General features: G+C 47.7%; 39 protein-coding genes (1 of these 39 only partly in view). 24 read left to right on the top strand and 15 right to left on the bottom strand.

The window, feature by feature from the left end:
• Positions 1-79 precede the first annotated feature (79 nt).
• Positions 80-9,274 (top strand): Ig-like domain-containing protein, encoded by a 9,195-nt coding sequence (locus EDF88_RS10290; RefSeq protein ID WP_279586337.1) that lies wholly within the window; start codon positions 80-82, stop codon positions 9,272-9,274.
• Between the two features lie 57 nt (positions 9,275-9,331).
• Positions 9,332-9,682 carry a tryptophan synthase subunit beta gene (locus EDF88_RS10285; RefSeq protein WP_134184536.1) on the top strand — a complete coding sequence of 117 codons (351 nt, stop codon included), beginning with the start codon at positions 9,332-9,334 and terminating at the stop codon, positions 9,680-9,682.
• A gap of 274 nt (positions 9,683-9,956) precedes the next feature.
• On the opposite strand, the gene lapD is transcribed toward EDF88_RS10285, so the two are convergent.
• The 5 genes from lapD to EDF88_RS10260 all read right to left on the bottom strand — a co-directional run bounded on the left by lapD (position 9,957) and on the right by EDF88_RS10260 (position 16,595).
• Complete coding sequence (gene lapD / locus EDF88_RS10280; protein WP_134184534.1) at positions 9,957-11,897, bottom strand: cyclic di-GMP receptor LapD; 1,941 nt, start codon at positions 11,895-11,897, stop codon at positions 9,957-9,959.
• A 9-nt stretch (positions 11,898-11,906) separates the two neighbouring features.
• Positions 11,907-12,545, bottom strand: a complete 639-nt coding sequence (gene lapG, locus EDF88_RS10275) for a cysteine protease LapG (protein WP_064513550.1) — start codon at positions 12,543-12,545, stop codon at positions 11,907-11,909.
• 82 nt (positions 12,546-12,627) lie between these two features.
• Positions 12,628-13,494 carry an amino acid ABC transporter substrate-binding protein gene (locus tag EDF88_RS10270; protein ID WP_134184532.1) on the bottom strand — a complete coding sequence of 289 codons (867 nt, stop codon included), beginning with the start codon at positions 13,492-13,494 and terminating at the stop codon, positions 12,628-12,630.
• A gap of 1 nt (position 13,495) precedes the next feature.
• Positions 13,496-14,410: an amino acid ABC transporter substrate-binding protein gene (locus EDF88_RS10265; RefSeq protein WP_064513521.1), complete on the bottom strand. Its 915-nt coding sequence runs from the start codon at positions 14,408-14,410 to the stop codon at positions 13,496-13,498.
• Positions 14,400-16,595: an EAL domain-containing protein gene (locus EDF88_RS10260; RefSeq protein ID WP_064513519.1), complete on the bottom strand. Its 2,196-nt coding sequence runs from the start codon at positions 16,593-16,595 to the stop codon at positions 14,400-14,402. Before EDF88_RS10260 ends, EDF88_RS10265 begins: the two co-directional genes overlap by 11 nt.
• 762 nt (positions 16,596-17,357) lie before the next feature.
• Between EDF88_RS10260 and EDF88_RS10255 the strand changes: the two genes are divergently transcribed.
• The 12 genes from EDF88_RS10255 (at position 17,358) to EDF88_RS10200 (ending at position 32,967) form a co-directional block, all read left to right on the top strand.
• Positions 17,358-19,538: an EAL domain-containing protein gene (locus EDF88_RS10255; RefSeq protein WP_243839607.1), complete on the top strand. Its 2,181-nt coding sequence runs from the start codon at positions 17,358-17,360 to the stop codon at positions 19,536-19,538.
• A gap of 129 nt (positions 19,539-19,667) precedes the next feature.
• Positions 19,668-21,767 (top strand): Cache 3/Cache 2 fusion domain-containing protein, encoded by a 2,100-nt coding sequence (locus tag EDF88_RS10250; protein ID WP_083962910.1) that lies wholly within the window; start codon positions 19,668-19,670, stop codon positions 21,765-21,767.
• Positions 21,754-22,821 (top strand): chemotaxis protein CheB, encoded by a 1,068-nt coding sequence (locus EDF88_RS10245; protein WP_064513515.1) that lies wholly within the window; start codon positions 21,754-21,756, stop codon positions 22,819-22,821. Before EDF88_RS10250 ends, EDF88_RS10245 begins: the two co-directional genes overlap by 14 nt.
• Entirely contained in the window at positions 22,818-24,242 is a 1,425-nt protein-coding gene (locus EDF88_RS10240) for a protein-glutamate O-methyltransferase CheR (protein ID WP_134184530.1), read from the top strand. Before EDF88_RS10245 ends, EDF88_RS10240 begins: the two co-directional genes overlap by 4 nt.
• Positions 24,243-24,250: 8 nt before the next feature.
• Positions 24,251-26,395: a response regulator gene (locus EDF88_RS10235; protein ID WP_134184528.1), complete on the top strand. Its 2,145-nt coding sequence runs from the start codon at positions 24,251-24,253 to the stop codon at positions 26,393-26,395.
• A gap of 23 nt (positions 26,396-26,418) precedes the next feature.
• On the top strand, positions 26,419-26,787 hold the full coding sequence (locus EDF88_RS10230; RefSeq protein ID WP_064513508.1) for a response regulator: 369 nt from the start codon (positions 26,419-26,421) through the stop codon (positions 26,785-26,787).
• A 33-nt stretch (positions 26,788-26,820) separates the two neighbouring features.
• Positions 26,821-28,482 carry a diguanylate cyclase gene (locus tag EDF88_RS10225; RefSeq protein WP_243839606.1) on the top strand — a complete coding sequence of 554 codons (1,662 nt, stop codon included), beginning with the start codon at positions 26,821-26,823 and terminating at the stop codon, positions 28,480-28,482.
• Positions 28,479-29,003: a chemotaxis protein CheW gene (locus tag EDF88_RS10220; RefSeq protein WP_064513506.1), complete on the top strand. Its 525-nt coding sequence runs from the start codon at positions 28,479-28,481 to the stop codon at positions 29,001-29,003. The genes EDF88_RS10225 and EDF88_RS10220 overlap by 4 nt, the downstream gene beginning before the upstream one ends.
• A complete protein-coding gene (locus EDF88_RS10215) occupies positions 28,987-29,346 on the top strand; it encodes a hypothetical protein (protein ID WP_134184526.1) in 360 nt (119 codons plus the stop codon). The genes EDF88_RS10220 and EDF88_RS10215 overlap by 17 nt, the downstream gene beginning before the upstream one ends.
• A gap of 220 nt (positions 29,347-29,566) precedes the next feature.
• Positions 29,567-30,577 (top strand): sensor domain-containing diguanylate cyclase, encoded by a 1,011-nt coding sequence (locus EDF88_RS10210; RefSeq protein ID WP_134184524.1) that lies wholly within the window; start codon positions 29,567-29,569, stop codon positions 30,575-30,577.
• Between the two features lie 39 nt (positions 30,578-30,616).
• Positions 30,617-31,798 carry an acetyl-CoA C-acetyltransferase gene (locus EDF88_RS10205; RefSeq protein ID WP_064513500.1) on the top strand — a complete coding sequence of 394 codons (1,182 nt, stop codon included), beginning with the start codon at positions 30,617-30,619 and terminating at the stop codon, positions 31,796-31,798.
• Positions 31,799-32,271: 473 nt separating this feature from the next.
• A complete protein-coding gene (locus EDF88_RS10200; protein ID WP_064513498.1) occupies positions 32,272-32,967 on the top strand; it encodes a porin in 696 nt (231 codons plus the stop codon).
• 180 nt (positions 32,968-33,147) lie between these two features.
• On the opposite strand, the gene EDF88_RS10195 is transcribed toward EDF88_RS10200, so the two are convergent.
• Positions 33,148-34,323 carry an oligogalacturonate lyase family protein gene (locus EDF88_RS10195; protein ID WP_134184522.1) on the bottom strand — a complete coding sequence of 392 codons (1,176 nt, stop codon included), beginning with the start codon at positions 34,321-34,323 and terminating at the stop codon, positions 33,148-33,150.
• A gap of 446 nt (positions 34,324-34,769) precedes the next feature.
• Here EDF88_RS10195 and kduD point away from each other — a divergent pair, with 446 nt between their 5' ends.
• Positions 34,770-35,531 (top strand): 2-dehydro-3-deoxy-D-gluconate 5-dehydrogenase KduD, encoded by a 762-nt coding sequence (gene kduD / locus EDF88_RS10190; protein WP_064513494.1) that lies wholly within the window; start codon positions 34,770-34,772, stop codon positions 35,529-35,531.
• Between the two features lie 59 nt (positions 35,532-35,590).
• Here the strand turns inward: kduD and EDF88_RS10185 are convergent, their stop codons facing one another.
• The 5 genes from EDF88_RS10185 to EDF88_RS10165 all read right to left on the bottom strand — a co-directional run bounded on the left by EDF88_RS10185 (position 35,591) and on the right by EDF88_RS10165 (position 41,048).
• On the bottom strand, positions 35,591-36,721 hold the full coding sequence (locus tag EDF88_RS10185; RefSeq protein WP_134184520.1) for an oligogalacturonate lyase family protein: 1,131 nt from the start codon (positions 36,719-36,721) through the stop codon (positions 35,591-35,593).
• 83 nt (positions 36,722-36,804) lie between these two features.
• On the bottom strand, positions 36,805-38,094 hold the full coding sequence (locus EDF88_RS10180; RefSeq protein ID WP_134184518.1) for an ABC transporter substrate-binding protein: 1,290 nt from the start codon (positions 38,092-38,094) through the stop codon (positions 36,805-36,807).
• Positions 38,095-38,109: 15 nt separating this feature from the next.
• On the bottom strand, positions 38,110-39,237 hold the full coding sequence (locus tag EDF88_RS10175; protein ID WP_134184516.1) for an ABC transporter ATP-binding protein: 1,128 nt from the start codon (positions 39,235-39,237) through the stop codon (positions 38,110-38,112).
• 13 nt (positions 39,238-39,250) lie between these two features.
• Positions 39,251-40,165 (bottom strand): carbohydrate ABC transporter permease, encoded by a 915-nt coding sequence (locus tag EDF88_RS10170; RefSeq protein WP_064513487.1) that lies wholly within the window; start codon positions 40,163-40,165, stop codon positions 39,251-39,253.
• Positions 40,158-41,048 (bottom strand): sugar ABC transporter permease, encoded by an 891-nt coding sequence (locus EDF88_RS10165; RefSeq protein WP_064513485.1) that lies wholly within the window; start codon positions 41,046-41,048, stop codon positions 40,158-40,160. Before EDF88_RS10165 ends, EDF88_RS10170 begins: the two co-directional genes overlap by 8 nt.
• Before the next feature lie 688 nt (positions 41,049-41,736).
• On the opposite strand from EDF88_RS10165, the gene wzz(fepE) reads away from it, so the two are divergent.
• Positions 41,737-42,846, top strand: coding sequence for an LPS O-antigen length regulator Wzz(fepE) (gene wzz(fepE) / locus EDF88_RS10160; RefSeq protein ID WP_134184514.1), 1,110 nt, complete (start codon positions 41,737-41,739; stop codon positions 42,844-42,846).
• A gap of 59 nt (positions 42,847-42,905) precedes the next feature.
• Here the strand turns inward: wzz(fepE) and EDF88_RS10155 are convergent, their stop codons facing one another.
• Positions 42,906-43,229, bottom strand: a complete 324-nt coding sequence (locus tag EDF88_RS10155) for a cupin domain-containing protein (RefSeq protein ID WP_064513482.1) — start codon at positions 43,227-43,229, stop codon at positions 42,906-42,908.
• A 164-nt stretch (positions 43,230-43,393) separates the two neighbouring features.
• Here EDF88_RS10155 and EDF88_RS10150 point away from each other — a divergent pair, with 164 nt between their 5' ends.
• Both EDF88_RS10150 and EDF88_RS10145 read left to right on the top strand, forming a co-directional pair.
• Positions 43,394-44,089, top strand: coding sequence for an aspartate/glutamate racemase (locus EDF88_RS10150; RefSeq protein ID WP_134184512.1), 696 nt, complete (start codon positions 43,394-43,396; stop codon positions 44,087-44,089).
• 206 nt (positions 44,090-44,295) lie between these two features.
• Entirely contained in the window at positions 44,296-45,462 is a 1,167-nt protein-coding gene (locus tag EDF88_RS10145; protein WP_064513478.1) for an MFS transporter, read from the top strand.
• A 1-nt stretch (position 45,463) separates the two neighbouring features.
• Here the strand turns inward: EDF88_RS10145 and EDF88_RS10140 are convergent, their stop codons facing one another.
• Entirely contained in the window at positions 45,464-46,387 is a 924-nt protein-coding gene (locus tag EDF88_RS10140; RefSeq protein ID WP_134184510.1) for a LysR family transcriptional regulator, read from the bottom strand.
• A gap of 113 nt (positions 46,388-46,500) precedes the next feature.
• On the opposite strand from EDF88_RS10140, the gene lysA reads away from it, so the two are divergent.
• Positions 46,501-47,760, top strand: a complete 1,260-nt coding sequence (gene lysA / locus EDF88_RS10135) for a diaminopimelate decarboxylase (RefSeq protein WP_134184508.1) — start codon at positions 46,501-46,503, stop codon at positions 47,758-47,760.
• Here lysA and EDF88_RS10130 read toward each other — a convergent pair.
• Positions 47,733-48,761 (bottom strand): LacI family DNA-binding transcriptional regulator, encoded by a 1,029-nt coding sequence (locus EDF88_RS10130; RefSeq protein WP_134184506.1) that lies wholly within the window; start codon positions 48,759-48,761, stop codon positions 47,733-47,735. The two genes, lysA and EDF88_RS10130, sit on opposite strands and share 28 nt — an antisense overlap.
• Positions 48,762-49,076: 315 nt before the next feature.
• Here EDF88_RS10130 and EDF88_RS10125 point away from each other — a divergent pair, with 315 nt between their 5' ends.
• The 4 genes from EDF88_RS10125 (at position 49,077) to EDF88_RS10110 (ending at position 53,158) form a co-directional block, all read left to right on the top strand.
• Positions 49,077-50,414: a PTS transporter subunit EIIC gene (locus EDF88_RS10125; RefSeq protein ID WP_134184504.1), complete on the top strand. Its 1,338-nt coding sequence runs from the start codon at positions 49,077-49,079 to the stop codon at positions 50,412-50,414.
• Between the two features lie 7 nt (positions 50,415-50,421).
• Positions 50,422-51,849, top strand: a complete 1,428-nt coding sequence (locus tag EDF88_RS10120; RefSeq protein WP_134184502.1) for a glycoside hydrolase family 1 protein — start codon at positions 50,422-50,424, stop codon at positions 51,847-51,849.
• 89 nt (positions 51,850-51,938) lie between these two features.
• Entirely contained in the window at positions 51,939-52,712 is a 774-nt protein-coding gene (locus EDF88_RS10115) for an FCD domain-containing protein (RefSeq protein ID WP_134184500.1), read from the top strand.
• The gene (locus EDF88_RS10110) at positions 52,709-53,158 is read left to right on the top strand and encodes a GNAT family N-acetyltransferase (protein ID WP_134184498.1); all 450 of its coding nucleotides are present in this window, start codon (positions 52,709-52,711) and stop codon (positions 53,156-53,158) included. Before EDF88_RS10115 ends, EDF88_RS10110 begins: the two co-directional genes overlap by 4 nt.
• Positions 53,159-53,161: 3 nt before the next feature.
• Here the strand turns inward: EDF88_RS10110 and galR are convergent, their stop codons facing one another.
• The gene (gene galR, locus EDF88_RS10105; protein WP_134184496.1) at positions 53,162-54,169 is read right to left on the bottom strand and encodes an HTH-type transcriptional regulator GalR; all 1,008 of its coding nucleotides are present in this window, start codon (positions 54,167-54,169) and stop codon (positions 53,162-53,164) included.
• A gap of 689 nt (positions 54,170-54,858) precedes the next feature.
• Between galR and aas the strand changes: the two genes are divergently transcribed.
• Positions 54,859-56,358, top strand: partial view of a bifunctional acyl-ACP--phospholipid O-acyltransferase/long-chain-fatty-acid--ACP ligase gene (aas, locus tag EDF88_RS10100; protein WP_134184494.1) — the 5' portion only. It continues 660 nt past the right edge of the window; the window shows 1,500 of its 2,160 coding nt (coding positions 1-1,500); its start codon is at positions 54,859-54,861; its stop codon lies beyond the right edge, outside the window.

The following is a 56,358-nucleotide window of genomic DNA, read 5'->3' as shown; positions in this document are numbered from 1 at the left end:
TAACCAGCTGGGCTATAACATCCCGGTCGATCCGCGTGTATTCAGCAACAACAAAGGTGAAGTAGACGGCACGGTCAATGTGCACGCCACTATTACCTCTCATGATGATGCGGGCAACGAAGTGATCGCGACCCAGGATAACCTGGTGACAATTGATAACCACGCCAATACCACTATCATCATTGATGATGTCACCCAGGATAATGTCCTCAACCACGACGAACTCGCTGCTAAAACGCAATGGATCAACGGCGTGGTGGACGGCGACGCTAAAGTCCACGATCGCATTGATGTCGAAATTAATGGCAATCATTTCAAAGGTGAAGTGATTGATCTGGGCGGCAATCAACTCGGCTATAAGATTGCCGTCGATCCACGTGTGTTCAGTAATAACAAAGGTGAAGTGGACGGCAGCGCAAATGTGCATGTCACTGTGACCTCACACGATAAGGCGGGTAACGAAGTTATCGTGACGCAAGATCACACGGTTGCTATCGACAACCACGCCAACGCGACGATCACTGTTGACAGTGTGACCGACGATAACACCCTCAATCACACTGAGCTTGAACATCAAACGCAGACCATTACAGGCACTGTGGGCGGCGATGCTAAACCTAATGACGAGGTCATCCTCACCATTAATGGTAATCAACACAAAGGGGTTGTGGTTGAAACCCCGGATGGTCATTTTGTTTACAGCGTGGATGTTCCGACTTCTGAATTTGGTAATAATCAGAGTGAAGTGAATGCTGATAAACCTTTTACTGTTCAGGTTACCTCTCATGACAAAGCGAATAATGAAGTTGTCGTAACCACCGAGCACCGCTTCCATCTTGATAACCATGCTGATAATAGTGTGATTATCAAAACCGTGGCTGGCGATAACGTGGTTAACCACGCTGAACACCAGCACGATACCGACATTACCGGCCATGTGAGCGGCAAAGATGCGAAAATTGGTGATGTAGTTGAAGTGACCGTACATGGCAATAGCTACTTCGGTACCGTGTTCGAGGGGGCCGGTGGCCGCCTGTTATACAACGTTCCAGTCCCGCGTGACATGCTTCAGGAAGGCAAGAACGACGTTCAGGTGAAGGTTTCCAGCTACGATAAAGCGGGTAACGAAGCGTTAGCCATTGAACACCAAAACGTTGAGGTGGATACCGCCGCCCACGCCAGTATTACCATTGAAAATATCACCAAAGATGACGTCCTGAACCACAGTGAATTAAACGATAACCAACAGTGGATCCACGGCAAAGTCGGCCTTGATGCACGCCTTGGCGACGTGATTGATATCCAGATTGGTACTCAGCATGTCTACGGTGTAGTTGAGACTTTTGCAGATAACTCACTCGGCTACCGTATTCCGGTGGATCCATCGTTATTCAGTGATAACAAGGGCGAACAGGATACCAGTGTTACCTTCCATGTCAGTGTGACTTCTCATGACAAAGCCGGGAACGTCTTTACCAAAACAGAAGAACATACTGTTGATATCGATAATCATGCTAACGCGACCATCGATATTAAAGTTGTCGCTGATGACAACTTCCTGAATCACAGCGAACTGAACCATTCAGTTCAGACTATCACTGGGGAAGTTCACGGCGATGCCAGGGAAGGGGATAAGGTCACGCTCGAGGTAAATGGCAAACCATACTTCGGCAGAGTGACAGAAATAAGTCCAGGACATCTGGGTTACCACATTGATGTGAAATCATCTGATTTCAGCGATAACCAAGGCGAAGTGGATAAGTATGTGAAAGTCACCGTCAAGGTGGAGTCACATGATGATCATGGTAACTTTGTGACTGCGACCAGCGAGCACAAGGTGACTATTGATAACCATGCCAACGCGACGCTTACTATTGAAAAAGTTACTGATGATAATCTGCTTAACAACACTGAGTTAACTCAGGATCATCAAGTTATCAGTGGTGTTGCGGGAGGCGATGCTAAGCCGGGTGACCATGTGGTTATAACCGTTAACGGAATCGGTTACCCCGGAACCGTCGGTAAAGATATGAGCTACCACATTCCCGTTCCGTCTTCGCAGTTCAACGACAACAAAAATCATGTCGATGGGGATCTCAAGTTCACGGCGAAGATCACCTCTCATGATGCAGCGGGCAACGAAGTTATCGTCACTGCCGAGCACACGGTTCATCTTGATAACTTTGCCGTCAACGATTTCACCATCGAAACAGTGGCGGGCGATGACTGGGTGAGTAAAATTGAATCCCGTAGTAACACTATGATCCGTGGTGCCGTCACGGGGGATGATGCGAAACCTGGCGATATTGTAAAAGTCACCGTGTCGGGTGTTGATGCTAACGGCAAACCCGATCACCATGATTATTCAGGCACGGTGCACGTTGATTCAAACGGCAACCTGTTTTACTCAGTGCCGGTGCCACCGGGCGGGCTGTATGAAGGTCTGGACACCGTTACAGTCCAGGTCACCAGCCAGGACTTGCACGGGAATAGCATCACCACTACGCACACGCATGACATTGCGGTCGATACCCATGCGGATGCCACTATTCACATTGATAATGTCACTGCTGACGACGTGCTCAATCACGATGAGTTAGCACAGCCTAAAGTGATGATTACCGGCGTGGTGGATGGTGATGCCAAAGTGGGCGATGACGTTGTTATAGAAGTGAATACCTATAAGTATTCAGGCCAGGTGGTTGACTTGGGTAACGGTCATTTAGGTTTCCGCATTCCAGTCGATAATTACGCTATCAGCGACAATCAAGGCAACATTGACACCAATGTGACATTCAAAGCCTCTGTGACATCGTTCGATGAACTGCACAACAAAATCACGGCGACCACCGAACACACTGCGCATATTGATAACCACGCGGATGGCAACATCACGATGGGTTCGGTGACCGGCGATAACATCATTAACCACCACGAATCTAGAGAGCACACTACCAAAGTCAGCGGTACGGTGAGCGGCGAAGTTCAGGAAGGCGATAAAGTTATCGTCACCGTGAATGACCATTCCTATGAAACCACCGTGGTTAAGCTGCCGAATCAACATGGTGCTTTGGGCTACAGCGTAGATGTGTCGACTAAAGATCTGATGGCCGATCAGGATCCAACCGCTCATGTTGTGGCACACGATCATGTTGGCAACGAACATCTTATCGACATCACCAACCATATCGATATTGACCTGCAAGCGGAAGCGACCATTACCATCGACCCGGTGACTGGCGACAGTATGATCAATGCTGCAGAAGCGAAGGCTCCGTTTACCTATGTTACCGGAGTTGTTGGTGGGCCAGATGTGAAAGAAGGTGACATTGTTCATCTTGGATTGAAGGGCCCTGGTGTCACGGACCTTAATTTAACGGGGACGGTACATTTTGATTCTGCGACAAACAGCTATAAATACAACATCAAGGTTGGTACCCATGACCTGATGACCCATCCGGACTTAACTGCATCGGTAACTGTCACGGATGTCGCGAATAACACGGCGTCAGCTCAGGATAATCAGCACGTTATTGTTGATCTCAACGTTGAGGCTGTTATCACTGTCGATAATGTCACGCGGGATAACATCCTCAATGGTGAAGAACTCGAGCATGTTCACACCCTGGTGACGGGCACCGTAACGGGTGAAATGAAACCGGGTGATCCATTGAACCTGAAGATAAATAATCATGATTACCCAGGTGTAGTCGTTGATTTAGGTAAAGATGCGCAGGGTAATCAACTGATGGGTTACCGTGTTTGGGTTGATACCGCCGATCTTCAGGCCAGTCCAAATATTCACGCCAGTATTGATGTAACGGATAAAGCGGGCAACGAAAGAATCGCAACAAACGATCATCACGTTGATCTTAAAGATCACGCTGACGCATCGCTGACCATCAACGTAGTTTCTGGCGATGATGTGCTTAACAAGCATGATCTGATAGCAGATGAAACGACGGTTAATGGGCGAGTCTTCGGAGATGTTCACAACGGCGACATTGTGTATGTTCACGTCAATGGTCATGAATACAAAGCCGTTGTCGGGTCACAGGCCGAACTCAACGGAGATTTGGGTTATTCGTTAAAGGTTAAAACAGCAGATCTGGCGGCTGACTCACGCATCAAGGCCCATGTTGAGACCGAGGACGTTGCTCATAACCATGCATCAGCGACTGCAACCCATACCGTCTTTACTGATGACAGTGTGTCCGCCACCATCTCCATTGATCCGGTGACTGCGGACGGCGTGATTAACAATGCGGAAGCACACCTGCCGACCACCACCATTACCGGTGTTGTTACGGGTGATGTTCATCTTAATGACAGGGTTTCGCTGGATGTGAACGGTGCGCATTACTACGGCAATGTCATCGATTTGGGTTCAGGAAAAGGCTTAGGCTATAGCATTGATGTCAGCACGGATGATTTGATTTCAAAAAAAATCCCGCAACTTCATGCCTCTGTGACGGGTTATGACGCGGTGGGTAATACTGTGTTGGCTCAGGCTGATCAGGCTGTTGGTGTAGATACGTGGGCTGATGCGGATATCACCATTAATCTGGATAACTCAAAAGCTAACGGTGTTGATTTCTGGGTTGTTACAGGGAGAGTTGGCGGGGATGTGAAAGCAGGGGATACGGTTACGCTCACTGTGGGTGGTCATACCTACACAACTACTGTTTATACCGAAACACATAATGGTCCTCCTTATCTGGCCTATCGAGCTGATGAGAATTCTGTAAAAGACACTAATGGGGACCATGTACTAATCCCTCGTCATGCAAATAACGAATATATTACTGCTCAAATCACGGGTCATGACCCCTACGATAATAACAAGACGGTAACGGGAGTTGCATTTGCACAAGGCTCAAACGATCACTCGGTGCTCCCACCATATGTAGATCCATCCCATCCTCACAGCACGGATGTTCACATTACTATCAGCCCAATTGCGGGTGATAATGTGATCAATAAAGACGAATTAGCGGCGGGCAAGACCGTGATTCGCGGTACGGTTTCAGGTGATGTTCAGCCGGGTGATATCGTCACTGTGCACATCGGCACACAAGATATTCCGGTTGTGGTTACCGAACGCCCGAATCTGCCGGGTGAACTGGGCTATGAAATCGAAGTGGATACGAAATACCTGGTTGATAATCCGTATGTTAGTGCGAGTGTAAATTCTCACACTGACAATAATCTCGTGTTTGGGGTACAGAAACCTGTCGGCGTCGACAAAGACGCCGATGTCGAAATTCATTTGGCTCCGATTGCTGGCGATAACGTTATTAATATTGCGGAAGCGGCAAGCGGTAAAACGATCATCAGCGGAACAGTGAAGGGTGACGGTATTCATGACGGCAGTAACGTTACGATCACCGTCAACGGCCATGATATGACGGTGCAGGTGGTTGAGGATAAAACCCACAACACGTTTAGCTTTAGCAAAGAGGTCAGCATTGACGAGTTGCGCCTGGATCCTCACGTTACAGCCAGTGTTACCGGATATGATGATCATGGGAACGTCACCACTAAAGCAGACAATGCAACCGTAACCGTTGATACGAAAATTGAAGCCACAGTCAGTATTAATAGTGTGACTAGTGACGACATTCTCAATACAAATGAAACTCATCAAGCGAAGACGACCATTAGCGGTACGGTTACCGGCGATATTGATCCTAATACCGACACCATTACGCTGCATATTAATGGCGTCGAACATACAAACGTCAAGATTGCTCCTGACAAATCGTACTCACTTGAAGTCGACACCACCGAATTGACTAAAGGTGTCGCTGATGGTGGCAAGGCAGTCATTACCGCTGATGTGACCGGGCATGATGATTCGGGTAATACACTCCCTGTGCACGCAGACCATTACTATTCCATTGATACTTCTACGGCAGCAACCATCACGACCTACGTGGTGTCTGGTGACGACATCCTCAGTAAAAAAGATCTTGGGGCAACGCAAACCGAGATCAGCGGCACAGTGAGTGGCGATGCCGATATCGGTGATGCGGTCACAGTTATACTAAATGGTAAGACGTCGACCGCTTATGTGGCACGGGATAGCATCACCGGGGAGTTGGGTTACACACTGAAGGTAACTACCTCTGATTTAGAAGCGGAGCTAAGAGCCGAAGCCGCGGCTAAACCTGGCGTTGACCCAGAGATTACCGTGACAGTGACCGGGACAGATGGTCCGGGTAACTCGTTTAGCGAGAGCGTCACCAGAAGCATGACTATTGACGATCATGCTGATGTGGTCTTGACGGTAAACCCAGTGGCAGTCGATAACACGCTTAATGCAGTTGAAAGCCAGAAATCCACCACGGAAATCAGTGGCAAGGTTACAGGCGATGTTAAGGCGGGCGACAATGTGATTGTCACCGTCAACGGCCACGAGCTGCCAGCAGTGCTAAAAAGTGACGGTAATGGTGGGTTGACCTTTAAGCTGGATGTCCCAACCTCTGATCTTCTGCAAGACCAGCACATCACCTATAAAGTGATGGGTGTAGACGGTGTCGGTAACACCGTTGAGCACACTGAAGTTGTTGATCTTAAAGTCGATCAGGTGGCGGACAACAGCATAAAAATTGATATCGTCGCGGGTGACGATAAAGTCAATGTTAATGAGTCTCATAACCCTACCACCATGGTACATGGCGTTGTGACGGGTGATGCATTCAACGGTACGGTCACCATTACAGTGAACGATAAAGTGATCACGATTGACGCTAAAGACGCTGTGATTGTTGATGATGGTACGCAGAAGACCTTCTCGGTCCCGGTTCCAACCGACTTACTTGTAGAAGGGACGAATAAAGTTGAAGTAACCGTTAATGGGTTTGACGAAGCGGGCAACCCTGCACATTCGACTGATACTCATACGATTACGCTCGATACTACTATTGGCGCACATATCACCCTTGAACAGGCAACACAGAACGACGATGTCATCAATGCCAAAGAGGCTGACAATGTGTCTATTCAAGGTACGGTTGATGGAGATGCACAGCCGGGCGACCCGGTGAATATGACCGTCAATGGACACCCGTATACAGGCCTGCTGGATGCCAATAAACACTTCAGTATTCCAGTGCTTAGAGGGGACTTGCAAGAAGGCGGCAACAGGATTGTTGTTGATGTTGCCGTGAAGGACGATGCCGGCAATACGTTTACGGCACATACAGAACATGATGTGCTGATGGATACCCATCTCAATGCCGCCATCCATCTCGACAATGTGGCTGGTAACAATGTTATCAATGCCAAAGAAGTTGACCATGTTTCTGTCACCGGCACCATTGACAGGGATACAGATGCACAACTGGGCGATCATGTGACGGTGACGGTGAACGGCAAGTCGTTCCCAGGAGAGGTTAAAGTTATTAATGGCCATCTGGGTTACGACATTCATGTAGACAAAGGGTACCTGCACGAAGGGACAAACACCTTTGATGTGAGCGTCTCTGCGACAGATGCTGCCGGTAACGCAATCACCGTACATGACTCACACGATGTGCATGTGGATACGCAACTTGGTGCCACCATCACACTCGAGCCTGTTGCGGCGAACGATGTTATCAACGCCGCCGCTGCTGACCATGTTTCGGTGACCGGTACGGTTAGTACGGATTCAGATGCAAAACTGGGTGATGAAGTCACGGTGACGGTGAACGGCAAGTCGTTCACGGGTGAGGTTAAAGAGATTAATGGTCACCCAGGTTACGACATTCATGTAGATAAAGGGTACCTGCATGAAGGGACAAATACCTTTGATGTGAGTATCAAAGCGACAGACGGTGCCGGAAACGAAATCACCGTTCATGCCGGGCACGATGTGCAGGTGGATACGCAGCTTGATGCCACTATCACGCTCGAGCCGGTTGCGGCGAACGATGTTATCAACGCCGCCGCCGCTGACCATGTTTCGGTGACCGGCACGGTGGGTACGGATTCAGATGCAAAACTAGGTCATGAAGTCACGGTGACGGTGAACGGCAAGTCATTCACCGGTGTGGTTCAGGATATTAATGGCCATCTGGGTTACAACATTCCGGTGGATAAAGGATATCTGCATGAAGGGAGCAACACCTTTGATGTGAGTATCAAAGCGACGGACGGTGCCGGTAACGAAATTACCGTTCATGCCGGACATGAAGTGCTGATGGATACTCATCTCAACGCCGCCATCCATCTCGACAACGTGGCGGGTAACAATGTTATCAATGCCAAAGAAGTTGACCATGTTTCTGTCACCGGCACAATTGACAGGGATACCGATGCACAGCTGGGCGATCATGTAACGGTGACGATTAACCACCAGTCGTTTACAGGTGTGGTTAGTGTTATTAACGGCCACCTGGGTTACGACATTCCTGTTGATAAAGGATACCTGCAAGACGGGAAAAACACCTTTGATGTGAGTATTAATGCGACGGATAAAGCAGGTAACGCAATCACCGTTCATGACTCACACGATGTGCTGGTAGACACCCACGCAGACGCTAAGATCACTATCGATAAAGTGACAGGTGATGACCACATAGATTCGCAAGAAGCGCGTCATCATGTGACTCATATTACCGGCCAGATCGACAGCGCAGATGTGCATAACAACGAACATATCAATGTCACCATCAATGACAAACATTATGACGTGATACTGCACGAAGATAATGGCCATCTGACCTATGACGTTCCGGTTAATACCAATGAGCTCCATATTGGTAAAAATAGCGTGGGTGTTTCAGTTATCGCTAACGACGATCATGGCAACACCAACGTTATCCATCAAAACGCTGATTTTACGATGGATGATCCATCCCATCGTGGAAAGCATGACGTAGATGGTAGTGACAAATCACATCATGCTGCTAATGCACATTCTCACGATAATGGATTAAGTAACCTGTTTGATGACAGTCACGATACTTTCTCCTTTAATCTTGCCCATGATTCTAAAGGTCATCACGGTGATGAAAGCCTGAAGATTTTTACCGGTAAAGAAAATCACGGAAACGAGAAAGTTGATCTGAGCGATCTGGCGCACGAACTGCACGAAGGTACAGATATTACGCAGATGATTAAGGGCGGGGATGCACACCACGGCAAGGGAGGTGCAAGCGCTGCTGATGCACCTTCTGTTACCCCGGCACACGGTGGTGATGCACACCATGCAAGCTTTGACTCAGCGGGGGCGGCGACCCATTCGCTGGACCACCTAATCCCAAAGCCTGAGCATTACCATTCATAATTGAGCCTCACCGCCCTTAACCGGGCGGTGATTCCTACGCATATAAAGGTATCGAAAATGTATTACGTTCAACGTAATGAAGAAGGCCAACTGACGCGAGTTGAGAACGAGCCGTTTGTCGGCATGACGGGTGAGATTTTCTCACAGACTCCGGAGATTGCGGCGTGGAACAATGCCCGCGATGTGGTTGATGGGACTTTGCAGCATCGTGAGTTGCTTCAGCGAAGCGACCTGGAAATGGTCCGTGTTCTGGATGACCTGATTTTCTTGCTGATTCAAAAAGGCGTGATAACGATTACTGACTTGCCGCCAATGGCGCAGGTTAAGCTGATGAATCGTGCGCAGGCGCGCCAGGGATTGGGTGGGTTAGAGGATTTATTGAACTCTGACGACCAGGGCATCTTCTAAATAGCCGTCATATTTCGAGCTGCTTCTGCGTTGACTGCGTTCACAAACCCCAGTCACTTACTTTTGTAAGCTCCTGGGGATTATGCGGCCCATTCATGGGCCTTACCCCTTTGGGGACGCTGCAAGCAGCGTTCAAATTTGTTTCAGACAAATTTGTTGCTCTCTTGTCGCCTTGACGCAACGCGAACTATTTACGCTATTACATTGATGATGTTGTGTTTTATGGTTCATTAGGGTGGATAAGCGCTAAGCGCCATCCACCCTTTTTTCTGCATCAGAATGGTGCTGGTTCGCCCAACAACTGCCCCATCGCACCATAAATCCCAACCTCTTGCAGCACTCGCAGTTCACCTTCGGTTTCTACTCGCTCGGCAATCAATGGCAGATCAATGTTGTTGGTCGCACCGTGTAACACGTCAATAAACAAGCGCTTATCATTTTCAATATCAATATGGCGGATATAGCTGGAGTCGATTTTCAGATAAGCCAGGCCCCATTGTGACAGGTGGCCAATCATATCGAAGCGACTACCGAAGTGTTGCAGACCCAGGCCACAGCCATACTGGTTCAACGACTTGATAAACACTTCCATCTGCTCAGGTTCTGGCAACTGGTTTTCATCCAGCTCCAGAATTAAACGGTTGGCAAGCTGTGGGCTTTGCTTCAGTGGGCTGAGAAGTTGTTTGATGCTCGCCTCATTGGCCAGTGAATTTCCGGACAAGCTGAGCGCCAGATAGCCTGGGAAGCTTTTCAACTGCTTCAGCGTCAGGCTTAACATCACCTGGTCAAGACGTTGGCTCCATCCAAAGCGGTGAATCCATGGCAGGAAGCGGCCAGCGGTAATGCTGTTGCCGTTTTCATCCACGATGCGCGACAACACTTTGTAATGAATAACTTTCTGTGTGTTTTTACAATTGACAACCGGCTGGAAGAATAACTGGAATTGTTCTTTACTCAACGCGTTCTCAAGGCGAGTAAACCACAGATGTTGGTCTTCCAGGGCGGCATCAGTTTGTACTACAGGCAGGAAATTAGTCTGATGCGTGGTATGCGTTTCTGATTCCGTCAGCGCGCGGTCAGCCTGAACAATCAGCGACTGCGCTGAATCGCCGTAGCTAAACGGCACCATTCCGGTATGTCCGACAGGGTTCATGTCAGACATACCGGTGGCATAGAATGCGGCAAGCTGCTGATTGAGCGAGTTTTGCAAATTCAGCATTTCATTGTGTGTGACACCCGGGCAGAGCAGGGCGAATTCACCACCACGGATACGCGCAAGAATACTGTCTGAGCCGGCGTATTGGTTTCTCACCACATTCATCATATCGGCAACATGTTTGAGCAGGTTGTCAGTATGCGGGCCGCCAAAACGTTGGTTCAAGCCGCCCAAATCCTGAATACGCAGTAACAGTAAATATCCTGGTGCGGTTTCTTCGTCGCTTAAACGTGTTTGCATCTGCATATCGAAAGCACGGCGGTTAGCAATACCTGTCTGGCTGTCGATATAGGCTTCATTGTGCAGGCGTTCACTGTGTTCAGCCTGGTCTTCAAACAATGATTTAAGTTTGGTGACCATCAGGTTCATGGCTTCAACCACACGGCGCAGCTCTGGGGTTTTCGGTAAGTCGATCTGAGTCAGGTATTCACGGCGAGTAATGGCTTGTGATTGTTTGACCATGTAGTTGAGGGGGCGCAATTGGCGGCGTAATAGTGCGGCACCCGCCAGAATACATACGACGCTACAGGCCAGCATCCACAACAGGTTTGCCAACGTACTTTCCCACAAACGCTTAATGGCAAAGACTGGGTTACTCACTACTTCGACGCGTGCAGCCTGCTGCCAACCGCGCATAATGGTGGCTTCAGCGGCTTGCGGAGAGACATTAACCAGCGCAACGAACCAGTGTGGAACCTCAGGAATAGACAAAGAGGCGGTGCGCTCAAGGATGATTTTCCCGCTACTCTGATCGATAACGCGAATAGCATCGTAGTACCCACTATCAAAAATCGAGCTAACCATAAGCTCGATCATTGCCGGATCGTCAACGTGCGGAGTTAGTGATAAGCCCAGCGCCGTTGCAGCATCCTGCGCATGAGACAGCAGCTGATTATTGTACTGCTCTCGAGAACTTTCGAGATTAACAATAAAACTGCCGCTGAAAATAATCAGCATAAAAAGAAAGATAGCTATAAGAAGCTGTTTGAAAAGAGACACAGGCTTATCCTATTCATCAACCGGGAAACCTTCGTCCCGCATTTTTTTCAACACATCCTGCCAGCGAGAAAGGCGCTTACTATCCCCGACACGTTTATTATTCTGACTTCCTGGTAACCACAGACCGTTATCATTAAAGGAATACACAGGTAATAAATCCGTACGCTTTGTTGCAGGCAAAATATTATCCGTCAAACTATCAAGCACTATCGGTATTGCATCGGGTGTTTCATACCAGGTTAATACCATGTGTGCTCTATCAAGACGCAAGGCTTTAACGTAGGTAATACGCAGCTTTTCTCCCGAAACACCTAACTGACGTAATGTGAAATATTTAGCGATGGCGTAGTCTTCGCAATCTGCTTCCCCTTTTCGTAGGGATTCTATCGGTGTGGCCCAGTAGTCGATTACGTGCCAGATATCAATATCTTCACGATAGTGCAGCTTCTGGTTAAAAAAGTGATTCACTGCACTTAATTGTTCAGACTCACTTTTGTTTCGCTGCTCAAGCAGTAACTGCTGCCAGTCATCAATTCGCTGCCCGGCATCAAAAGATGCAGGGCCATAAAGCTTGTCGGTGCGTTGTTGAATGGTGGTGAAATCCCAGGCAGCACGTAACGAGCTCCCCGCCAATAACAACAACAGCATGCCAGAAAATATGAAATGCGCAGGTAGTCTGGTATGCAAAAATTTCCTGACTGAGTTCAATTACACGTCCACATAGAGGCGCTTAATATTGGGTTTTCTGTGCGTTTTTTACGACCACTTTCTGCGTCAGCCACTTGTTGACCAACTGAGCATTAAGTGGTGATTCGAATATTTCCCCCAGAGTTTTGTCGACAAAAGCGACAAACATTGGGTCTTTCTTTCTCATCATGAGGGCATATTTCATTTTATCACCAACAACCTCATGCGAAACAACGAAGTCTTCAGGGTGTTCGCTTTGGTTGATATACGGGTAAGCCAGAATATCATCCAATATTAATGCGGCTGTACGCTTTTGCGTCATCATATCGAAAGCGTCTTGCACAGTATCCGAAGTAACAATCGAAAGGCTAAGGTTTTTTTCGCGATTAATCCTGTTCAGTTCTAACAGGTCTTTAGAACCACGCGGTACAGCAATGGCTCTGCCTTTTAAATCATTAAGGGTTTTAATATTATTATTGCGAAAGGACACAATGCGCATGTTTGCAACAAAGTAATCAATAGAAAAAGAGACGCTGTTTTGGCGCTCAGGTGCAACAGTGTTAACGCTGCAATCTAAATCAATCTTGCTGGAATTGAGTGCAGAAACACGCTCGGTAAATAAAATAGGGATATAATGAACAGCGAGTTTTTTGATACCCAGACTTACTCGTAATTCATCAGCAATCATATTACACAGTGCAATGGTGTAGCCCGTGACTTTTCCGTCGCTATCACGGAATGAAAACGGCTCAAGCTGGCGATAGCCGATATTTAATGTGTTACTTGATTTGATATGCTCAAGAGTCACAGAGGTTGGCTCCGCGGACAACGGCTGCGATGCCATGCTTAATGGTATAAACATCAATGCATTGAGTAAATGCTTTAGCTTGAGACTAAATAAATTTTTCATTTTAGTTCGCATTGCTTGACGTTGATGCAATTAGTGCCTTTAGTGCAGTCGACATAGGTATGTTGAGATTTATCGCTTTCGGCGGAATGGGTGACATAAACCAGTGTTGATATAAATTATTAAAGTCCTTACTGACGAGGATTGATTTCATTGTGTCATCAATGAAATTTTTAAATTCATTATCATTTAATGGCAGGAGTAACCCTGCAGGTATTGGCTGGCTAAACACTTCATCCGATATTTCGAACTGCTCAGGATCAGGGGAGAGGCTCATCATACCTTTAAGCAATACGTAGCTTGAAATTAATGCCGGCAATTCCCCTGATTCAACACTCTGAAATGCTGCATTATTATTATTTTCTAGCTCTATATTAAGGTTAAGATCGTTCACCTTATTAAGCTGATGCAGTTGCTCAACATAGATTGTGCCACTTTTTACTAGCACACTGTGGCCGGCTAAATCTTCGATTGTGTCTGTGTCATTATTTTTTCGTGTGATAAATCGCGTGCTGGAAAAGAAAAAGGGGAGGGTGAATTCTGCTTGTTGGTGGCGTGCTTCTGAATAAAATGCCGGAATGCACATCATGTCCGTCGCGTGGTTTTTGATTAAAACAAACTGCGAGGCGGTGCTGCTTTTTATCCAGCGCACTTTGAGATCTTTTATTTTCAACTTAACTTTGAGTGCATCAACGATTTTATTACAAATATCTATGGTATAGCCTGCCGGATTCTGAGACTCGACATACGAAAATGGGAATGCATCATCCTGATAACCGAGTGTGATGGTCTTTGTCTCGGCTATCCTGTCCAGGGTTGGCTTACTATGAATGTTATGCGCCCGGCACAGCGGGCTTATCAAAAGCAATAGTGCAATGGTCAGATACGAGGTTCTACAAAACAATGGCTTATTCAGCATTGCAAACCTCACCATCGATGACTTTATTGCCAAAGGTTGGCTCTAGATCTTTTTCTGGCAACGGCCGACTGTAATAGTAGCCTTGTACGTTTTGGCAGGAAATGCGTCGTAAAATAGTGCGCTGCTGTTCGGTTTCAACACCTTCAGCCGTCACACTCATGCCATATTTCTGGGCAAATTGAATCAGCATTACTACCAGATACTGACTGGCACTTTCTTGTTCCAGTTTCATAATCAGCGTGCGGGCAATTTTAATGCGCGTGAATGGGTAAATTAGCAGGTAATCCAATGCTGCATACCCAGTGCCCAGGTCATCCATTGCAATTGAGATGCCCATCTCGCGAATGCTGTTAAAGACGGGTAATGCGATGGACTGATCCAGTTTTTCGGATTCAGTGACTTCGATTTCAAGGCGATTTGCCGAGAGGCCACTTTGTTTCAGTGCATCAACAATAATATCAAGCAAACCAGGGCTATGAAGTTGATAGGCCGAAATGTTAACGGCAACTTTTATTGTCTCAGGCCACTTAGCGGCTGCCATACAGGACTGGCGAATAATCCACTCGCCCAGGCGGATAATCAGACCTGATTCTTCAGCAATATTAATGAAGTAATCAGGGTATATCAGACCTTTGGTTGGATGGTTCCAACGAATGAGCGATTCATAACCACAAACAGTTTCATTTTCCAAATCGACAATCGGCTGGTAGTGCAGCACAAACTCATTGTTATCAATGCTATTAATGATTTCCTGGTTCACAAACACACTGTTGGTGTGCTTCATCATCATGCCATCTTCAAAGAAGTGGTAGCAGCCACGGCCACTGTGTTTTGAGGCATACAAGGCCAGGTCGGCATTGATCATCAGCGTCGTAGCGCTATTGCCCTGCGAAGGTGCCGTGACAATCCCGACGCTACAACTGATGGCGAAGGAGTTTGTGCCGTAGGTAAACGGAATGCTTAATGCACGGACAATTTTTTGCGACAACGCGGCGGCTTCCAGGCAATTGTCTGACTTCACGCTCTGAAGAATTGCAAACTCATCGCCACCCAGACGTGCAGCAAAATCTGTTGGCCCTAACAGCAGTGACAAGCGTTGGGCAACACCGATAAGCACTTCATCCCCGGCTGAGTGGCCGAAGGTATCGTTTACCGGTTTAAAGTTATCAAGATCAATAAGCAGAAGGTTGAATAGCTGACCGTTCTGATTCACTTCGCGGATACACTTATCAAGAGCCTGGCTAAAGGAAGCACGGTTCGGGAAGCCGGTCAGTGAATCATGGTGAGCCATGTATTCCATTTTTTGCGACATCTCCTGCATGCGTTGCAGGTAATCTCGTTCCACCATCGCCACACGCAGTTTTTCAATTGCCGATGCAAGCTTACCGATTTCGTCATCCTGGTCTAAGAAAGGCGTAATATGGTCGGTTTGCTCGTGTGCAATGCGGGTCAAAGAGTTAATAAGCACAGGGACCGGGCGGAACAGTCGGCGCATAAAGAGGGTAACCAGCGCGAGTGTTGCCAATAAAACTAATGCCAGAATGACAAGGGTCTTCTTCAACATGGCGTCGTAAGCTGCATATAGCTGACTTTTATCGCCAATGCTGCTGATCAAACTACCAAGAATTTCACCTGATGGCGCAAGGATTGGGACGGCACTAATAAAGCACTCTTTTCCGTTAATAGAAGCGAAGCCAATATAGTAGTTCACCAGAACGTCTGTGGCTCTTTGCCCTTTAAAGACTATTTTTGCTTCTTGTGAATCTGAAGTATTGCTGATGCCCTGAAAGCCTTTTTCTGGCGTATAAAGGAAAAGCCAGGTCGGGTTACGGGTTTGCACTGAAGCCAGTGCCAATACATCGACAGGGTTATAACCGGTTTGGATGACTGAGTCAGGGTCACCAAGTTTATGTTCTGAGACAATACGTGTAATTTGCCCGGTTGAGCTCGTTCCTACCGCAACATTGGTGTACACGTTACGGACGATGTAAGTCATTATTTGAGCATTCGCTTCAGCCTGGTGTACCCATTGCTGGTAAGAGAAGCTATCTATCAGGCCCCAACCAGCACATGCACCTGCCCCAAACGCAATAAGAATACCAGCCAACAAGAATTGGGTTATTTTCCCTGCGATAGAATGGTGCCAACCTTTTACGCGTTTAAGCGAGAAAAAATTTTTAGCCACAGATTGTTAGTTTCCTGATAAATGCGAATGACTCATGAATTAAAACTTTGGTATTAACTCATTACTATATATTGTCTGGTTGTTGCTTTTATGTGAGTTTTTATGGGGTGCATCAGACGTTGCGTCAACAATAATGAACTATAGTGTAGTATTATTGATTGGATAATAAATAAAGGTAAAACGACGCGCCGGGACTATAGTTAACACTGCTAGTCAAGTCAATCATAATAAATGCATGCTAAAATACACCGCCACGTTGATTGATTCTCTTTAACGTCTGTATTAAATAAACACGTTAAGCACTATTGTGTATTGTCCTTCATTAAACATTATATAATTAGTTGTGCTTAATGATATTTTCTTTAATTTTGTTGTTTTTCAGTGTGTTGAGAGCTTGTTTTGTTAGGTATTAGATATTTTTAATTGTTTATGATTGTCCATTTTTACCTATAAATAGCTGTTCTTTTTTGTTCGAAAAATGAATACAATTAAAAATGACTTGAGGATGGATGCGGTTTTAACATTCATTAATCATAAATATTATTAAAGTTAAGCGTAATTGTTAGTTATTTGTTTTTATCACTGTTGGCTTGGAAGTGTGTATGTTCTTTTTTGCTATGGTGTGAATGTTAATTAATTACGGCATTTGTTTTAATTCATTATATCTGCTGCAAGATTTTTGTCCATTTAGCAATACACTCACCACATCACATTAATCACATACGAAAGCATACAAGACGGGTTAAATACTTGGACTCTACAGTGAGCAATAGCACAGCGTATACCAATAAACGGTGGGTTTTACCGCTGGTACTTCCGTGCCTGCTCTACTTACTGGCGCAACTACTTAGCAGTCATCTGATTTTTGATAATCATGTATTGGTAGTGTATGACCTGAGATTAGCGGCCCTGTCTGCTTTGCTGGTGTTGTTTGGCTACAGAGTCATTGCTGGAGTTACTCTGCTCGCGGTTTATACATTGATATACCGCCCGGAACCTGAAATCTATGAACTGTTTTGCTATCAGTTCGCAGCGTTGATCAGCTATTTCCTTTATAAACAGAGTACGGGTTGGCGTAGTGCGGCAAGTTTTGGTCGCATAACGCTCACGACCAAAAGAATTGTTTGGCTATGCATTTGTAATGCTTTGCTAAACACAGTTATGAGTGAAGTGATTTGCCTGTTTACGAACAACCATGTTGATTCGAAAATGGTTCTGGACCATGTTTTCAACTCGGAAGTTCTGGTCAGAATACAAGGGGTGATGAACGGGTGTGTTACCGGTATTCCTTTGTTTTATACAGTGTTAAGGATTATTTGCCGTCCCAGGTATTGGTTTACTTGCCTAAGGACGATGAAGGCTCAGTTTTCTGCAAGCGTGAGTTTCCCCCAATTTGCCGCGTGGTCGTTACTGCTGATTGCTCTGATGTACTGCCTGAATACTACTTACCAGGGCAACATCTTATTCACGTTTTATAGCCTGATATTAATCTTCCCGCTCATGCTATGGAGCTCTGTTCGTATCGGTTATGTTTTCACGGCGCCTGTCTGGACCGTAATGATGATCGTTTTGGCAAAGAACAACGTAAATTATATCGCGCTAAACGATGACTTCATGCTTCATCAGGTGTTTGTTTCAACGGCTATTTTTATCTTTACCCAGACCATTGTCATCATGGGCGTTTTGGCCAGATTCAATACGTTACGCTTCGAACAGTTGCTTCATATGGGGTTCACAGACCCCATGACCAACATGCCTAATCTCAGGGCATTAAAGGCTGATATAAAAGCATCCCCTAACTCTACCGTTTGTCTGATACAGGTCCCTGAAGTGGATCTGTTTGCCCGGCGATATGGCACGCACTTTCGTGCCAGATATCAGAAAAAACTAGCTGAAGAGTTACGCACAAAACTGAATGACGATGAAAAGGTTTACTACCACGCGGGCTACGGTCTGTTGCTGAAACTTGAGCAGCCGAGCTGGGGAAGACTTAGCATTCTGTACCGGTCAGCGAATACGTTTCGTTATTCCCATAATAACCAGCAACTCGGCTTTCGCAGTGGGCTTGGTTATTGCCGGGCCACACAATTCTGCAATGACGTTTACAGCCTGACAGGAAAGCTGGGCATCGTCTCCGGGCTATCAGTTGTGAGCGGCAAGCCTGAAAACCTCGAAGCTCAGTCCAGCCGCGAGATTGAAAACCATATTGTGGGCCGTACTGACATTCGCACAGTCTTACAGAAAACGCTGGATAACGACGCATTTGTCTTAATGGCGCAGCCCATCGTCAGTACTCGTGGTGAAGAGCGGTATCACGAAATACTGCTGCGAATGCTGGATGAAGAAGGTCGTTTTATTCCGCCTGATCGGTTCTTACCGGTGGCAACTGAAGCGGGCCTTGCGCCAGATATTGATTTGTGGGTCATTAAAAACACTTTAAAAACAATGCAGTTACATCCTGAGCACTGTTTTTCGATAAATCTGGCTCCGGTAACGGTGTGCCGTGCAAGTTTCGTTAATAGCGTGCAGTTATTGCTTACGCAGTTTGGCGTGGACCCACATCGCATCATCTTTGAAATAACCGAAGCTGATGCACTGTCGGATACCGAGCAATCTGAGAACACGGTTCGTTCGCTTAAGAGCCTGGGTTGTCGGGTTGCTATTGATGACTTCGGAACGGGCTTTTCAAGCCATGCCCGCTTAAGAGATGTCAGCGCCGATATTTTGAAAATCGACGGTTCATTTATCCGTGAAATTACGGAAAACGAACTCAGCCACTACATCGTTGAGTCGTTCTGCCATGTGGCAAGAATGAAGAATATGCAGGTAGTCGCTGAATATGTTGAAAACGAAAAGATTCAACGAACCCTTGAAAAAATGAACGTGGACTGGCTCCAGGGATACCACATCGGTAAGCCTGTGCCTTTACTAACGTTGGTATGAAATGGCTGTGAAAAATCACTCCCTTAGAATGATTTTTCTGGCCCTTACGCTCGCGTGTCCAGTGAGTACTGCACGTAGCAAGACATTAATTCGGCATTAATTTCACATTATCTAGATCACTGGAATCTCATGCATAAATTCTTAAACATGCAGCAACCCGCGGAAGCTGACGCCTTAGATACTACGGAAAAATTTCTGACATCATGGCTGCATAAGTTGCAAATCGGTGTCGCCATGAAGCTGGGCCTGATGCTGGTTTCATGCATTGGCATATTGTTGGTTGGTGCATCCTTCCTACTTTCATCTTACCTGGCGACTCAGTTGCAAGATAATGCGCTGGAGGTTCTGCGTTCAAATACGCGGATTTTCCACAATAACATCACCACTGAATACAAAAGGGTATTGCGGGACGCTGAACGTTATAGCAACGTTTATATTAATAATTACCAAAATATGTCCCCAGCTCCGCTGCATTCGCTGGATGAGAATGCCCTCAAAGATTTATTAAATGATACCAAAATCAATGCTCATTTCACTGAGTTAACCAGCGTATTCGCTTCCACCTTAGTGCGTGAAGGCGATCAGTTTGTGCGAGTTTCTTCTACCTTGCAGGGTAAAGAAGGAAAAATTGCCACTTCTACTGTTCTGAGCCATGACAACCCTGCATATACAGCGTTACTCAAAAACAAACCTTTCTCTGGTGTGGTGGTGATTTACGGAAAACAGTTCATTAGCCACTACGAACCGATTGCCGATAAATTCGGCCAGGTTGTCGGTGCGGTGGCAATTGGTTTTGACGTCAAACTTGCCTTGCAGCCGGTCATTAAAGAATTGTTAGCTGTGCATATCGGCGAGGGTGGCTACGCATATGTGTTGGATGCTGGGTTTAGTCCTGGTGCGATGGTTGCACACCCGACTCTGGTGAATCAGCATGTTGAAAACCTGACCGACGCTCACGGTTACAAGCGCTACGCCGATATTTTAGCGCGTAAAAACGGCACGATTTATTACGAAACTGTGAGTGGTTATGGCGCAGCGCCTCGCAAAAGAGTCGCGGTGTTTGAATATATTGATGGGATTAACTGGATCATCGCCACCACCAGTTATGTTGATGATGTTGCCCGCAGCAGCAACCTGGTACGCAATAGCCTGCTGCTTTTCAGCTTGCTGCTGATGCCGGTGATTTTGCTGTTGATTGCCGGAACCAGCCGAATCCTGATTTCCAAGCGCTTGCAGAACGTATTGAAAATTTCTCAATCGATTTCTCAAGGTGACCTTACCGTTGATATTCGTATCGATCATAAAGATGAAATCGGTGAACTGCTGAGCGCTAATGAAAAGATGCGGGCTTCTTTGCATGCGTTGGTAGGTGGGGTTGTTTCTCATGCTCATCACGTACATGAAGCGGCACTGAAAATTACTGAGGCTGTTGATGGCCAGGCTTCTACTAGTGTTGAAACCTCTTCTTCGGTAGCAGAAATCACTTCGACGATGGAAGAGTTGTCGGCTTCTTCTACGCAGATTGCCGAGCATTCTCGCGCAGTCGTAGACATTGCCAATGTGACTCTTGATGACTGTAACAAGGGTTCCGACTCAATGGGTGAATTGCTTACTCGCATGTCTGATATCGACAGCGACAACCAGCAAAGCATGCGCGAAATTATGATGCTCGGTAACAAGTCTAAAGAGATAAGCCGCGTGATGGTAATCATCAACAACGTAGCGGATCAGACTAAGCTCATTGCCTTCAATGCAGCGCTGGAAGCTTCAAGTGCTGGTGAGTCCGGTAAACGTTTCTCGGTGGTTGCAGCAGAAATTCGCCGTCTGGCAGACTCAGTGACTGAATCTACTTTTGAGATTGAGAATAAAATCAGCGAAATTCAGAACTCGATTAATCGCCTGGTTCTTAACGCAGAGAAAGGTAGCAACAGCATTAAAGCAGGTACCAAAGCCTGTAAAGTCAGCGCCGATCGTTTACACGATATTGTGGCTACAGCTGAGCAAACATCCACTGCTGCTATGCAGATTTCACTGTCGACTCAACAGCAGAAAACCGCAAGCAATCAGGTTGTTATGGCTTTGCGTGAAATCGTGGTTGCCAGTAATTATACCTCTCAATCAATTAAAGACATTCTGTCCATCAGCCAGGATATGACTCAGTTATCTGAAGAGTTGAACCAGGCCTCAGGGTCTTTCAAATTGACGGATAGACCTGATGAACAGGCCTAAAATCAGGGTGCTCATCGTCGATCATGGGAGTGTGTCGCGTAACTCCCTGATTCGACAGCTTGAGATTAACAACAACATCGAAGTCGTAGGCCAGGCAGTGCATCGCGAACAAGCGGCGACGCTGGTCCAAAAGATGGCTCCGCAACTTCTGTTGTTGACCTTAGGTGCGCCAGGTCCGGAAAACGTAGAAACCGTCGAAACGATCATGGCGACCTGCGCAATTCCTATCATGGTGATGCGCTATTATTCCGATGCGCAGTGGGATGCCGAGTTCATCACACGTGGAGCGCTGGCTGTGGTGAGCAACCAGGGGGACTCGGTGCTCGCGACCAAAGCCCTACACCGTCAGGTTGAAATGCTGGTCGGGGTTAAAGTGATTCGCCATATCCAGGGTTTGCGCCACCACCCCGAGGTTCAGCCCGATTGCGTTCAGGCTCCTGTCTTTGACGAGGCATATCACCGAGAGTGGCCTTATGTATTGGCAATCGCCTGCTCAACGGGTGGGCCGCAGGCGCTGAGCAAATTACTGCAGGCACTGCCTGCAGATTTTCCTTGCCCGATTATTATTGCTCAGCACATTGCCGACGGTTTTGCCAAAAGTATGGTGGAGTGGCTGGATAGCGTCACTGGACTTGTTGTTCAGCTTGCTCAGGAAAACGACGTCCTGTGTGCAGGCCATGTCTATATCCTGCCTCCCGAACACCATCTGGTGGTTAAGAAATACCATCGGTTAGCTGCCATTCCTCGTAAAACGAGCGATGTCTATCATCCGAGTTGTAACTTACTGCTGGAGTCCGTCGCTGAGGTTTATGGTGAAAAATCCGTCGGACTCATCATGACCGGTATGGGGAGTGATGGCTGCCATGGAATTGAAGCCATCTATAAAAAAGGCGGTAAAACGCTGGCTCAAGATGAAAACTCTTCTGTCGTGTTCGGTATGAATAAATTCGCCATCGATAAAAATATCATCCATAAAATTCTGCCGTTGGAAAAGCTTGCCGGGACTTTGTTATCGATGGCTCGCCTTGGGTCCTATGAGGGCAAACAACCATGATCCCAAATATTGCGGCCTTTAAAACACTTATCAAGGACAGAGTGGGCCTGCACTTTTTTAATGGCATGGAAGGATTGCTCAATGCGGCATTGCATCAGCGCATCTCTGAGCGCGGAAAAGAGAGCTTCGAAGAATACTATGAGATTCTCAGTGTCTCGACTGTCGAGTTCGACAAACTTCTTAGCCTGCTGACGATTAACGAAACCTACTTTTTCCGTGAGCCAGATGTGCTGGACATCATTTGCGATAAGCTGGTGCCACGCATTCTTGAGCAGCGCAGCGGCCCAGTGCGCATCTTAAGCGCAGGCTGTTCTTCGGGTGAAGAAGCCTACTCTCTGGCAATAAAACTTCATCAGAAATTCCACGATAAATTTACTGACAATGTGGATATTCACGGCTGTGACATTGACACAAAGATTCTGGATAAAGCCCGAGTGGCAAGTTATTCCAGCTACTCTTTCCGTGGTGTTGATCCGTTGTTGCAGCAAACCTATTTCACGCGCAACGGTAACCAGTTCCAGTTACACGATGTGATTCACAATAAAGTGAAGTTCCATCGCGCAAATATCGTCAAAGAACAGCTACAGCCCAAATTCGATATTATTTTGCTGCGTAACGTCTCCATCTATTTTGATGTCGAAACGCGCCGAGCGCTGCATTTTAATCTGCTGAACATGCTGCAACCGGAAGGGGCGCTCTTCTTTGGTAACGCGGAGACGCTGGCAAATAACTTTGGCATCCTGAAACTCAAGCAAGAGTTCGGCAATTTCTACTTTTGCCAGCCCCAGGCATCACGAACTCATGCTCCGGCACCCAGCGTACAGCCAAGAATTATTACTCCGGTTATTCCCGCCGAAGCACCATTTGTTGCCGCTCCTGTTCCTTCTGCACAGCAGTACGATAACTGGATTAAAAAGGCTCTAGCTTGCGTTACGGATAAACGCTTTGCCGAGGCGGAAGAGTGGATAGGCCAGGTGCTCGATAGCGATATTCATAATCAGGAAGCACTGGTTATCAAAGGAGCCATTGCGCTGGAAAAATGTGAATTCGAGCAAACGGCTCTGAGTGCGAAACACGTGCTGGAGCTGGATGAATGGTCTGCGGAAGCAAAAATGTTGCTCGGCATGGCAATGATGTGGCAGCAGCATACCCAACAAGCCATTGCCTGGTTTAAAGAGGTTGTTTATCAACAACCAAGTTATTGGCCTGCCCATTACTACCTTGCGGAAATGTACCGACAAAGTGAGTTATACCGCCCGGCCCAGCGGACCTACCGCATTACACTGCAATTACTCAACGCCGAAATGAACAATGCTGGGAACGCCTGCGCGCTGCGGCTGCCACTGTCATTTCCGAGTAATTCGTTTCGTTTTCTTTGTGAACATCAGTTGGCGCAGTTCACCACTCAGGATGGGCAATAGAGAACCGTATGGCTATCGATCTTAAAAAATTTGTGCTGCGCTTTATTGATGAAGCAAACGGCCATTTACATACCGTAAAAGAGGGGGCGTTCCTGCTCTCGTCTGGTCAAAATACCGACGCACAAATCGGAGAGATGTTCCGTGCGGCACACACCCTGAAAGGGGGCGCGCGTATGCTCAAATTACAAAGCATTGCCGATGTTACCCATCAGCTTGAAGAGATATTAAGTGAGCTACGAGATAAGAAACTCGAGCCTAACCAAAACCTTGGCACCTTAATTCTTCAGGCTTGCGACTACATTTCAAATCAACTGGCGCAGCTGTCGGCAAGTGAAGGTAATAATCAGCTGCCTCCGGCAGATGTTGCATTATGCGAGCAATTAGCCCGTGCCAGCCGTGGAGAAATAGACACAGCGGCTGATGAAGTGGTTAAAGCTCCGGTAGAAAAGCCAGTCACGATGCCATCGCTTGAAATATTAGACGGTGGGTTAAAACAGGCGGGTTCGGTACGCGTTAAGCTCGACAAACTCGATGACCTGATTAACATCCTCGGTGAAGTTGTCGCCAGTCATGACCGCCTTGAGCAGCAGGTACAGAGTTTAGTTAATCTGGGGCCGCGTATCTCTCACATGGATGTAGAACAACTGCGCAAGCAGGTCCTGCAATTCAGCCGCAAGCTAAAAGAAGATTTTCAGGTTCAGCATCTTCAGATGTACGAACTTTATGATGTTGCCACCACCATTCGTATGCTTCCTGTTTCGATGCTCTTTGAGCCGGTCTCTATGCAGGTGCGTGAATTAGCGGCCTCCCTGAATAAGCAGGTGGATTGCCGCATTTTAGGTGGCGAAGTTGAGATCGACAGACAATTAATAGACAGACTTTCCGAGCCGCTAACCCACCTGCTGCGTAATGCTATCGACCACGGTATTGGTGAAGCGGCTGAACGCGTAGCACTTGGGAAGTCGGCTCGTGGCACCATCACGCTGACGACTCAGCAAGACGGGCGCGGAATTTTGTTACGCGTAGAAGATGATGGTCGTGGTCTGGATTACCCGGCGATTCGCTCTAAAGCAGTGGCTCGTGGTTTGGTTGATGCAGCTGTTGTTGATCAGCTTTCAGAGCTCGAATGTAACGAGCTTATTTTCCACCCGGGTTTCTCAACCAGCAAGATTGTCACTGAATTATCCGGCCGTGGTGTGGGCCTGGATATTGTTCGCAAGACTATTGTGACTGATTTACAAGGCACGCTTCAGGTCCATAGCCGCCCAGGGCAAGGCACCACCTTTATAATTAGGCTGCCCATTTCTCTGGCAATGATGCGCATTTTGCAGTTTGAACAGCAGAACCATCTTTTTGGCCTTGCTGCTCAGTATGTCGTTGAGGTTGTTAAATATTCTCGTGGTGAAGTTCGTGACATTGCCGGTCGTCCGGCAATTATTCTGCACAACGAATTTATCCCGGTTATCTCAGCTGCCGAATTACTGCGCATCAACGAGAGGCCCGGAGGGCAAAACTCATCGGCCTCTAATGCGAGCGACTTGCTGCTTATCATCATTCAGAACCAGTTTGGCAAGATGGCGATGCTGGTGGACCGATTGCTCGACGAACGCAGCATGATGATTAAGCCTCTGCCAAAGCATATGCAGCAGCAGCCGCTTGTCTCCGGCATGGTTCTGAGCCAGGACAACCAACTGGTCAGTATCTTGCAAGTTCCGGTTCTGATGGAGATGGCACAAAAACAAGGGCAGCCACGGACTGCTGCACCTAAGCCGCAGGTTCGACAGAACTCATGGCATGTGCTGATAGTCGATGACTCATTGAATACGCGTGAAATTGAGAAAAACGTTCTGGAAGCACACGGCTATCAGGTCACGCTCGCCGAAGATGGATTCTCGGGGTTACAAAAAGCGCGTCTAACACAGTTTGACGCAGTATTGACGGACGTAGAAATGCCTGTGATGGATGGATTCTCGCTCACTAAAGCATTGCGTGCCGAAGATAACTACCAACATATTCCGATTATTATCGTGACTTCACGGGCTAAAGAAGAAGATCGCCGCCGAGGAATCCAGGTGGGTGCGGATGCATATATAGCCAAGGGTGATTTCGAACAGGACAGCCTCATAGAAACATTAAAAATGCTTTTATGCTAAAGGCTTAAAAAGTGAGAAAAGAGATGCGTGTTTTATTAGTTGATGATGATTTGTTTGCCGCTGAATTGGCTTCGGTATTTCTGGAAATGAGCGGCTATGAAGTGGTGCTTGCTGAAAGTGCAATGACCGCATTAGCCAATCTTGATTCTGATGATGGAATCGATTTGGTCATCAGCGATTTCCATATGCCGGAAATTACCGGGCTGGATCTATTAGAGGTTTTGCGGGCCAACGGTTGGAAAAAACCTTTTATTTTACTCAGCGCCAGTGAGATGACAGACATCACCATCATCCCAGATTGCTGGGTGAAGAAAGACGAGAATATGGCAGAAAGACTGGTGGCTGTAGTGAATGAATTACTTAAGCCAGATGCTGCGGATGAGCAAATATAAATCATGATAAAACAAGAATTTATGCAGAATACGATGAATACTGCTCAAGATAAAATCGCTCGTTTGCGTCAGCGCTTTTTGCAGCGTATTCCCGTGATGTTGGACCAGGCTGATGGGCTGCTGGCGAAATTAGTCGTTGAGCCGAACGAAGTGGATAGTAAGCAATTGCACCTTTTGTTGCATAGCATCCACGGAACCAGCGCGTCGTTTGGGTTCACGAAAATTGCCAGCCAGGCTGCTGAAGGTGAGCATCTGCTGGTGAGCCATTCTGTTTCGGATACGAAGTACGCCAAGCTTGGCGAGATAATGCGGCAGTTATATGCATTAACTGAAGAGCAGGCGGAGAGCGCACGTCGTGGGGCAGATTCTTTAGTTAAGTTCCCCATAGCGGCTTCTACTCAGGAAGAGGTTGCGATTAACCGCACCATTAAGCCTGTTTATCTGTGTGATGATGAATGCGATCAGGCTGAATTACTGGCAACCCAACTTCGCTGCTTTGGCTTTATCTGTTATGTGTTTACCAACACGGCAGATTTTACCAAAGCAGTGTTATCACAGCCGCCGTCAGTGGTCATTATGGATGTCAGCTTCCCGGATAACGCTTATGGCGGCCCGCTTGCGATGTCTGACCTGAGAAGTAAAGTCGGCACACCTTTCCCGGTGCTTTATCTTTCCTGCCATAGCCATTTCCACGCCCGCATCAATGCGATTAAAGCGGGATGTGATGGTTACTATGTGAAACCTGCATCAACCACCGATTTAGTTCAGGAGCTGCACCGCTTAACGCAGCCGTCACTGAAAAAACCGTATCAGGTTTTACTGATTGATGATGAGCCCGAAGTCGCGCAATACAATGCCGAAATGCTGCGTATGGCGGGAATGGAAGTGCATGTTCTTACCCAGGTTCCGCACCTGCTCAATGTTCTCAATACCCATCCGATCGATATTGTTCTGATGGATTTCCACATGCCGGATTACAGTGGCGAAGAACTGACAAAACTGATTCGTCAGATCCCACAACATATCGGTTTGCCAATCGCCTATCTCTCCAGCGAAACCAATAAGAAAACCCAGTTTGGGGCGATGAGCACCGGTGCGGAAGATTTTATTATTAAGCAGGCCGATCCGCAGGAGTTAATTAATGCGGTTTCAATTCGAGCAGAAAGAATGCGTACGCTGCGTGCTCGTATGTCTCAGGATAGTTTGACGGGCCTGTATAACCACTCAACGACGACGCATTATCTGGAAAGCGCGATCACCGAGTCCAACTACAGCGGCATTCCATTTAGTCTGGTCATGGTCGATTTAGACCACTTTAAAAATATCAATGATACCTACGGCCATGTTGCGGGCGATCAGGTGATTCTGGGTATCTCACAGCTTTTCTCACATCGTTTACGCAGCACCGATATTGTGGGGCGCTATGGCGGGGAAGAGTTTGCGATAATTATGCCGGCCACCACCAAAGAACAGGCCGCCGCAGTGGTTGAAAGACTGCGTCAGGGATTTGAAAAAATTCACTTCTCAGTCAATCAGACTAACTTCAGCAATACCTTCAGTGCGGGAATTGCCTCCTGGCATCCGGGAGACAAAATAGAAACTATCCGCGAACGTGCAGACCAGGCTCTATATTCTGCAAAACAGCATGGCCGTAACCGTTATTGTATTGCTGATGATAATAAGGAAGTGGCATGAGCGAGCCATTAGAGCAAATACTCAGTCTTTATCAGGATGAGCATCGGGAAATTGCCAACGTTGATGAACCGCAATGTAGCCTTGTTTTGTTTAAGCAAGCTGACAAAAACTTTGCTTTTTACGGTTCGCAAATAAAAGAGATCCTGGCCGAGCGCCCTGTTTCATGGGTGCCGGGCTGCCCGCCTTCTCTTGAAGGGGTGATTAATCATCGCGGTCGCGTTGAGTCGGTGATTAACATAAATCGGCTAATTGAAACCGCGGGGCAGGATGTACCAGGCAAACGCACCATTCTTATTGGCCGTGGTAATAAAATGCAAAGCGGGGTTCTTATCGATAAATTAATAGATGTGCTGGATGTGGCTGAAAGCCTTATTCATCCAGCGGCTGATAATTTATCTGCTGCCATGCAAAAAGTGGTGGTCGGGATCGTTCCTGTCGGGCACGAGTATTTTGCGCTGCTGGATTTGAATTTAGTCTTTGAGCGTTATCTGGAAACCAGCGGCTATGACTCACTCGCTTAGTCTTGCGGCAGTAAGAATCACTCTCGGGAATATGCATTTTTATATTCCGACATCGCAGGTGCAGCGCTGTGTGCTGGCAGTGCACGATACACCAGAAATACAGCGATTTAGCCATTGGTTAGGGCTGCCGGATGAACCGCAGCGCGGCATGCATCTGCATTTATTGGTGCCTGCGAGCAATGTCGCAAACGGATGGTATTTCTGGGGAGAGCTGGAAAATGTGGTACTGCTGCAAAATGAAATACTCCCTCTGCCTGTGATACTGCAGCAATGCTGCAAATTACCCGGGCTGCGTGCGCTGGTGCAGGATGAAAGCCTGAGTCCGTTATTAAGCTGGCGGTGAATCTTACACCGCCTGCTCTCTTCGTTATCACCACGTCGATTTCGCAGACAACTCTCTGAGCTACACACTTCTCCAATCTTCTGAACAAATGAATCCATCCACTGGAAGCAGACTCCCATTTGTCATATTTGGCAGGGGAAGTCGTATGAAAAATATGTTAAAAACGTGCGCATCTGAGCCTTACATCTGTACGATTAATTAAAAAGGTATACCCGATTTTATGTCTGACAATCTTATCGAGCGCATTTCCACCGCGTTAGAATCTGAATACACTCTTGAGGGACTTGTCCGACAGCTGCTGGAAATGCTCGAACTGGTAACCAATATGGAGTCAACTTATCTGACTCGAATCGAACCTGATGGCAGTTTCCAACATATTCTTTTTGCTCGTAATTCCCGACATATGCAAATTCCTGAAGGGCTTTGCGTGCCGTGGGGTGACACGCTTTGCAAGCGCGCACTCGACGAAGGAAAGCGCTATACCTGCGATGTAGCGAATGTATGGGGCGATTCCCAGGCCGCGAAGGCATTAGGTATTACCACTTACGTCAGTACGCCAGTCACGCTTGCGGATGGTTCTTTATATGGAACACTTTGCGCAGCCAGTTCTGAGCATCGCATTTTGACCGAGCGTAGCGAGCAAGTCCTGCAATTGTTTGCGCAGTTGATTGCTCAGCAAATTCAAAATGAACAGCTTTTGCAGCAACTTCAACAGGCAAATGCCGCGCTTACCACCGCCAGCTATACTGATGAACTGACCGGGCTGCCTAATCGTCGAGCTGTATTTGAACAGTTACCGAAACTCTTTTCGCAGGCTCGTAATGATGCGCGCTTTGTGTTGTTGGCTTTTGCTGATCTTGATGATTTCAAAGAAATTAATGACGCTTATGGTCATGGCGTTGGCGACAGCTTTCTGTGCGCAATTGGGCGGCGTTTACAAGAAGGAACGCGTCCTGATGAAATCATTGGACGTGTTGGTGGTGATGAGTTTGTTGTGGCAAGCGTTGGGCCTTCAGCCTCTGATGAGGCTCTACAAGCGGCGCAGGCATTCAAAATTAGGCTGGCAAACTTGCTGACTGGCGAGTATCAGCTACATTCCAGTGTGATTAATTATGCGGGCCCCAGCATTGGTGTTGTCGCAGTCAACCCAGCAGATACCGATCACGATTTAGCTTTGCGTGAAGCTGATGCGGCAATGTACATCGAAAAAGATCGTCGCCGGGGCTTATAACCTTTCCAGAAAAGCAGTCGCAACGTTGCGGAGATAATGATGAAAGATGTTGTGATCGTGGGGGCTGCACGAACGCCTATTGGCTGCTTTCAAGGGGCTCTTTCACCACGTAGCGCTTCGGAACTGGGGAGTGCGGTGGTTAAAGCGCTACTAGAACGCAGCGGCGTAAGTGAACAAGAAGTTGATGAAGTGATTCTGGGCCAGGTTCTAACTGCGGGCGCGGGGCAAAACCCCGCGCGACAAACCGCACTAAATAGTGGTTTGCCTTGGTCTGTTTCCGCTATCACTATTAATGATGTTTGTGGCTCCGGCTTAAAAGCACTTCATCTTGCGACGCAGGCGATTCAGTGCGGTGAAGCTGATGTGGTGATTGCTGGTGGCCAGGAGAATATGAGTCGCGCACCACACGTTTTGGCCGATAGCCGTAACGGTGCAGGCCTGGGTAATAGCCAACTTATCGACAGCTTGGTTCACGATGGATTGTGGGATGCCTTCAACGACTACCATATGGGCGTGACGGCTGAAAACCTTGCGCGTGAATATGGTATCAGCCGTGAAAGTCAGGATGCCTACGCTCTGGCATCGCAGCATAAAGCGCGGGCAGCGATTGATGCCGGGCGTTTTAAAGATGAAATTGTGCCGGTGACTGTTGAACTCAACTCCGGGAAATCAGTAGTTGTCGATACTGACGAACAGCCACGTACCGATGCCAGTGCTGAAGCCCTGGCGCAACTGCGCCCAACCTTCGATATTCTGGGAAGCGTAACGGCGGGAAATGCCTCTTCTATTAATGATGGTGCCGCGGCTGTGTTAATGATGAGTGCCAGCAAAGCCGAAGAGCTCAATTTACCAGTTCTGGCTCGTATCAGAGCATTTGCAAGCGTTGGTGTTGATCCTGCGTATATGGGCATTGCGCCTGTGACAGCTACGCAGCGTTGCCTTGAGCGAGCAGGATGGTCGCTTGATGAGTTGGATCTGATTGAAGCGAATGAGGCCTTTGCGGCGCAGGCGCTTTCGGTGGGAAAAATGCTTGAATGGGATGAGCGCAAAGTGAATGTCAACGGTGGCGCGTTGGCGTTGGGGCATCCAATTGGTGCCTCTGGTTGTCGAATCCTGGTTTCACTCGTGCATGAAATGATTAAGCGTGATGCCAAAAAAGGCCTGGCGACGTTGTGTATTGGAGGCGGGCAGGGCGTCGCTTTAGCCATCGAGAGAGATTAACGCCCTGCACAGTCCTGTTTATCAATAGAAAGGCACCTTCGTTATGAAGGTGCCTTTTTCTTTGAACGGGATCTCATTGTTATGATTATTTTTCCCTTGTTAAGAACCCTTCAGCTCATTTGCCTTAACCCTCATTCTGTGTAAATAATTTTATTGTAATTCCCTCCGTTATTATTCGAATTAAAATGAATTAAAGGGGGGCTGTAGTTTTATTAAAGTCACAAAAATGGTTTATGTAAATAAATTAAAACATTATTGAAATGATGTTTTATTGGCGGACCTTGCATTTTTCGCGTGATGGATGTCGCTTAATTTCGATACGAATTGTTTGTTTTGTTGATAGCCGTCACGAAGATTACCATGTGTTAATTTTGACATAAATATTTACGATCTTGATCACTAAAATGATGTTCATTTAAAAATAAAATTCAGTTTCATAATAATGAAACGATATTTCAATGAGGGATTTATTTATGTTGAAGAAAACTCTGGGTCTGGCAATGTTGATTGGTGCTTCTTTTGCAGCTCAAGCTGTGACCGTCGACTTACGCCATGAATTCATTGACGGTGGTAAAACGGACTCAACCAACGCCGATCGCGTCTCAGTTTCACATCGTTTTGCAAATGGTTTCGGTTTCTCTGTAGAAGCGAAATGGAAATCAGGCGGTGATAATACCGATCAGCCATTTAGTGACTTTGTTGGTAATGGCCATGAAGAAGCTATTAGCTGGCAATGGAAAGCCGATAAAAATTTCTCTGTAACACCTGGTTTTAATATTGAAAGTAACGATAGCCGTTCTATCTATAAGCCAAACTTACGTGTGCAATATAGCTTCGACAATGGCTTCTATGTTGCTGCTCGTTACCGTTATGATTACACCCGCTACCCGGCTAATGCTAAGAAAGATGACGATAAAGTCAACCGTGGTGACGCATGGGCAGGCTTCGTGATGGGGGACTGGCGTACCGAGCTAAACTATGTTTATGCACGTAGTGAAGAGGGTAATGCTCGTAATAATAACAAGCCTTATTCTCAGGAATACAACGTGAAGTTGGCTTATAAATTGGATAAAAACTGGGCTCCATATGGTGAAGTCGGTAACGTAGGGGTAAATGATCGCGATGACCGTCAGACCCGTTTACGTGTCGGTGTTGCATACTCCTTCTGATAGTTTAATCCTTTAATATCCTCTCCCAGCCTCTGCTATTAGCAGAGGCTTTTTTATATTTGAATATGACATAAAGCAATTAGTTTTAAGTACACAGTCAATACCCTAAATAAATAGATATAAAAAAGCCCTCTCATAAAGAGAAGGCAAGGCCTACACAGGGCACACTATGTTTATTTATCAGGCAGAAATTAACTCTGGGTTAGTAGGCATTTTGGCAATATACAGTGCAGGCTTACCATCTTTATCTGAGCTGAATAAGATGGCACTGTCATCCGGAGTAAATGAAGGATGCGGATGCGTAACCTGGCGGCTATTAGCAAAAGTTGCCCAGGAAGTATCGTGGCGAGCTACGCGGAAATAAGCTTTTTTCGCTACATCGAAGGCATATAAATACGGATCGTTGTCGATGGTATAACCACTAGTATCTTTAACGTCGACCGGAGTACCCGAACCGTCACCCACCAGCAGCGAACCATCGAAGTTACTCATCAGGTGTGAACATGCTGGCATCTGCATGACTTCTGTATTTTCGCCGTTATCCGGATTGTAGCTATAAATAGTACGGCCTTGCTGGCCTTTCAGGTAGGAAACGTACATTAAGGACGAACCGTTCGGCACCCAGAATTCATGCGTGCAGCTTTCGCCTTCGGCGTGCTCTTTTACTTTGCGCACGTTGCTACCATCTTCGTTGACCATCCACATACGTGCATCAACCAGGTCGTGTGGACCTTCGTGACAGAACGCAACGGTGTTGTCATCGAACGGGCGGTAGATTGGGTGGCCGAGCCAGTTTTTTTCCTGGTGGATAACGGCACTTTCACCGGTTTGCAGATCAACACGCAGCAAGCGGCAGTTTGGTCCTTTATGGAAAAAGTCATGGAAGATCTTCCAGTCGTTTAACGGTACCCAATCATCTTTGGAGATTTCGATACCCACAAGTTTTGTGCAATCGCTGTTGGCAACCCATGTTCCGTAACCAACCCAGTCAGCAGGCACACGATAAACTTCACGTTCAACCAGCGTTTCAAGGTTAACTTCCAGCAGCGTGCGTTCGTTCTTCACATAATAGAGAGATTTGTCATCCGGGGAGAGGAAGCCACCAAAGGTGTTGTCGCCAGTGCCTTCAGTTAATTGCACCGCTTCGGCGGCGGCGATATCCAGCAGATAATAGTTCCAGTCACCGTCAAATTCGCCAGCAAACAGTAGCTTACTGCCATCCTGAGTGAAGCATTTTTGATAGAAGTAATTGCGATGGCACGTTACTTCTGGTGGCGTTAAACGGGTGACTTCGACGCCTGTGTCTGGGTCCTGACTCACTTCATAAACCAGCTTAACCCGCATACCTTTAGCCATGATGCTCTCCTTAAAATGACAATTCATATACCCGTCATTCTTCAAGCAGCAGGGGGGGCTGCAACTCGAATGCTAACGGGTATTCGGTGAAAGTTATGTTCAAAATCTTGGTGTTAATTTATCAAAACATTGTTTCAATATGTGTGATTGCATTCACTAAACTGCAAAACCACTGACAATACTTTCAGTAAAGAGATGCATTTAAGGGGATAAATGCAGAGGGAACGTGATCGAAATATCAAATCTGAAAAGTATTACCCATAATTTGAAACGACGTTTCATTTATAATTGAAAAGCAGTTTCAACCAGATTACTATGAATCCATCAAAGATTACGGAACAGCGTTTTTACCGTAAGTGATTTATGAGTTGCGCAATTTGCGTGAACAAAATTTTCCCCAAGATGCTTGCGCTTACAGCAGGCCCGTATAAAAAAAGGAAACCTACATGATTCTGGATTCATTCTCCCTACAAGGTAAAGTTGCTGTTGTTACTGGTTGTGATACAGGTCTGGGCCAGGGTATGGCTATCGGTCTTGCTGAAGCAGGTTGTGACATTGTTGGTATCAACATCGTTGAACCGGCTGAAACCATCGAGCGCGTAACTGCTCTGGGTCGCCGCTTCCTGAGCCTGACCGCTGACCTGCGCCAGATTGATGGTATTCCATCTCTGCTGGAGCGTGCGGTTGCTGAGTTCGGCCAAATCGACATTCTGGTTAACAACGCAGGTCTGATTCGTCGTGAAGATGCAATCAACTTCAGCGAAAAAGACTGGGACGATGTAATGAACCTGAACATCAAGAGCGTGTTCTTTATGTCTCAGGCTGTGGCTCGCCAGTTCATTGCTCAAGGCAAAGGCGGCAAAATCATTAACATCGCTTCTATGCTTTCTTACCAGGGTGGCATCCGCGTACCGTCTTACACTGCTTCTAAAAGCGCAGTTATGGGTGTGACTCGTCTGCTGGCTAACGAGTGGGCACAACACGGTATCAACGTGAATGCTATCGCACCGGGCTACATGGCGACCAACAACACCCAACAGCTGCGTGCTGACGAAGAGCGTAGTGCGGCGATTCTTGAGCGTATCCCAGCGGGTCGTTGGGGCCTGCCAGAAGATCTGAAAGGTCCAATCGTGTTCCTGGCCTCTCCTGCATCTGATTACATCAACGGTTACACCGTTGCAGTTGATGGCGGCTGGTTAGCACGTTAATCCACCTGACCAAACCAGACTAAATAGAAACCTCCTGAAATCAGGAGGTTTTTTTATATCTACACCCTTGCTAAATACAACGCAGGCATCCCTTCTTCGTCAGATGTGTAAAGCACCCATTGGTTATCCGGGCTAAATGAAGGATGCGGATGCGTCACCTGGCGGTTACCATCCAGCACTTTCCAGGAAGTATTGTGGCTACAGACTGCTTTTTGCGTACCTTTCTTTAGATCAAACACCCAAATGAAGGGATCGTTGAGATCGATATTTCCCGTTTTGTGCGGTGCGCCATCACCGACAACCAGCGAGCCGTCGTGGTTGCTCATCAAATGCGAGCAAGGCGGAATGGTTCGGAGTTGGCGATTCTCAAGCGTTTGTGGATCGGCGCTCCATAAATAGCGGTGCGCATCACCTTCTTTATGGGCGACGTAGTAAAGTGCGGAGCCGTCCGGCACCCAGAACTCATGTGTAAAACTTTCACCTTCGTCATGCTGGCGAACTTTACGCTGATTGCTACCATTCTGGTTAATCAGCCACATGCGAGCATCAATGGCATCACGCGGGCCTTCGTGGCAAAACGCCACGGTTTCATCGTCAAACGGGCGGTAAATTGGGTGACCCAGCCAGCGTTTTTCTTGCAAGATGACCTGCTGCTCACCGCTGTGCAAATCGATGCGAATCAGGCGGCACTCCGGGTTTGTGAAGTAGAAATCACGGAATTTTTGCCAGTCGGTGAGCGGTGACCAGTCACTCTTTTTGATTTCAATCCCCACCAGTTGGCTACAATCGGAATTCGCAACCCAGGTGCCATAAGCCACCCATTCATCATCGACTTCATAAACTACGTATTCTTCGAGTGAATGCAGATCAACGCGGCGTAATTCGCGAGCGTTTTTCACATACCACAGCGACCGATCATCAGCCGATAAAAAGCCGCCGAAAGTATTGTCACCTTCACCTTCGGTGAGTTGTGTTGCCATTTGCTTTTCTAAATCGAGTGAATAGTAATTCCAGTGCCCTTCGAACGCGCCGCCGAAAATTAGCCGCTGCCCATCGTCGCTAAAACATTTTTGGTAGAAATAATTACGGTGGCAAATAATGTGCGGTGGGGTGAGTCGTAATACTTCAGTTCCGGTTTCCTTGTCGCGTCGGGCGCGGAAGGAAAGTTGGATTTTCTTACCTTTAGCCATAACGAATTTCCTTATTTGTTTAAAAAAATACCCCACCTCGCAAGCGGGGCAGGGTATCTATCTGCAAATATGAGGCTGATTAATTAACGCATTGCGCGTTTCAGAATACGGTTACCCTGACGTTCAAACTCAGCAGCAGTTTCTTCTACGGTTTTCTGGCCATAGTCGATGTACTGCAAAGAAGTACCGAACAGGGAAACAATCTGCGGGTCATCGAAGTATGGCGATGTTGGCAGTTTGTTTGGCAGAGATTGCGCCAGTTTCAATCCGGCAACCGCTGGATCATTATCTTTGATCACGCCATCAGCAGTCAGTTGGGTTACAGCCGCTTTGCTCAACGGTACGCCGCGCTCCAGACCCAACGCTTCCACGCCCGCTTTTTCGTTCAGCAAGAAGTTAATCAGCATGGCTGCTTCTTTCGGGTGCTTGGTCGTTTTGCTGATAGAGAACATCTGCGCTGGTTTAAAGAACATACCGGCATCTGTTGCACCTGGCAGCATCGGGTAAGAACCCAGCTCTAGTTTCGCTGGCGGCTTCAGGTTATCGGAATACTTTTTAATGGTGGAGTTCCACATATAAGTACCGGCCCATTCTCCCTCAATCCACGGTTTCATCTCGTACATATTGCTCTTACCAAATGACGCATAGTATTTGGTGTCAGGCATTACGTGGCTGTCGATAAGCTTTTTGTACATACCAAAGAACTCAACCCACTGTTCTTTGGAGTAGCCGAATTGCTTTTTCGCGGTATCGATTTCAGGAATATTATATTTCTGAACCATATAAGAGCGCAGCAGAGACAGCGTATCCTGGTGCTCTAACACCACTGGGAAATACTGCTTGCCCAGTTTGGATTCAAAGGTTTTACCCGCCGCCATCAACTCATCCCAGGTTTTCGGGTATTCAACGCCCGCTTTTTTCCAGGTTTCATCGTTGAAATAGAACACACGCGCAGTCACGGAGATTGGAATGCCGTTCAGCTTGCCGTCAACGGTGGTGGTTTGCAGCTCTTTCGGGTCAAACTGAGTCAGATCCAGCTCACCTTTCACGGTGTTCAAATCGTAGAAGCCCGTGCCGGTTTTGGAGAAAATTGGCAGCCAGTTCCAGTTAGTCTGCATCACGTCAGGCTCGGTACCGCCCGCAATCTGTGTAGTCAGACGTGAAAGGTGGCCGTCCCAACCGGTGTATTCAGACTTCACCTTAATGTTTGGGTGTTCTTTCTGGAACTCTTCAACTGCTTTCAACGTAACCTGATGGCGTCCGTTGCCGCCCCACCAGGACATACGTAACTCAACATCATCTGCCGCGAACGCCGAGCCGGCAGCCATTGCTAAGGTAGAGGCAATCAGGGTACTTAATAGCACTTTTTTCATTATCATAGACTCCTGTCAGAGAGAGATGTTTTGTTCTGTTTTTGCGTCGAAAATATGACATTTTTCCATGTCAAACTTGAAATACACCTTACGGTGAAGGCCTTTCTCAATCATTGGCTTAGCTTCATCGGAAGGGATGCGGCAGGTCATTTCAAAATCAGCTACTTTCAGGTAGATGAAGAATTCGTGGCCCATATTCTCTACACGCACCATTTCACCGCTTGAATGGCTTTCAGCGAACGGTTCATCAGAGATTGAAATAAACTCAGGACGGATGCCGAAGAAGATGTCCTGATTTTTGTATTCAGCACAACGCTTCTGCTGGCGCTCGTTCAGAGCGAGGGTGTCATTACCGACGCTAATTTGCAGGCTGCCGTCTTTTTCAATCAGCTTGCTCGGGCGAATGTTCATTTCTGGCGCACCGATAAAGCCTGCCACGAACATATTTTTCGGGAAGTGATAGAGGTTATCTGGCGTATCCACCTGCATGATGTGACCCAGTTTCATCACGCAGATACGGTCGCCCATGGTCATCGCTTCTGTCTGATCGTGGGTCACGTAAACGGTAGTCGCAGGCTTGCCGCTTTTCTTGAGTTGCTTATGCAGGTCGGAGATACGAATACGCATCGACGCACGCAGCTTGGCATCAAGGTTAGATAACGGTTCGTCGAACAAGAACACGTCAGGCTTTTTCACAATCGCACGGCCAACGGCCACACGCTGTGCCTGGCCGCCTGATAACTGGCGCGGTAGGCGGTCCATCAGCTCGTCGAGCTCAAGAATTTTGGCCGCTTCATTCACCTGGGACTCGATTTGCTGTTTTGGCAGCTTGCTGAGTTTCAGGCCAAAGGCCAGGTTTTCACGCACGGTCATGTGTGGATACAGTGCATAGTTCTGGAACACCATCGCGATACCGCGAGATTTAGGGGCCAGGTTGTTCACCACGCGGTCGCCGATTCTGACTTCACCGCCACTGATCGTTTCCAAACCTGCCAGCATACGCAGGGTGGTTGATTTCGCGCAGCCAGATGGGCCGACGATAACCATAAACTCACCGTCTTCAATCTTCAGGTCGATACCATGAACCGCCTGGAAGCCGTTGGAGTAAACTTTTTGCAATTTGTTGAAAATAACTTCAGCCATGATATTCCCTCACTTAACCTTTAATTCCGCTGCTGGTCACGCCTTGTACGAAGTAGCGTTGAGCCAGGAAGAAGATGATGATCGATGGCAGAATGGAGATGCTCGCCATTGCCAGAATTTCGTTCCATGGAGCGCCTTCAGTCACGTCGATAGACATTTTGAGCGCCAGTGCAATTGGGTATTTGTCTACGCTGTACACATAAATCAGCGGCCCGATAAAGTCGTTCATAGACCACATGAACTGGAACAGGGCGACAGAGATAATGGCCGGTTTCAGAATCGGCACTACCACATACCAGAGCACCTGGAAGGAGTTACAGCCATCAATCTGTGCGGCTTCTTCCATATCGCGTGGAACGCCACGCAAGAACTGGATCAACATGAAGACAAAGAATCCCTGGGTTGCGAATGCCATTGGCAGCCACAGCGGCAGGTAGCTATTCAACATGCCCATTTCACGGAACATCAGGTATTGCGGGATTAACAGTACGGTGCTTGGCAGCAACATAGTGGTAATCAACGTCGCGAACCAAAACTTCTTGAACGGGATTTCGAAACGGGCAAAGCCGTAAGCGACAATCGTTGAAGAGATAATGGTTAGCAGTACTTTTGGAATCACATACTGCATTGTGTTCCACATATAGTGGCCAAAGGTGTACTCAGTACCGGTTTTCCAGCCGTTGACGAAGCCGTCGCTGGTTGGGTTTGACGGCCACAGACCGAGGGTTGTGAAGATCTCATGGTTCGGTTTAAACGCCGCAGAGAACATCCACACCAACGGGTAGAGCATCAACAGACCGACAATAATCAGCACCACATAACGGATGGTGCGGCTGATTTTTTCACGGCGCAACGTACGCGCGATCTCTTCTTCTGCAAGGTCCGTCGCATTTTTAGCCGCTAGCTGGCTTGGTTGGATATCAGCCATTTTTGCCTCCCTTATCTGCGGAGTAGAACACCCAGTATTTCGATGACTTAAAGGCGATGGAGGCAAAGACCGCCACGACCAGGAACAGTACCCACGCCAGCGCCGCGCCATAACCCATATCGAAGTATTTGAAGGCTGTGTCGTAGATATACAGTGAGAACAAGTAGGTGTAGTGAGTCGGGCCGCCACCGGTGATGATGTACGGTGCGGTAAACTCCTGGAACGCCTGCGTGGTCTGCATGATGAAGTTGAAGAAGATAACCGGCGTAATCAAAGGCACGGTCACTTTCGTGAACATCTGCCATTTAGACGCGCCATCAATCATTGCTGCTTCATATTGTGATTGCGGAACGTTTTGCAGTGCGGCCAGGAAGATGACCATCGCCGAACCGAACTGCCATACACGCAAAAGCGTAACGGACATCAGCGCCAGAGACGGTTCACCCAGCCAGTTCACCGGGTCGAGACCGAACACACCAATAAAGCTATTCAGCAGGCCGTCGATGGCAAACAGTGCGCGCCACAAAACGGCGATGGCGACAGAGCTACCCAGAATTGACGGGATGTAATACGCAGTACGGAAGAAACCGATGCCGCGCAGTTTAAAGTTCAGAACAAATGCGATACCGAGTGCGAAAGCGAGTTTTAACGGAATGGTTAAAAACACATACGCAAAAGTGACGCCCATGGATTTCCAGAAGAGCGAATCTTCGGTCAACATGTAGCGATAGTTCTCTATACCGGTGAATACCGGCGGGTTCATCAGATCGTACTCAGTAAAACTGAGGAAGAAAGATGAAACAAACGGGAAGGCAGTAAAGACTAACAACCCTATTATGTAGGGCGAAATCCATGCCAATCCCAGCATTTTGTTTTCATTCATACATACCTACCTGGTGGTCAATGGTTTAAAAATTGTTTTGCAAAAATCGTTCTCGAAACTCATTGCCTCACCCGTGAAGCTATACGGATGGGTCGGAAAGAGGTGGGCGTGCCTGTCATATTCATTCCCTGATAATTAATTGATAAATAAAGATTAAAAATCCATGTCGTTTGTTCGTGTTCTGTATTTACATTCAGATTTCATAAACATGCGAACCATGGTTCCCGATTAGTAAAACAGCGTTTTAATTAATCCTATTACGATTTGTAACGGAGTCATTCAATTCATGATGGAAATGTGATCAAAGTCGAAACACTGTTTCGATAATGTGAAATGGACGAGGTTTTGCTCGGGATGAAAAAAGGAAGGGAGAAATTCTTAGTTTTTAAACTGCAATAGTTGGTGGTTGTTTTTCAGTTGATTCTTAGGAATAATGACCATTCATTAAAGAGAGTTACGTTTCGTTACAGAGTTAAGGGTTTGTTATCAGTGCATTACCAAATGGTAATTATGTTATTTACAGTCAGTTTTTGATATCGACAGTGACATGCACAAGGAGAAGATATACAGCCTTTCTTATGGTTTAAAACCCAACCTATTTCTCATTCTTTGGCGTAAGCGCTGCTTAATTTCCTGCTCCTGGAAGTTAGACGGGTATTTTTCTCAATAACTTAAAAACCGGCTAGTTATGTCTTCTATAGAAATGAAAACCAATCAATTAGAGAACGCGTCTCCATACCCACTTATGGCACCTCGCCATGAAGAGATCGATTTACTAGGCCTGATGTCTGCTCTTTACGCGGCAAAAAAACAGATAATTACCATTACGCTACTGTTTGCATTATGTGGACTGGCTGTCAGTTTTCTACTGCCGCAAAAATGGACTAGTGAAGCGATTATCACCCCGCCTGAAACAAGCAATCTAATTGGGCTGCGTCGTGCGTTGGTAGATATGACGGTGCTTGGCGTGGATGCGAATATTGATGCGGGTAGTCTCTATAATATGTTTTTGAAGAAATTTGATTCGCAAGAGCTGCGCGAGCAATTTCTGGCAAAATCTCCTTATGTACAGGCATTGGTGAAAAATGCTGAGGTGGATAAGAGTGCGCTATATCGCGCAATATCCAACGTTTCGGAAAAATTCAAAGCAGTAAACAATATCGATTCTAAAAAAACTGACAATGCCCCTTATTCTTCCTGGACACTAAGTTTTACCGCACCAGATGCAGAAGATGCTCAACAGGTACTGCAGAAATACGTTGAGTTTGTTGCTGCTGAAGTGAGCAAAGACGTTATCTCCAATGTAAAAAATGCTCTCGAACTCAAAGTGGCATTTGAAAAAAACAAACTGGCGCTGGACCGTACTGCGCTTGAGAACGAGCACAATGTTAACCTGGAGCGTCTGGGATATTCGTTGCAGGTAGCCAATGCTGCGGGCCTGAAAGACCCGGTATATAGCAACGGGCAGGCGGTAAAAGACGACCCTGATTACTCCGTTGCTCTTGGCGCTAAAGGGCTTACAGAAAAGCTAAAAATTGAGCAATCAATTAAAGATGTGGCTCAGTTGAATGCTTCTGTGCAAAACCGCGATCACGTTCTTACTTCCTTAGAAGCCATAAAGCTAGGCGAAATTGATTTCAAACCTTACCAATTCCAGATGCAGCCTTCATTACCACTGAAAAAAGATGGTCCAGGTAAATCCCTGATTATTGTGTTGGCGACACTGGTGGGTTTGATTGTCGCTTCGGGTATGGTGTTAGTTCGTGGTGCATTCACATCTCGTATGCATATTGATTGAGACATCTAAATTAGAATTTGTCATAAGCGGCGCCTTCTCAGGCGCCGTTTTTTTGTACCTTACTTCAGGAAATCTTCACGCATTGGGGTGAAGGTGTCCAGCAGGGTACCCGCCTTCAGGCATACGCAGCCATGCATCACATGCGGTTCTTTATATAGCGTATCACCCGCTGTAACGCGGTGAGTCTCATCACCGATAGTGAATTCAAACTCGCCAGAAAGTACGTAAGTCAACTGCTCATGTGGATGGTTATGCATCGGGCCAATTGCGCCAGCTTCAAAGTTAACCTGCACACCCATCATTTTACCGTCATGCGCCAGAATACGACGGCTCACGCCAGCACCTAAATCTTCCAGTTTGGTATCTTTAATAAAAGTGAACATTCGCGATCCTTTTTTATGTGAAACGTTGTTTCATTTAATTAATCGTATCTTGAAAAGTCCTTTTACGATAGTTCACACCCGCGTTTTGTAAGGCAGATCACGCTTTCCTGCCAGGTAATTTGCCTGATATAACCAAAGTAATAAAAGTTAACAGGTGAAAAGTCATGAAAACAATTGGTTTGCTGGGCGGGATGAGTTGGGAGTCGACCATTCCTTATTATCGTTTAATTAATGAAGGTATTAAGGAACAATTAGGCGGCCTACATTCAGCGAAAATTGTTCTGCACAGTGTTGATTTTCATGAGATTGAAGCTTGCCAGTCAAAAGGCGAATGGGATCTGGCGGGCGAGATGCTGGCACAAGCAGCGGTGGGGCTACAGAAAGCCGGAGCGGAAGGTATTGTGTTGTGCATCAACACGATGCACAAAGTCGCGCACCATATTGAATCGCGCTGTGGGTTGCCGTTCCTACATATTGCTGATGCAACCGGGCGTGCGATTACTGCGCAAAATGTGCAGCGTGTTGCGTTGCTTGGCACGCGTTACACCATGGAACAAGATTTCTATCGTGGCCGCCTGAGCGCTGAGTTTGGTATCGAATCTCTTATCCCTGAAGAGCCTCAACGTTTGCGTATCAACCAGATTATCTTCGAAGAGCTTTGCCTTGGGAAAATCACCGAAGAATCGAAACGCTACTATCAGCAAGTGATTGAAGAGCTACAGGGGCAGGGTGCACAGGGTGTGATTTTTGGCTGTACTGAAATCGGGTTGCTGTTAAACCAACAGGATTGCCCGCTCCCGGTCTTCGATACCGCAGCGATTCACGCCGCCGACGCGGTGAATTTCATGCTGACCGAGTAATATTTTTTTATTCATTATTTCAAATGGTTAAACGGTAAAAAAGAGTATCCTTAGCGTACGCCGGGTCGCCCCGGCGTTTTTTGTGTTATTAATTTGTTAAGCAGCGCACGCTTTTCCAAACAAGCTGCACCTCTGACATCCTCGTAATCCGGCGGTCGAACATAGTTCTCCCGCCTTTTGTTATTTCTGCAACCTGGAGTTATTCCATGCCTATTTCCTTACTCGCGCTGGCGATGAGTGCATTTGCCATCGGCACGACGGAGTTCGTTATTATGGGCCTGTTGCCCGATGTGGCAGGGGATCTGGCGATCTCTATTCCCACAGCCGGCTGGTTGATTAGTGGCTATGCGCTAGGTGTGGCGATTGGCGCACCTATCATGGCGTTGCTCACGGCAAGATTGCCGCGCAAACTCTCACTGGTACTACTGATGGTGATTTTTATTGTCGGTAACATCCTGTGTGCCTTAGCGCTGAATTACCATTTCCTGATGTTAGCTCGCGTTATTACGGCACTTTGCCACGGCGCATTCTTCGGCATTGGCGCGGTGGTAGCCGCAAGTCTGGTTGCCCCCAATCGTAAAGCCTCAGCGGTGGCACTTATGTTTACTGGTCTGACGCTTGCCAATGTGTTGGGCGTACCGATTGGCACCTGGTTTGGGCAATTGTACGGTTGGCGTTCGACGTTTTGGGGAGTGGCAATTATCGGTGTGGTCGCATTTATTGCGCTGATTGTCAGCCTGCCATCGCAGAAAGAGGAAGCGCCGACCGACCTTAAACGTGAAGTCAGCGCGCTGGCCAACGGTAAGCTGTGGCTGTCGCTTGCGATGACGGTGTTTTTCGCCGCAGCTATGTTCACCTTATTTAGCTACATTGCCCCAATGTTGTTACAGGTGACTGGTGTCACTCATCAGGGCGTAAGCTGGACGCTATTCTTGATTGGCGCGGGTTTAACGGTCGGTAATATTCTTGGTGGGCGTCTGGCAGATTGGAAAGTTTCTTTTAGCCTGATACTGAGTTTTAGCCTGATTGCTATCTTCTCTCTGCTGTTTCGCTGGACCAGCCACGGTATGTGGCTTGCGGAAATTACCTTATTCCTTTGGGCAATGGCGGCTTTTGCAACGGTTCCCGCGCTGCAAATCAACGTTGTGCTGCACGGTAAAGATGCACCGAACCTGGTTTCGACGCTGAATATTGCGGCCTTTAATGTCGGCAATGCGCTCGGTGCATGGGTTGGCGGCACAGTTATTGCGCACGGTTTTGGTCTGACTGCCGTTCCGGTCGCGGCAGCAGGGCTTGCGGCTATCGGGCTTATCATTTGCCTGATTAACTTTAGCAGCGGAACGGGTCACCATCAGCCGGTGACCGAGCAGTAATTCAGGCATCAAGCAGTTGATTTAGCGGCTCGATGTAAATCTGCATACTGTTTTGCAGATGTTCGCTGAAAGCCGTGACTAGCGCAGAAGCAGGGCGGTGAAGTGGGCGAATCAGGCTCACCGTAAAAGGCACCGCCACGCTAAATCGACGGGCAACGACGCCACTTGAAGCATAATCCAGAGCGGTCAACGGATTGACCACCGATACACCCACTCCCGCCCGCACCATTGCACACACCGATGCCGCACTGTGTGTTTCCATCACCATTCGTCGCTTAACGTCGTGTTCCTGAAAAAGTGAATCTAACAACTGGCGATAACTGTCGGTACGCGACAGGCTAATGTAATTCTCTCCGGCGAAATCTTGCGGTGAGAGCACTTTTTTATCGGCGAGGCGATGCCCTGCGGGTAACACGCACACTTCATTGAGCGTCAGTAACGTCTGGCGCTCCGTTCCGGCAGGCGTTGTGGTGTTTTCGGTTAACCCTAAATCATGGCGCTGGGCTGATAGCCACTCCTCTAACAGCGGTGATTCCTGCGGCACAATATTCAGACTTAATTCCGGGTAGCGTGCCAAAAGGGGTTGAACCAACATCGGTAAGAATGATTGTGAAAACACCGGCAGACAGGCTATGGAGAGCTCGCCCTGGCGGAATTCACGTAGGCTCTCAGCGGCACTCAGAATTCTGTCCAGCCCGTACCAGGATCGCTGTACTTCCTCAAATAATCGTAAACCTTGAACTGTCGGGTGCAAACGCCCGCGGCTACGTTCGAACAATTGCAGACCAATCAACTTCTCAAGTCTTGCCAGTTCGCGGCTAACGGTAGGCTGCGAGGTATGCAGTAACCCTGCGGCTTCGGTGAGGTTACCGGCGGTCATTACCGCGTGGAAAATTTCAATATGACGCAGAGTTATTGAGGGCATGATGGTCTCCTTAATCTATATCAGTTTTGCATAGACTCGGGATAAAGCGATATTTTTTCTTCACTTCACTCTGTGGCGTAATACAAAAAAACGAATTGTTGCCGGAGCCAACCATGCCACGCCCACTGAATAACACCGACACTGCTTTGAATGCGCAAAACCTGCTGGCATTGCCTGCCGAATTTGGCTGTCCAGTCTGGGTTTACGATGCTGAAATTATTCGCCAGCAGATTGCTCAACTGCGTCAGTTTGATGTGATTCGCTTTGCGCAAAAAGCGTGCTCAAATATTCATATTTTGCGTCTGATGCGCGAGCAGGGCGTGAAGGTCGATTCTGTTTCGCAGGGTGAAATTGAGCGTGCGCTGGCTGCAGGTTACAAGCCATTGGAAAATCACGACGACATCGTATTCACCGCCGATATGATTGACCAGCCGACGTTACAACTGGTCGCCGAACAACAGATTCCTGTGAACGCGGGTTCCGTGGATATGCTGCAACAGCTTGGCGAGGTTTCTCCAGGTCATCGCGTCTGGTTGCGTGTCAACCCAGGCTTCGGCCATGGCCACAGCCAGAAAACCAATACCGGTGGCGAAAACAGCAAACACGGTATCTGGCACGCAGATTTACCGCAGGCACTGGAAGTTATTCAGCGCTACAAACTGCATTTAGTCGGTATCCATATGCACATCGGTTCTGGTGTTGATTACGGTCACCTTGAGCGTGTTTGTGGTGCGATGGTGCAGCAGGTGATTGATTTTGGTCAGGATCTGGAAGCGATTTCCGCAGGTGGTGGCTTGTCTATTCCGTATCGTGAAGGTGAAGAGACTATCGACACCAATCACTATTACGGACTGTGGAATGCTGCACGTGAAAAAATTGCTCAGCGTCTGGGACACCCGGTGAAACTTGAAATTGAACCTGGCCGTTTCCTGGTAGCAGAGTCAGGTGTGCTGGTGGCTCAGGTGCGTTCGGTTAAAAACATGGGCTCACGCCACTTTGTGCTGATTGATGCCGGGTTTAACGATCTCATGCGCCCGTCGATGTACGGCAGCTACCACCATATTTCTGCTTTAGCGGGTGATGGACGTGAGCTGACTCAGCTCCCGTTAGTCGAAACTGTCGTCGCCGGGCCATTATGTGAATCGGGGGATGTATTTACCCAGCAGGAAGGCGGCAAAGTGGAAACGCGTGCACTGCCGCCAGTGCAGGTGGGGGATTATCTGGTACTGCACGATACCGGGGCGTATGGCGCATCGATGTCATCCAATTACAACAGCCGCCCATTGTTGCCTGAAGTGTTATTTGATAATGGCGCGGCGCGACTGATTCGCCGCCGCCAGACTATTCAGGAATTGCTGGCACTGGAAATGTAATACGGGCCCGGGCCGACTGAATCACGTAATACCAGCTTGCCAACAAACGGTGGGATTGCTTCAAGCAACTCGCCGTTTGCCAGTTTTATGACTTGATCGATAGCCGTGGTTATCATGCTATCGATAGGCAAATAGACACTGGATAGTGCAGGTTCCAGCCACTGAGCGCTCGGTGCATCATCGAAACCAAACAACGAAATATCCTGTGGAATGCGAACGCCTGCCTGATGCAAAGCTTTCGAAGCACCCAATGCCATATCATCGTTGCAGGCAAACAGTGCGGTAAATGGTACGCGACTTTCAAGCAATTCCTGACACAGTTTATGGCCGAGTTCCATGCTTGAATCACCATATTTGACCCGCTCTTCACTAAAGGCAATACCATGCTTTTGTAGCGCTTTTCGATAACCCATCAGGCGCGCCTGGCCAGTTGGTGTGGAAATTGGCACCGTAATGCATGCAATGTCGCGATGGCCTTGCTGAACGAGATATTCGGTCGCCTGAAATGCAGCATCTTGTTGCTCGAAGAACACGCAGCGATCGCGAGCCTGGCTTACATCACGGTTAATTACGACCAGTGGCACTTTGATGCTATTGATGAGTGAAAGTAATGTACGTTCATTCATAAACCGGGTGTACAGCACAATAGCGTCGCAATGCCTGTCCACCAGCATTTGAACGGCTTCCAGCTCCTTTTGTGGCGTGTCGTGCCCATCAGTGACAATCAGCTGTTTACCCCAGGCTTCAGTCTGGCGTGAGGCTTGCTGGAGCAGGCGTCCAAAGTAGAAGCCATCAAAAGTAGACACCACCAGACCCACGCTATTACTGCTGCGATTGGCAAGGGATCGCGCCAAAAAGTTAGGCCGGTAGCCCAATTCTTCCATGGCGTTAAACACCTGTTCACGGGTGCTCTCTTTGACTTGCCCAATCCCGTTGAGCACGCGTGATACCGTTGCTTTAGAAACACCAGCGCGTAGCGCGACATCCAGCATTGTTACCATCAATTCATTCCTGATTAAGACGCTAGCGGCGTGGTCGCATGATTTCGCTAGTTTAACATGCTGTGCTTATGAAACATCGTGCTTGCGGCTTCGCTATGTCATTTGTCGTACCCGATCACGCTTTTGAATGATTCAGAATGTTTATATTAATTTGGTATACCAAATTAATTAAATTGGTTGGTATTGGAATTCCAATATATCAATGTGGGACATTTATCACGGAAATGTTAAGAAGTTGGTTCTATTTTTGGTATACCAAAAGCTCGTTAAACATCACCCTACATAATAAAAAACGACAACATAGAGGTATACCCTATGGCTTTGCAGGAAAAGTTAATCGACTCTCTGGGAAGTTTTGCCACTAAATTCAATAGCTACCGCTATATTATGGCGATCAAATCTTCCTTTATTACCCTGATGCCAGTGATCATCGTCGGGGCATTCTCAGTACTAATATCGAACATGGTGCTGGATCCCAAAAACGGTCTAGCCAGTTTTTCCGCGCTGTCGTTTCTCGCACAACTAAAGCCGATTACCGCGGCGATAAACTACGCCACGCTTAACTTTTTGAACATTGGTGCGGTGTTCCTGATTGGTATCGAACTGGGCCGGATCAACGGTATTAAAAGTCTGTTCCCGGGCTTGCTGGCGGTGATCTGCTTTATCTGTGTTACGCCGACCACCATCGAGATGATGGTCGACGGGCAGATGCACATGGTGAAAGACATTCTGGCACGCCAGTTTTCTGATACCCGCAGCCTGTTCCTTGGCATGTTTATCGCCATTTTGTCGGTTGAAATTTACTGCTGGCTAGAAAAAAGGGAAGGGCTGAAGATCAAAATGCCTGACACCGTTCCACCGAACGTTTCGGCCTCTTTCTCAGCACTCATCCCGTCGATCATTACCGTTACCGCTATAGCGACCTTTGGTTTTATCTTCCATCAAACTACCGGCATGTATTTGTATGACGCGGTCTATCAGGTGGTGCAACAGCCGCTGGAAAAAGTGGTGCAAAGCCTGCCGGGGATTTTGCTGTTGATGTTTGTGGCGCAGCTTTTCTGGGTTATCGGAATTCACGGTAACCAGATGATTAAGCCTATCCGCGAGCCACTACTGCTGGGGGCGATTACCGTCAACATGAGTGCGTTTGAGCAGGGTAAAGAGATTCCTAATATCATCACAATGCCTTTCTGGGATGTGTATATGAGTATTGGTGGCTCGGGTTTAACAATCGGTTTACTGATTGCCGTTATGATTGCCACCAAACGCAAAGAAATGAAGGAGATAGCTAAGCTCTCTTTTGGCCCTGGCATCTTCAATATTAACGAGCCAGTGATTTTTGGTATGCCGATTATGCTTAATCCTATTTTGGCCATTCCCTTCATCATTACGCCACTGGTTACCGGCACTATCGGTTACTTCGCAACCGCCATGGGCTTTGCGGGTAAAGCCGTTGTGATGGTGCCGTGGACCACGCCGCCGCTGATCAACGCCTGGCTTTCGACCGCGGGTTCTATGGGCGCGGTGGTCACGCAATTGGGCTGCATTCTGGTTTCCATTCTGATTTACCTGCCATTTGTGAAAATTGCTTCTCGCCGTGCCGAACAGGCGCAACTGCTGGCCGAACAGCAACAAATTGCCAATAACGCGTGAGGAAGGTATGAGCAACGTAAAAATCACCATCCCAGAAGATTTCATCCTTGGCGCTGCGGCATCGGCCTGGCAAACCGAAGGCTGGAGCGGCAAGAAAGAGGGGCAGGATTCGTGGCTGGATGCCTGGTATAAAAACGACAGGCATGTCTGGCATGAAGGCTATGGTCCGGCGGTCGCCACGGATTTTATTAATCGTTATCGCGAAGATGTGGCGTTGATGAAACAGGCGGGGTTGACGCATTACCGCACCTCCATCAACTGGTCACGCTTTTTCACTGATTATGAAAATGGCGTTGTTGATGAAGAGTATGCGCAGTACTACGACAATCTGATCGACGAAATGCGCAGCACCGGCATTGAGCCGATGATCTGCCTCGAGCATTACGAGCTTCCCGCGACATTATTTGAAACTTACGGCGGTTGGGCATCGAAGAAAGTCGTCGATTTGTATGTGTTATACGCGGAGAAAGTTTTTGCCCGTTATGCCCACAAGGTGAATCGCTGGTTCACCTTTAATGAGCCGATTGTGGTGCAAACTCGTGTTTATCTTGATGCATTGCGCTGGCCATATGAGCAGAACACTCATAAATGGATGCAGTGGAATCACCATAAAAACCTCGCCACAGCAAAAGTTGTGAAATTGTTCCGCGAGAAAGGATATAGCGGCACCGTGGGATGCATTCTTAATCCGGAAGTCACTTACGCACGTTCCAGTGCCGCCCATGATCAGCAAGCCGCGCAAATTTACGATCTGTTCTACAACCGCGTATTCCTCGACCCTCTGGTGAATGGTGAATATCCGCAGCAGTTGATTGAGCTGCTTGAAAAACACAATGTGCAATGGGATTACACAGAACAAGAACTCGCGATCATCCGCGAAAATACCGTTGATGAATTGGGGATTAACTTGTACTACCCACATCGGGTAAAAGCACCATCGAGAGCCTGGAACCCGGAGACGCCATTCCATCCGGCTTGTTATTATGAGCCGTTTGAGTTGCCGGGGCGGCGGATGAATAAATCGCGTGGCTGGGAAATTTACCCACGCATTGTTTATGACATGGCGATGCGCATTAAAACCGAATATCACAATATTCCGTGGTTTGTCGCAGAAAGCGGAATGGGTACAGAAAATGAAGCGCAGTTCCGCAACGCCGACGGTGTGATTGAAGATGATTATCGGATTGCGTTTATCAGTGAACACTTGTACCAGACGCTGCGCGCCCGTGAAGATGGGGCAAATTGCCAGGGTTATATGCTGTGGGCATTCACAGATAATGTTTCGCCAATGAATGCATTCAAAAACCGTTACGGTTTGATTGAAATTAATCTGCAAAACAACCGTGAGCGGCGCGCTAAAAAATCAGCTCATTGGTATCGGTCAGTCAGCGAATCTCGAACGTTACAGCTCAACCTTGATGATGAATGGAAATAATATTTCAGATGAATAGTTTGATAAGCTAATGGGTATTAATCAGCGGCAGGACACTATGCCGCTTTTTTAGCAAACACATAGGTAACATTGTGGATAAGCTCGTACTTTCGCCAGAAAAAAAACAATACCAGGAAATTGGTGAGGATCTGCGCGCGCAAATAATACAGGGATTGTATCCGGTCGGTTCGCGTTTACCGCCGGAACGAAATATTGCTGAGACTTACGGAGTTAGCCGCACCATCGTCCGTGAAGCGCTGCTCATGCTTGAACTGCAAGGTACGGTCGATATTCGACAGGGATCGGGAGTGTATGTCACCCGTGTTCCTGCAGAAAACGAAGCGGAAGAAGAAGCCTTTTTCAGTAGCGATATTGGCCCATTTGAAATGCTCCAGGCCCGCCAGTTGCTGGAAAGCAATATCGCGGCGTTCGCCGCCAAAATGGCAACTAAAGCTGATATCGACAATCTCAAGCGTATTCTTGAACAAGAGCAGCGTGCCATTGCGATTAATGACCTGGGCCAGGACAACTGCAAAATGTTTCATCTGGTGTTGGCAGGCGCTTCGCAAAACCAGATGCTACTGGCGACGGTTGAAAGTATCTGGCGTCATATGGACAGCAGCCCAATGTGGCAGCAACTACGCGCGCATATCGATTCCCGCAGTTATCGCTTGAAATGGCTTGGTGACTTACAAACTATTCTGGCCGCACTTCGCCGCCGGGACGTGATGGGGTCTTGGCAGGCAATGTGGCAGCATCTTGAGAACGTGAAAAACAGTCTGCTTGAACAGTCTGATTCTGACGCCCCCGATTTTGATGGTTATTTGTTCGAGTCCGTTCCTATCTTCCAGGGAAAACTGATGTGAAAATTGTGCCACTTTACGTCGTGCCGCAACATGAACAGCAAGTCACCGACTGGCTGTGGCAGGCGTTTGGCACTCCCGATAGCCGGGACTTTTTCGCCTCGATTATCACGACCAGCCAGCGGGAAGGTGAAATGCCGCTGACGTTTGTTGCCGTAGAAGGTGAGAAACTGGTTGGCACTGTGGGATTATGGCGCTGCGACCTGATTAGCCGCCAGGATCTTTATCCATGGCTGGCTGCACTTTACATTGATGAAAACCAGCGCGGACATGGCTTAGGGGCAAAACTGCAACAACACGTTATCGAACATGCCCGTGAGTTAGGTTACCCGCAACTTTATCTCTACTCAGCCTATAAAGGCTATTACGAACGCTTTGGCTGGCAGTTCATTGGCGATGGCCTGGACTACCCAAATACGCCCGTCCATCTGTACCAATTCACTCTCTGAAAATCATTCGCCTGAATACGCAATGACTGAATGACGGCGCACAAGTGTTGGGCTAAACATATGAGTGATTTCCGGTAATTCACGTTTTTCAGCCAGCGCCAGTGCCAGTTCCGCAGCTTGTGCTGCCATAGTGATTATCGGATAACGCACTGTCGTCAGACGTGGACGCACATAGCGCGAGATCAGCACATCATCGAAACCAATCAACGAAATCTCTTTTGGTACATCAATCCCGTTGTCGTTTAGAACGCCCATCGCACCTGCGGCCATAGAATCGTTATAACAGGCGACGGCACTGAAATGTTTCCCACGGCCTAATAATTCGGTCATGGCCTGTTCACCGCCACTTTCATCCGGCTCTGCGTAAGTCACTAAGCGATCATTCACCGTCAAGCCGTGCTCCGTTAGCGCATCGTAGTAACCCTGGAGCCGGTCATCAGCATCGGAAATCTGGTGGTTGGAACACAGATAACCAATTTTGGTATGGCCTTGCTGAATCAGATGTCGTGTCGCGAGCCACGCGCCATAGCGATCGTCCAGCGCCACACAACGCTGCTCAAAACCTGGCAAGATGCGGTTAATTACCACCATCCCAGGCATCTGCTTCATTAGTGAAATCAATTCACTATCAGGAATCATCTTCGCGTGAACCACTAATGCCGCACAACGATGGCGAATGAGTTGTTCAATGGCCTGGCGCTCTTTTTGTTCGTTGTGATAACCGTTGCCGATCAACAAAAAATTACCGGTGCGGTAAGCAACTTGTTCGACTGCTTTTACCATTGCGCCAAAGAAAGGGTCGGACACATCACCAACGATAAGGCCAATAGTTTCAGTAGTTTGCTGTGCCAGCGCACGGGCATTGGCGTTAGGGTGATAATTTAGCTCTTCCATCGCGCAGGTGACTGCCTGCCGTGATGCATCGCTGGCTTTTGGTGAATCATTAATGACACGAGACACAGTGGCGACAGAAACGCCTGCCAGTCTTGCTACATCCTTTATTGTCGCCATCGTCAATATTCCTTGGTGGGTAAACGCTTACACAACTTTAAGTGTTACGGAAAAGACGCGTCACTTCAAGGTCGCAACTGTATTCCTCGTCGCAAACCTATGCAAAATGGGGGCGTTTTTAGTGTAATCGTTACACTTAGCGAACACGGGAATTCAAGCGCAGCGGCAGACAGAGGCATGTTCTGGATTTTTAATGATTTCAGACTAAATCTTTGCTTACAGTTTGCAGCGTGCTGTTGCTATTTCGCCATGGCGAAAAGTATTCAGCCACTGCTACATTTGAAGTCCCAGAGGTATTGATAGGTGATGTCAGCATCTAATGCTGATCACATGATTTACACCAACCTGCGCGGATGCGCAGGTTTTTTTTGCCCAAAATTTGCCTGCCTGTAACAAGACGCGATGTTTTAAACACCTGGTTGCACTTTCCGCTAATTCTCTTGCTTTTTCTCGCTGGTGACACTGACTGGACTGAGCCACAATTCAGATCCCAGAGGTATTGATTGGTGAGAATTCTAGTTACGTTGTTAAGTACAATTCTTTTGCACCAACCTGCGCAGATGCGCAGGTTTTTTTTGCCTTTTTTTCAGACTCTACACACGTTCCGACTCTCGCTCCTATGCAGTTAGTCATGTAATCTGCCGCTACACTTAATTGCCTGCGGTTCATTAATGACAAAGGGAGTTGCTATGCTATTTGGTTTTTTCCGTACGCTTTTTCGTATTCTGTTCAGGGTGCGACTTCATGGCGATCAACAACTTCTTTCCCAATCACGCGTTCTGATTGTCCCCAATCACGTCTCCTTTATTGACGGAATTTTACTGGCGTTGTTTTTACCGGGGCGCCCGGTTTTTGCTGTGTACTCATCGATTAGCCAGCAGTGGTATATGCGTTGGTTAAAATCGCTAATTGATTTTGTGCCGCTTGACCCAACAAAACCGATGTCGATTAAGCATCTGGTTCGCCTGATTGAGCAGGGCAGGCCGGTTGTCATCTTCCCGGAAGGGCGCATCACGGTGAGTGGCTCATTGATGAAAATTTATGAGGGCGCAGGGTTTGTTGCCGCTAAATCTAATGCGACTGTTATCCCTATTCGCATTGACGGTGCCGAACTGACATTTTTCAGCCGCCTGAAAGGGTTGGTCAAACGCCGCTTATTCCCGCGCATTAACCTGCACATTCTGCCACCTACTTCAGTTGCGATGCCTGATGCGCCGCGTGCCCGCGACCGCCGCAAAATGGCTGGTGAGATGCTTCATCAAATTATGATGGAAGCGCGTATGGCAGTGCGCCCTCGGGAAACATTGTACGAGGCGCTGCTTTCCGCGCAGTACCGCTATGGTGACCGTAAAAACTGTATCGAAGACATTAATTTCAAACCTGATACTTATCGTAGCCTGCTGACCAAAACGCTGTTTGTTGGGCGCATTCTGAATAAATACAGTGCGCCGGGCGAAACCATCGGGCTGATGTTGCCGAATGCGGCAATAACCGCAGCTGTGATTTTTGGTGCTTCATCGCGCGGACGGATTCCTGCCATGATGAACTACACAGCAGGCGTGAAAGGGTTGACCAGCGCGATTACAGCGGCTCAGCTAAAAACGATTTTCACTTCGCGCCAGTTCCTCGATAAAGGCAAGTTATGGCACCTTCCAGAGCAGCTCACGCAGGTGCGTTGGGTGTTCCTGGAAGATTTAAAAGCAGATGTGACGCTTAGCGATAAGCTATGGATATTCGGCCATTTATTCGTGCCGCATCTCGCTCAGGTCAAACAGCAGCCAGAAGATGCTGCGATGGTGCTGTTCACTTCAGGTTCGGAAGGGAACCCAAAAGGTGTGGTGCATAGCCATAAAAGTTTGCTGGCTAACGTTGAGCAAATTCGCACTATTGCCGATTTCACCGCCAATGACCGCTTTATGTCAGCGCTGCCGCTATTCCATTCTTTTGGTCTGACGGTAGGTTTGTTCACACCGTTACTCACCGGCGCGGAAGTATTTCTTTACCCAAGCCCGCTGCACTACCGCATTGTGCCGGAACTGGTGTATGACCGTAACTGTACCGTGCTGTTTGGCACCTCTACGTTCCTTGGCAACTATGCTCGTTTTGCTAATCCATATGATTTCTACCGTCTGCGATATGTCGTCGCAGGGGCGGAAAAACTTCAGGAAAGCACCAAACAAATCTGGCAG

Origin of the sequence: Buttiauxella sp. BIGb0552, assembly GCF_004366275.1 — a bacterium.
Classification (GTDB): domain Bacteria; phylum Pseudomonadota; class Gammaproteobacteria; order Enterobacterales; family Enterobacteriaceae; genus Buttiauxella; species Buttiauxella gaviniae.
Note: the sequence above shows the minus strand (reverse complement) of the source record. Positions and strands in the feature narration are given on the sequence as shown.

Coding starts and splice junctions, on each gene's coding strand:
- EDF88_RS10285 (WP_134184536.1), top strand. CDS start 9,332: ATGTATTACGTTCAACGTAATGAAGAAGGCCAACTGACGCGAGTTGAG.
- lapG (WP_064513550.1), bottom strand. CDS start 12,545: ATGCTGTTGTTGTTATTGGCGGGGAGCTCGTTACGTGCTGCCTGGGAT.
- EDF88_RS10270 (WP_134184532.1), bottom strand. CDS start 13,494: ATGAAAAATTTATTTAGTCTCAAGCTAAAGCATTTACTCAATGCATTG.
- EDF88_RS10265 (WP_064513521.1), bottom strand. CDS start 14,410: ATGCTGAATAAGCCATTGTTTTGTAGAACCTCGTATCTGACCATTGCA.
- EDF88_RS10250 (WP_083962910.1), top strand. CDS start 19,668: ATGCATAAATTCTTAAACATGCAGCAACCCGCGGAAGCTGACGCCTTA.
- EDF88_RS10245 (WP_064513515.1), top strand. CDS start 21,754: ATGAACAGGCCTAAAATCAGGGTGCTCATCGTCGATCATGGGAGTGTG.
- EDF88_RS10240 (WP_134184530.1), top strand. CDS start 22,818: ATGATCCCAAATATTGCGGCCTTTAAAACACTTATCAAGGACAGAGTG.
- EDF88_RS10235 (WP_134184528.1), top strand. CDS start 24,251: ATGGCTATCGATCTTAAAAAATTTGTGCTGCGCTTTATTGATGAAGCA.
- EDF88_RS10230 (WP_064513508.1), top strand. CDS start 26,419: ATGCGTGTTTTATTAGTTGATGATGATTTGTTTGCCGCTGAATTGGCT.
- EDF88_RS10225 (WP_243839606.1), top strand. CDS start 26,821: ATGAATACTGCTCAAGATAAAATCGCTCGTTTGCGTCAGCGCTTTTTG.
- EDF88_RS10220 (WP_064513506.1), top strand. CDS start 28,479: ATGAGCGAGCCATTAGAGCAAATACTCAGTCTTTATCAGGATGAGCAT.
- EDF88_RS10215 (WP_134184526.1), top strand. CDS start 28,987: ATGACTCACTCGCTTAGTCTTGCGGCAGTAAGAATCACTCTCGGGAAT.
- EDF88_RS10210 (WP_134184524.1), top strand. CDS start 29,567: ATGTCTGACAATCTTATCGAGCGCATTTCCACCGCGTTAGAATCTGAA.
- EDF88_RS10205 (WP_064513500.1), top strand. CDS start 30,617: ATGAAAGATGTTGTGATCGTGGGGGCTGCACGAACGCCTATTGGCTGC.
- EDF88_RS10200 (WP_064513498.1), top strand. CDS start 32,272: ATGTTGAAGAAAACTCTGGGTCTGGCAATGTTGATTGGTGCTTCTTTT.
- EDF88_RS10195 (WP_134184522.1), bottom strand. CDS start 34,323: ATGGCTAAAGGTATGCGGGTTAAGCTGGTTTATGAAGTGAGTCAGGAC.
- kduD (WP_064513494.1), top strand. CDS start 34,770: ATGATTCTGGATTCATTCTCCCTACAAGGTAAAGTTGCTGTTGTTACT.
- EDF88_RS10185 (WP_134184520.1), bottom strand. CDS start 36,721: ATGGCTAAAGGTAAGAAAATCCAACTTTCCTTCCGCGCCCGACGCGAC.
- EDF88_RS10180 (WP_134184518.1), bottom strand. CDS start 38,094: ATGAAAAAAGTGCTATTAAGTACCCTGATTGCCTCTACCTTAGCAATG.
- EDF88_RS10175 (WP_134184516.1), bottom strand. CDS start 39,237: ATGGCTGAAGTTATTTTCAACAAATTGCAAAAAGTTTACTCCAACGGC.
- EDF88_RS10170 (WP_064513487.1), bottom strand. CDS start 40,165: ATGGCTGATATCCAACCAAGCCAGCTAGCGGCTAAAAATGCGACGGAC.
- EDF88_RS10165 (WP_064513485.1), bottom strand. CDS start 41,048: ATGAATGAAAACAAAATGCTGGGATTGGCATGGATTTCGCCCTACATA.
- EDF88_RS10155 (WP_064513482.1), bottom strand. CDS start 43,229: ATGTTCACTTTTATTAAAGATACCAAACTGGAAGATTTAGGTGCTGGC.
- EDF88_RS10150 (WP_134184512.1), top strand. CDS start 43,394: ATGAAAACAATTGGTTTGCTGGGCGGGATGAGTTGGGAGTCGACCATT.
- EDF88_RS10145 (WP_064513478.1), top strand. CDS start 44,296: ATGCCTATTTCCTTACTCGCGCTGGCGATGAGTGCATTTGCCATCGGC.
- EDF88_RS10140 (WP_134184510.1), bottom strand. CDS start 46,387: ATGCCCTCAATAACTCTGCGTCATATTGAAATTTTCCACGCGGTAATG.
- lysA (WP_134184508.1), top strand. CDS start 46,501: ATGCCACGCCCACTGAATAACACCGACACTGCTTTGAATGCGCAAAAC.
- EDF88_RS10130 (WP_134184506.1), bottom strand. CDS start 48,761: ATGGTAACAATGCTGGATGTCGCGCTACGCGCTGGTGTTTCTAAAGCA.
- EDF88_RS10125 (WP_134184504.1), top strand. CDS start 49,077: ATGGCTTTGCAGGAAAAGTTAATCGACTCTCTGGGAAGTTTTGCCACT.
- EDF88_RS10120 (WP_134184502.1), top strand. CDS start 50,422: ATGAGCAACGTAAAAATCACCATCCCAGAAGATTTCATCCTTGGCGCT.
- galR (WP_134184496.1), bottom strand. CDS start 54,169: ATGGCGACAATAAAGGATGTAGCAAGACTGGCAGGCGTTTCTGTCGCC.